Below are 57081 nucleotides of genomic sequence, written 5' to 3'. Positions count from 1 at the left end.
GAAGAACACCCGCGAGAATCTTGGCCTCCTGGATGCGTCCACTCTTGGCAAGTTGATCGTCAAAGGGCCAGACGCAGGCAAGTTCCTCGACATGATGTATACCAACATGATGTCGACGCTGAAGATCGGCAAATGCCGCTATGGTCTGATGTGTTCCGAGAACGGCTTTTTGTCTGATGATGGCGTTGTTGCCCGCATCGACGAAGACACCTGGCTGTGCCACACTACCACTGGCGGTGCCGAAAGCATCCATGGTCACATGGAAGAATGGCTGCAGACTGAGTGGTGGGACTGGAAAGTCTACGTCGCCAATGTGACCGAGCAATACGCCCAGATCGCCGTTGTTGGCCCCAAGGCCCGCAAGGTGCTGGAAAAGCTCAACGCACAGGCCGGTGGCGGCATGGATCTCAGCAAGGAAGCGCTGCCCTTCATGGAGTGGCGTGAAGGCCAGATCGGCGGCTTTGACGCACGTGCATTCCGGATCTCCTTCTCGGGTGAGCTGTCTTACGAGATCGCCGTTGCGGCCTCGGAAGGGCAGGCCTTCTGGGACGCGCTGATGGAGGCAGGCCGCGAATTTAATGTCATGCCTTATGGCACCGAGACCCTGCACATTTTGCGCGCCGAAAAGGGCTTCATCATGATCGGCGACGAAACCGATGGCACCGTGATCCCGCAGGATCTGGGGCTGAACTGGGCGCTGTCGAAGAAAAAGGAAGACTATCTGGGCAAGCGTGCGCAGCAACGCTCGCATATGGCTGACCCGGATCGCTGGCAGCTGGTTGGTCTGGAGACCACTGATGGATCGGTCCTGCCGGATGGGGCCTATGCGCTTGGCAATGGTATCAATGCCAATGGCCAAAAGAACATGATTGGCCGGGTGACTTCGACCTACTATTCGGCAACGCTGGATCGCGGCATTGCCATGGGGCTGGTCAAACATGGTCCCAAACGCATGGGCGAGGTGATCGAGTTCCCCGGAACTGATGGCAAGACCTACACAGCAAAGATCGTCGATCCGGTCTTCTACGACAAGGAAGGGGAGAAGCAGAATGTCTAATCCTGTCACCGCAACCAATGGCGCTCAGTTTTCGGGCATTGCCACTGTCGCAGATGTTGGCCTTCAGGGCATGATCACCCTACGTGGCGATCTTTCTTCCAAGCCTCTGGCAGCAGCCGTCAAGGCTGCCACCGGCACTGAGGTTCCCGCGCAGGGCACGATCTTGGTGGTTGAGGGCGGCGCGGCTGCCTGGATGTCACCGGATGAGCTGTTGCTGCTGGTTCCCTATGAGCAGGCGGTGGCCAAGACTGCTGAGCTGACTAAGGCCCTGAAAGGCGAACATGCACTGGCGGCCAATGTGTCGGACGCCCGCTCCTTCTTTCAGATCACAGGCGATGGCGCACGCGAGGTACTGGCCAAAATCAGTCCGGTGGATCTGTCGCCTGAAGCCTTTGTGGCAGGCGACTTTCGCCGCAGCCGCACAGCGCAGGTCGCAGCCGCTTTCTGGCTTCAGGATGACGGCAGTTTCCGGGTGGTCTGCTTCCGTTCGGTAGGCGCCTATATGTTTGGGCTGCTGTCAACGGCTGCGCATCCGCAATCTGCAGTTGGCGTTTACTGACGGCCTGTGATCCGGGTCTCGAACCTGTATTCAGAGATTAAACTTAAAGACCCTCCGTCAAAAGCGGAGGGTCTTTTCCGTTGTCTTCATTTGGTTTTTTCAATTACACGGTGGACCGCCAATGTCAGAGGCGCCGGAAATCTTTTTGGTCACATCAGCCCTTCTTTCCTGCCGTTTTCGGTGTCACATGCCGGGGCAGCAGTCTCCTCTGGCAGCTGATATCTCCCCAGCAGTGCAAAGATTGTCTGATACTCTTCTCAAGGGGACTTTGTGCCTGTTTCCCCTTGCGAACTGCACCGGCGGGCGACTTGATCCAGTGCTTGACAGGCGTTGCGACATCAGAGCAGTGTCAGCGATAAGGTTTGCAACATGACTGCGCGGGGCGGTTGCTTGTTTCAAGTTTTATGTTATTTCAAGGCGCTATTGCCTCAAGGTATGCAGTTTGCAGTCCGTGAGATCAGCAATAATTTGAGCCTTCGAAAGTATATTCGGCCTTTTCCCAAATTTCTCTTTGACGCGAGTAGGCGTCATGATATTCAGCTTTGAGTAGGTGTTTTTAGTTACTTGTATTTTGCTTTTTTGCATGGAGTGTAACGCGATAGGTTGATTTATCCGTTCCAGTTGTTCTGCGTGAGTGCTGAGGGTTTTATGGTTGAAATTGCAAAATGGTTTGTTTTTCTTGCAACCTTTATGGCCTGGACTACAGCGGAAGCCTCTGAAACCTACCTGTGCCGGATTGTACCTTTATCGAAATCATCGCTGGTACCATCTCAGGTCGCGATGGAGCTTTTTGACGGTCGTAAATCCGCCCGTGTCTGGGATGGCTCCGAGGGGGTCGCCGTGCCGGTAGAGCTCGAGAAACGAAGCGAGAATTCTTATTTGTTGGACTGGACCGTTCGGCCCGCCGTTCTTGAAAAAATGCCCGGCATGGCGGGGGAGCGCTTTCAGGTCATCCTGAATTTGCAGAACTTGAAGGTCTCGGTGCTGGTTCTTTCGCGCCTGGAAATGGGGACGCTATCGCCACGCGGAGTCGGACGGTGCAGCATGATCAGAGAGGCCGAGAAATTGTCTCAACGAGATTTTTGAAATCGTGCTCTGCGGGTCAGCGTGAGTGAGATCGACATGAATACTATAGGAACTTGAACCTGTCTTCGGTGATGACTTGGCTCACCTTGGGGGTACTGCCGCGCGGCTATGATAATGACATGAGCGGCAAAGGGAGCTGCACTGTCTCCGGTACCGTCTCAGGCTAGCTCTGTCTTCACGCGGTGAACAAAAAGGTTGGAAACTGAGTTAGGGCGCGCTCTTGTGTAAGGGTTTCAAAACCCGAAGCGCGGCCATTGTCCTCTAGACAGGTTCCGTAGAACGACAATAGCTCGGCCAGGGTTTTCATCCTCTCTTGACGGGTCTCAGAATCGAGAAAAGGTGCGTGGGTGGACAGGTATAGTGCTGGGCGCTGTTCTTTCAGCCAGGGGATAAGCTGTGGCAGGACGTCGAATTCGGCACCCTCGATATCCATTTTGACCAGCGACACCTGGCCGAGATCGGCCGATTTGGCAAAATCCTCCCATCCCAGAGTAACCACGTCAGAGCCGTGGTCGCCGTCATTCAGCAGGCTTGTCATGCTATCGCCGGCCTCGCCACCAAAAGACGCCATCCGGGCGAGGCCAACTTGCTGGCTGAGAGCGACCGAAAAGGCCGAAACATTCTGGATCTGGTTCAATTCGAGGTTCCAGGCCAGATGGCGAAAGGCAACGGGATCAGGCTCAAAGCAATACACCCGGCGAGCCTTTGCGGCACCATAAAGGACCGTAGGTCCAATCCAGGCGCCGATATCCAGATAGTCGTGATCCTTGTCCAGATGAGCATCCAGCACGGCAAAGGTTTCAGGCTCCCAGCTGCCCGCCGCAGCCTTGCGCCAGAATTTTGAATGATACGGATCCAAGCGAAAGGGAAGGCCGTTCAGGCTGCCGGCGTAGTAGCCGCGGGCGCGGTAAAACATCTTGCGCGCCGCTGTCCAGGTCTTTGCAATCATCCGGCTTTCCCCCATTTTCGCACATAGATCCTGCTCATCTTGCGCGCTGTTTTATCGTCTTGGCCCTTGACCTGCCCCCCCGCTGCGCCGCATGTATCTGCTCAGGAACGCAACATTTTTTGACAGGGGTCCACTATGGCTTTTGAACTTCCCGATCTTCCTTATGCACATGACGCGCTGGCCGCCAAGGGCATGTCGGCAGAAACCCTGGAATACCACCACGATCTGCACCACAAAGCCTATGTCGACAACGGCAACAAGCTGATTGCTGGTACCGAATGGGACAGCAAGTCGCTGGAAGAGATCATTGTTGGCACCTATGACGCATCCTCCGTGGCGCAGAACGGTATCTTCAACAACATCTCGCAGCTGTGGAACCACAACCAGTTCTGGGAAATGATGGGCCCTGGTGGTTCGGCCATGCCCGGTGATCTGGAAAAAGCTCTGGTTGAAAGCTTTGGCTCGGTTGACGAATTTAAATCGCAGTTTTCGGCCGCTGGCGCGGGTCAGTTCGGCTCCGGCTGGGCCTGGCTTGTGAAAAACGCTGATGGTTCGCTCGCCGTGACCAAGACCGAAAACGGTGTGAACCCACTGTGCTTCAACCAGACAGCCCTGCTGGGTTGTGATGTTTGGGAGCACTCCTACTACATCGATTTCCGCAACAAGCGACCTGCCTACCTGTCGAACTTCCTCGACAACCTGGTGAACTGGGAAAACGTTGCTTCGCGCCTCGGCTAAGTTTCGACGCAGTGAAGATAGATGATGTGACGCCCGGCCTTTTGGTCGGGCGTCATTGATTTGAGAGGGGCGTTGTGCGCAATGAGTACCCCCTTCAAAGAAAAGACGGCAAAGACATTTGCAGAGACCGGGCATAGGGGCAGCGGAAATGACTGAGGCAGCAAAAGGCGTCTGTGCCATGATCATCGCCTGTACGGTCTGGGGGCTGTCAGGGCTGTTTTACAAGCTTCTGTCGCATATCCCGCCAGAACAGGTGTTGTCGCACCGGGTTCTGTGGTCCTGCCTGTTCTTTGCGGCGGTTTTGTTGATACAGGGGCGGATCCAAGTTCTGGGGGCGGCGCTGTCTGATAGTGGCAATGTGAAAATCCTGCTGCTGGCGACGGCGATGATTTCGCTGAACTGGTTTACCTTCATCACATCCGTGCAGATCGGGCGCGCCACTGAGGCCTCGCTCGGCTACTATATCTTTCCACTGCTCAGCGTGATGCTGGGGCGCTTTGTCTTTGGCGAACACCTTAGTCGAGCGCAAAGCCTGGCCATTGCGCTTGCGGTCCTCGCGGTGGTGATCCTGACAATTGGTCTTGGGGTTGCGCCCTGGATCTCGCTGATCCTGGGCTTCAGTTTTGGCACCTATGGTGTGGTCAAGAAACGTCTGGATCTTGGGCCCGTGGTTTCTGTGACTGCCGAAGTTCTGCTGATCCTGCCACTGGCTCTTTTGGTCATTCTCGGCACCGGTGGCGGAGGCTTTCAGCTGGGCTGGTCTGAGGCAGGACTGCTTATGCTCTCAGGGCCTTTGACAGGGGCGCCGCTGATCCTGTTCAGTTATGCGGCGCGGCGGGTTGCTCTGGGTACGGTTGGGGTGTTGCAATACATCAACCCAACTCTGCAAGCCTTTGTTGCTGCGTTAGTTTTTGGCGAAGTGTTTACCATTTGGCACAGCCTCGCCTTTGCTTTGATCTGGGTCGCCGTGATCATTTTCTCGGCGGGGGCTTTGCAAAAGCAACGGCAGAGCGCCCGCGTCTAGAGGTTGTCCTTAGCACCGGTTGACGGAGCCTGCCGGGGCAGGGTCCCGTCCCGGTCAGGATCTCCAGCGCCTGCTCCGGAGTGTCTACCCAGGTCAGAAAGTCGCCAAGTGATGCATCGGCAAAGCCCTGATCTAGCATGTGCTCCACCAGATCGCGCAGTTTGTCCCAATAGCCTGCAATGTTCAGCACCAGAATGGGTTTATCGTGCAGGCCCAGTTGTCGCCAGGTCAGGGCCTCGAACAGCTCGTCCAGTGATCCGGGGCCGCCGGGCAGAACCACCACGGCATCCGCGTTATACAGCATGACCTTTTTGCGTTCGTGCATGGTTTCGGTGACCACATAGGTGGTGAGGTCTGATTTGCCGACCTCGCGCTTCACCAGATGCTCTGGGATCACGCCAAAAGTCTCGCCTCCGGCGGCCTGGGCGGCACGCGCGACACTGCCCATCAGACCAACATCACCAGCGCCATAGACCAGGCGCAGCCCGCGTGCGGCCAGTCCCTGACCAAGGGCCGTTGCGGCGCTTTCGTAGGCAGGCATTGCCCCGGACCGGGATCCGCAATAGACACAGACGGATTTTATGCTCATCGGGCAACCTTTCACTTTGTTTTCAAGGGGACATAACTCGTGTTTTGACCCTTGTTAACGCGGTTGCTAGGTTGGCTCAACCACGCGGGACACGAACCCGTGCGGAAGGCTCGCAAAGAGCCTGCTCTAGGGAAGGGACAAAATGACTGGGACGACAGGACGTGGCGGGCTGAAGGCTCTGGCACTCGGAGGGATTGGTGCAACTGTCGTTGGTGTCGGGGGAGCGGTGCTGGTCTGGCTGGGGGTTTTCGACACAGAGACCTATCGTCTGTCCACATCGGATCCTCAGACGGAGCTGGTCATCACCCCCTCCGCCGAAGTGCCTTCGGTTATGCAAGGCAGCTCTCAGCAACCCGATCCGGAAGAAACGTCGCAAGTCGCCTCTTCTGCCGAGCAAGCGGAGGCTGCAGACCAAGCACCAGTTCAACCCGCGGATCAGAACGAGCTCGAGTCTGAAGGGGCACAAACCGGTTCCGAACTCGCAGAGACAGTGGGTGACACAGTTGGTGATGATGGCGCTCTGGCAACTGTCACCCCGTCACAAACTGCCTCCGAAAATGATCAACAGATTGAACCGGTAGCTGATCCTGTAGCTGGGGTCCTCGCGGCGCCTCAGCTTGATCTGGTTCGGGTTGACCCGGCTGGCGATACTGTGATTGCGGGACGCGCCACTGCCGGCGCACGTGTTGCGGTCCTGTTGGATGGCAGGGTTCTGGAACGGATCGATGTGTCGCAGGGCGGAGAATTTGTTGCCTTTGCCTTGATCGCGCCCAGTGATCAGGCGCGGGTGATTTCGCTGCGCGCAGAGCAGGGCGATCAGACCACCCTGTCGGAGACCAGCTTCATTCTTGCACCTGCAGCACCTGTCCCCAGCGCGCCGACTCTTCTGGCGCAGGCCGAAACCGCAGCACCAAAGGAGGAGCCTGCGGTTGCAGTTTCCGAAGCAGCAGGTGCGACGACAAGTGGTGTGACTGCAAATAATACTACGGCCCCAGTAGAGTCAGGTGAACAAGACGCTACAGAGACCACGACGGGATCACGCGAAGCTGGCGAAACTTCGCAGGGACAGACTGGCGTCGCTGAAGGGACAGCGAATGCTCCCAATAGTTCTGAAGTCATTGCTGCGGTGTCTGTAGCAGATCAGGTCGCTCAAGGTGGCGAGCCTTCTGCCCCGGTTGTCACCCCGAGCTCTCCTGCTCAGGGAGCGGAAGACGAGACCCGGGTGGTGGAACCTGAAACCAAACCGGCTGCGGCGGCAGGCACCATCGTCAGTGCCGAGACAGACCCGGCCCCGGAACCGGCTCCGACTCAGGTTGCAGTTCTGCGCGCCGATGCGCAGGGGGTGACATTGGTACAACCGGCAGCGCAGGCACCACAGGGCAAGGTGGTGCTGGATACCATCGGCTACTCTGACAGGGGCGAGGTGCAGCTAGCCGGGCGTGCGCGCGCCAACGCGCGGGTCCGCGTCTATTTGGATAATGCGGTTGTGACCAGCTTTGTGGTGGCGCAGAACGGCAGTTGGGGCGGGCAGCTTGAGGCAGTCGATCCGGGTGTCTACCGTCTGCGGCTGGATGAGCTGGACACCAATGGCAAGGTCCTCAGCCGTCTGGAAACCCCGTTCAAGCGCGAAGCACCTGAGGTTCTGTTGCCACCGGCCAACAGTGATACGGCACCCGATGCAGCAGCGCCTCTGGTGCGGGCGGTGACGGTACAGGAAGGGGATACGCTTTGGGCGATTTCACAGCAGCGCTACGGCAGTGGATTCCTGTATGTGCGGGTATTTGAAGCCAATCAGGCAGCAATTCGTGACCCTGATCTGATCTATCCCGGTCAGGTTTTTGCCATTCCCGAGTAGTCGGAGACAGAACAAGCGGTTGATCCGCCGAAAACGCGCTCTTATCGGCGCGTTTTTCGCTTTCGGCTCTGGTGGTGAACGCCGCCAAAGCCTATTTCGAAGTGTCTGAGGCAGGAAGGCGTTAATCATGACCCGAGACCGGATTTCGACAGATCGAAGCATTGCCAGTGATGAACGCCGGTCTGGCCTGCGCACGTTGCGCCGCATGGGGCCGTATCTTTGGCCGAAAGATCAGCTTTGGGTCAAACAACGGGTGGTTCTTGCGATTGCGGTTTTGGTTCTGGCCAAGCTGATCGCGGTCTATACGCCGATGCTCTACAAAGGAGCGGTTGATGCGCTCGCAGCCGAGGGGGTGCCACCGCTGGCACTGGGGGCAGTGGGTCTGACAGTGGCCTATGGCATGGCGCGGATCCTGACCACCGGGTTTCAGCAGCTGCGCGATGCGATCTTTGCCCCGGTCGGCCAGCGTGCGCTGCGTCAGCTGGCACTGGAGACCTTCACCCATATTCACAACCTGTCGATGCGCTATCACATCACGCGTAAGACAGGCGGGCTGTCGCGGATCATCGAACGTGGCGTCAAGGGCGTCGAGTTCCTGCTGCGCTTCATGCTGTTTTCCATCGGCCCGCTGGTGCTGGAGCTTACCCTGGTCGCGATTATCCTGACGGTGCTCTTTGATGCCTGGTATCTGGTGGTCGTGGTGAGCACCATCACGCTTTATGTCTGGTTCACGTTTGCTGTGACCGAATGGCGGGTGAAACTGCGCCGTGAGATGAACAAGCAAGATACTGACGCCAATCAAAAGGCCATCGATAGCCTGCTCAACTTTGAAACGGTGAAGTATTTTGGCGCCGAGGCACGTGAGGCCGCGCGCTATGACGGTGCGATGCGCGCCTATGCGCAGGCGGCACTCAAGACTGCTTATTCGCTGGCCTTTTTGAACTTTGGTCAAAGCGTTTTCATTACCGGCGGTCTGATTGCTGTCATGGTGATGGCGGCGATTGGCGTGCAAAATGGTGCGCTGACGGTTGGCGATTTTGTCATGGTCAACGCCTATATGATCCAGATCACCGTGCCGCTGAACTTCCTAGGGACGGTGTACCGCGAAATCCGCCAGAGCCTGGTCGATATGGGCGAGATGTTTGATCTGCTAGAGCAGCCCGCCGATGTGACAGACCGGGCAGATGCCAAACCGCTCAAGGTCTCAGGCGGCGAAATTCGGCTGGAAGATCTGCGCTTTGGCTATGACAAGGAACGCGAAATCCTGAAAGGCGTTTCGATCACAGCCGGGGCGGGCCAGACTTTGGCCATTGTCGGCTCTACCGGGTCGGGCAAATCCACCATCGGACGACTGCTGTTTCGATTTTATGATGTGACCAGCGGGCGCCTGACAATCGACGGGCAGGATGTGCGCGATGTTACACAGAAAAGCCTGCATGCCGCCATTGGTGTGGTGCCGCAGGATACCGTTCTGTTCAACGACACCATCCGTTACAACATTGCCTATGGTCGCGCCGGGGCCACCCAGGATGAAGTAGAACAGGCTGCACGCGATGCCCAGATCCATGATTTCATCAGTGGCCTGCCCGAAGGCTATGACACCCAGGTCGGGGAACGCGGGCTGAAGCTGTCCGGCGGTGAGAAACAGCGGGTGGGCATTGCGCGTACCCTGCTGAAGAATCCGCCAATCCTGTTGCTGGACGAGGCCACATCTGCCCTGGATACCGACACCGAGCAAGAGATCAAAGATGCGCTGGAACGCGCCAGCGAGGGCCGTACAGTGCTGACGATCGCGCATCGCTTGTCTACCGTTGCCGAGGCAGATCTGATCGTGGTGCTGGAACAGGGCGAGGTGGTGGAACAGGGCAGCCACGAAGACTTGCTGGCGCGCGAAGGCCGCTATGCCCATCTGTGGCAGCGCCAACAGGCGGATGATCAGGCCGTGGCCTGACCCATAGTTTCAAAGGCCGCCGTTGTTAAGCTCCTGGCGTGCAGAGGGGAGACAGATTGATTTTGGACTTGATCGTTTTTCCGCTTTGCTGCGTGGTGCCTTTGTTCACGCTCTTGCCATTGCTCCGCCATGAAGCCTGGTGGGTGCGCGCTTTTGAGTTTCCAGCGGTGCAGATTACTGCTGTAACCTGTGCTGCACTCGTAGCATACCCTTTGATCTATGGCTGGCAGGCGGGCGGGGATCTGGCATTGATCGGGGTTCTTCTGATCTGTGCGATCATCCAACTGGCGCGTATCATTCGATATACGCCTGTCTTTCCAAAACAAATCCAGTCAGCGCGCCAGTCGCGCCCGAAAGACCAGTTGAACCTGCTTGTTGCAAATGTTTTGATGACCAACAGAACGGCGCAGCCGCTGTTGGATCTGATCCATGATTTGAAACCGGATCTGGTTTTAGTGCTCGAGACCGACAACTGGTGGCAAGACCAGTTGGATGCGATCTCCGAGGGATATCCCTACGTGGTGCGTCAGCCATTGGATAATCTTTATGGCATGCACCTTTATTCCCGTCTTGAACTGCTGGATGCCGAGATTCTTTTTCTGGTTGAAGAAGGCGTGCCATCGATCCATGCAGAGGTTGTTCTGGCCTCGGGCCAACGGGTAAAACTGCATTGCCTGCACCCGGCGCCGCCAAGCCCCACTGAAAATGCGACCTCTGCCGAACGCGATGGTGAATTGATGGTCGTGGCCAAGACATTGGATCATCAGGCGCAATCAGTCGTTGTGATGGGGGATTTGAACGACGTGGCTTGGTCGATATCAACCCGTCTGTTTCAAAAGATGAGCGGCCTGCTGGATCCGCGTGTCGGGCGCGGTATGTTCAGCACGTTTCACGCTGGCTTTCCCCTGTTTCGCTGGCCCTTGGACCATGTGTTTTGTTCCGGTGACTTCACCGTTGTCTCGCTTGCTCGGCTGCCCAAAATCGGATCGGACCACTTCCCGATTCAGGTCGTTTTGCAACATACTCCTAGCGCAAAACGGCTCCATCCGGAGCCGGTTGCAAGTCAAAGCGAAGCCGAGTTTGCACAGCAGAAAATCATCGATGTCGATGCTGATGAGACCGCACTACGCGGCTAGAGTTCGACCTGGACCTCGTGCATCCAAAGTTTTGCTGGGCGCGACAGCATAAAGACCACCACTTCTGCCAGATCTTCGGGCTCGGTGAAGATATGATTTGGGACCTCTTCGCCAGCCTTGGCGAACATGCCGGTGTTGGTGCCACTCTGATAGAGGGCAGCGATCCGCACGCCGGTTTCGGCCTCGTCCTGCTTCAACACATCACTAAAGCCGCGCACCCCGTATTTGGTGGCCGTGTAGACTGATTGTCCCGGCTGTGCCACGACCCCGGATTTTGACACCACGTTCAGAATGGCGGCGGCCCCGGTTTTGCGCAGGGCCGGCAGCAGGGCTTGCGTCAGTTGCATCAATCCGGTGAGATTGGTCTGGACCGTCTCGATCAGGACCTGCGCAGGAATGCTGTCCAGCGGACCTGCTTTGTGCCAGATGCCGGCATTGTTGATCAGGATATCCACCCGGTCAAAATCCTCTAGGATCCGCTGGGTGGTTGCGGCAAGCGTTTCTGGCTCCATCAGGTCCATTGCATAGCTGCGCACCTCTGGTGCGCCAAGCGCCCGCGCCTGATTGCAGACCGATGCAAGCCGGGCCTCGTTGCGCCCTAGAATGGCCAGCCGGCAGCCCTCGGCCGCAAGTTTGAGGCAGATATGCTTGCCAATGCCATCGCTGCCGCCAGTGACAACAACCACTTTGTCTTTGAGGTTCATTGCAATGCCCTTTTTGTTGGTGCCTGCCTGTCTGTGAGCCTGGCTGTGAGCCTAGCTGTGAGCCTGTCTACCACGATGGCCCAGGGTATGACATCCGCGAAAGCATCAAGCCTTGGTAAGGGATAGCTCAAGAAGGCTTGCAATCGCCGGTATACTTGCTGTCGCCGGTATAAAAGAAAAAACACCCCCGGAAAAACCGGAGGTGTCAAAAGATCTTCTGATGTGACCTGGGGCTATTCCGCCGCCTGAAGTGAGGGGCCGCCCGAGGCTTTCTTCGACCCTGTTTCATCGACTGGCTTTGTCGGAGCTGTGCTGCTGTCCAGATCATCCCAAAGGATTTCGCTGGTGGGCAGCTTTCGAGCCTTTTTGGCCAGCCGCATGTCCTGGGCGATGCGGCTGGAACGTCCCCCACTGACGCGGGCCAAAAGTCGTCCCATCCAGCTCATATAGGTCGACAGCCAGACCCGGATCGACAGCAGCGAGGGCGTCACCACTAGCGTCAGCACGGTAGCGATACCAAGGCCAAAGACAACGGCGGTGGCCAGCTGCTTCCACCACAGCGCGGTGGGGCTGTCGATCGAATAGCCGCCATCAATAAAGTCGAGACTGATGCCAAACATCATCGGCGCCAGACCGGCCATGGTTGTGACGGTGGTCAGCAGCACCGGGCGAATGCGGGCCTCGGCGGTGCGGATAATCGCCTCGATCCGGGGCATCTGCAGGCTGAATTCCTGATAGGTATCGATGAGAACAATATTGTTGTTCACCACAATCCCCGCCAGCGCCACAATGCCTGTGCCAGTCATGATGATCGAAAACGGCTGCTGCATCACCATCATGCCAATCAGCACGCCTGTTGTGGACAGAACCACTGCCAGCAATACCAGAACCGCATTGTAGAAAGAGTTGAACTGCGCCAGCAGGATCACGAACATCAGCGCCAAAGCCCCAGCAAAGGCTTTGGACAAGAACGCACCGGATTCTGCCTGTTCTTCCTGATCACCGGTCCATTCCCAGGCGACGGCCCGGTCCAGTGGGCCAGTGTCGAGCCATTTGGTGATCTCGGCGATACGCTCATTTGCATTCACTGGCATGATCTTGGCGCCGTCATCCAGCGCCCTCTGCAAGGTCTCTGAACCGTCAGCAGCACTGTCATCCATCACCAGCTCAAAGAGCGTGTAGTGCAGGCCGTTGTCGGCGGTGAAGATCTGCCCTGCAGGCGTTGTCTCTTCGGGGACCAGCTTGAGCAGCGCGAGCGTCTGGTCTTCGCCGCCTTCCGGATCTGCAACCAACACCTTGCTCAGGCCGGGTTCCACATCTGCTTTGACGTCATAGAACCGCTCCTGATTGATGCGGCTGATCTGGGCCAGTTTTGGCACTGGCTTGCGGGCGATAAAGTTGGAGAGTGGCACCAGCCCGTCGGCGGTACGCACTTTGAGATTGTCGAGCGTGGCCAGAACCCGGTCTTCGTCGGGTAGGCGCACGCGGATCTCGATCTCCTCGTCGGAACTGTCGACCCGCATAGTGTCGAGCAGGATCCCGCGCGTCACCAGCTGCACCATGGCACCAACCGTGGCCACATCTGCGCCATAGCGCCCGGCTTTTTCCACGTCGACGTCGATCTGCCAGTCAATGCCGGGCAGGGGCAGGCTGTCTTCGACAAGGGTCAGGCCAGGGGTGGCATCAAACTTTGCGCGTGCGGCCAGGGTCGAATTGGTCAGTGCGTCCCAGCTGTCGCCGCGAATGCGCAGATGCATCGGTTTGCCCGAGCCGGGCCCCTGTTCCAGCGCGTTGATTTCCACCACAAAGCCGGGGATCTTGCTGAGCTCGGCGTTGAGCTCGTCAATCACCGTGTTACCGGCAAATTCAGTGGCGCTGACATCACGGGTCAGCAGATCAAAGAACCATTTTTCTGTCTGGGTCGGGCGATCCTCCCAGGGGATGATTTCGAACTGAACCTGCCCGATGGTGTCGCTGGGAGACTGGCTGTTGCTGGGTCCACCGGTATCAAGCCCGCCTTCACCTGCAAAGGAGAAGACGTTAATCACGGCCGGATGGGCCATGATGGCCTGTTCGGCTTCCTGTACCATCAGATCCTGTTCTGTCAGGCTGGTATTGCCGCGCGCCCGCACATAGGCCGTGGCCTGTTCGGGTTCTGATTCAACAAAGAACTCAACACCATAGTTGTTTTCGCTAAACATGGTGAACACGGTCATGATGCCAAAGGCGACAGCGGCCAGGGTGACGATCGGCATGATCGGGTTGCCGGCAATGAATTTGATCACATGACCAAAGGCAGTGTGGTGGTAGCCTGCCTCAACCCGGCGTTCGCGGCGCAGGATCTTGGCAGCCCCAAGGGTGATCGAGGCGGCAAAGGCGGTGACAATAAAGACGACCCCGCCAAAGGCCAGCCCGACCAGTGGTGCGGTCCCATCGGGCAGCAAGTATCCGGGGTTGAGCATCTGCATGGCACCAGCGAACATGCCCCAGATTGCAGGTGGCACCAGAAGGGCACGTACCCACCAGGGAAAGGCGCGGCGCAACCAGCCAGAGGCACCCTCGAAAAGTCGACTCATACGGCCAGAAAGCCCCCCCATGACCGGTAGATAGATCAGCGCGACCACCAGTGATGCGGAAAGGACGAAGATCAATGTGACCGGCAACATACCCATGAACTGGCCGGGAACGCCGGGCCAGAACAGCATCGGCAAAAAGGCGCAAAGCGTGGTCGCGGTTGACGAGACAATTGGCCAGAACATCCGCTGTGCTGCCTCGACATAGGCATGCATCGGGCCAGAGCCTTCCTTGATGCGTTTGTCAGCATATTCCACAACCACGATGGCACCATCGACCAGCATGCCAACAGCAAGGATCAGACCAAACATCACGATGTTGGAGATCGAAACGCCCATCAGAGCGAGAAAGGCGAAACACAGCAGGAAAGATGTCGGAATGGCAAAGCCGACAAGCAGGGCTGCACGACTGCCGAGCGAGGCAAGAACTACGATCATCACCAAAGCAACTGCCGTCAGAACCGAGCCTTCGAGCTGGCTTACCATGGAGCCCACGACCCGGCTCTGGTCATTCGAGGTGCCCAGGGTAATGGCCGCTTGCAGTTCCGGTGGCCATTTCGCCTTGGCCTGTGCCAGTGCGTCTTTCACCTGATCCACGGTGTCGATCAGGTTGTAGCCCTTGCGCTTGACCACCTGCAGGGCGACGGTGTCTTCGCCATCAAAACGCGCGGTACCGGCGCGATCTTCAAAGGTGAAATTGATTTCGGCCAGCTCACCCAGCGTGACAATACGGTCGCCGTTGGTCTTGATCGGTAGCCCGTAGATGTCGTTTACGTCATCAAAGGACGACGGGATCTTGACCGAGAAGGTGCCCTGGTCGGTTTCGACCTCACCTGCCGCAATCAGCTGGTTGTTGTTTTGCACCACATTGATCAGCTCAACCGCAGTGACATTGTAGGATTCCAGTCGCAACGGGTCGATGACCACTTCGACCATCTCATCGCGATTGCCGGCAATGCCGGCCTCAAGCACAGCGTCGATGGCCTCAAGATCATCCTGCAGATCCTTGGCGATACGCGCCATGGTGCGTTCTGGCACAGCACCTGTGAGGTTGACGATAACGATCGGAAATTCAGAGAAGTTGATCTCGTTCAGCGAATAGGTTTCAGCACCGTCGGGAAAATCCGCCTCGGCGCGGGTCATCGCGTCGCGCACATCGGCCATAATGGCGGTCTTATCCCAGCCAAAATCGAACTCCAGCGCGATGCCACCATAGTTTTCGGCCGCTGTGGAGGTCATCTTGTCGAGCCCGTCAAGATCGGCAAGCTCGGTTTCCATCACCTTGACCAGCAGGCTTTCGGCGTCTTCGGCGGAAATGCCGGGGAAGGGGACCGAGATGAACAGAGCCGGAATTTCAATGTCCGGCTCGCCTTCCTTGGGCAGGCTGGAATAGGCAAAGCCGCCCACCAGCAGCGAAATCACGATAAAGGCGACAACCATTCGGGCACGGTTGGCCGCCCAGGAGACGACGCCGATCATTGCGCAGCCTCCTTATAGGTGGGTGCGAGAGCCACACCTGAAATAACAAAATCCTGGCCGATCACGATTACATCTGCGGTTTCGGGCAGGCCTCCGACCCAGATGCCATCGGCCTCGTCACGCAGCAGCTCAACCGCATTGAACCCGGCGGTCAGATCTTCGCGCACCACGCGCACGCCTAGCTGGCCCTCATTGTTCAGTGTCAGTGCAGATTGCGGCAGCTTGTGGGCCTTGGCCCCTTCGGCGGAGATGGCGATATCGGCAGTCTGGCCGTCACGAATGGCGAGATCAGGGTTTGCAACGGAAATTTCCACCTCGAAGGTGCGGGTGGCCTGATCGGCGGACCGGCTGACGAATGTGACCTTGCCCTGAACTTGCCGACCGGTGGCCAGCTCGGCGCGGGCCATGGAGCCGACTGCGATGCGATCAACCTGGGTTTCGGGTACAAAGCCGACAACTTTGATAGTGTCGAGCTGGATCACCGTGGCACAGAGATCTCCTGGCAGGACCAGGCTGCCGAGCTCGGCTGTGTCGCTCTCCAGCAATCCGTCAAACGGCGCCTGTATGGTCAGGCGGGACAACTCCTTGCGGGCAGCACCAACGGCGGCAATGGCGGTTTCGATCCCCGCGCGCGATGTTTCCAGCCCGCCCATGGCGCTGGCAACGCCAGCAACGGCCGAGCGTTCATCTGCCTTGGAAGCAGCCAGGCGCGTCTCCGAGGCATAGCCGCCTTCAGAAAGCTTCTGCGCCGCCGTGAGATTGATCTTGGCCTCACCCAGTTTGGCGCGGGCCTCATCTAGGCGCGCCTCGGATTCGGGCATTTTTGCCCGTGCTTCGGTCAGCCGAGCCTGCGCTTCTACCAGAGCTGCGGGGCGGGTGCCGGGATCCAGTTTGCACAGGACATCGCCAGTCTTGACCCGCTGCCCCTTGCGCAAAGGTGCGGAAATCACGATCGAAGAGGTCTCGGAACGTACATCGACCTGACGCACAGCTTGTGTCATGCCACGCAGAATGACGGCACTGTCAAAGACCTGTGCCTGACTGTGCAAGGCGACAACACCGACACGGTTTTCGGCCAACTGCTCTGCCTGATCTGCGGGCTCCGCCATTGCGGAATCAGCGTTTTCCTTCTCGGCTTCAGTCGCGCTCGGCTGGACCGGGTCTTCACCGCGGGCAAAGGCGAAAAGTGTTTCGCGCTGGATGACCAGGAAATACAGGCCAAGGGAAACAACAATGGCGGTAATCAAGGGGATCAATTTCATCTTGGGCCTTTCAATAGCGATTCCTGTCTGGTGGTCGTATGGCGACCAGATGCACCAGGAATCCCGCCAGATCCCACGCGAATTGATATCCGCGATGTAGATATTGTCCATACTAAACGGAATAGTTCAGATGACAATTCTTGCGGAATTCAGGTGCTTTCTGCCAAATCACTTCGAAATGGGGCACTTGGCTTGATGCTTTAGGCAGGATATGAGGGGCCAAAGAGGAACACCGTTCGAACTTTGACCGATCTATTGTCTGGTCCACAGTCCGATCGATTTGGTTGAATTGACAGCACTTCAGGGGCAAAAACCATGAGCGACACTGACAGCTTTATTGATGAGGTGACCGAAGAGGTGCGCCGTGACCGCCTGTTCGTGATGCTCAAACGCTATGGCTGGATTGGTGGTCTGGCGGTGGTGCTGATCGTCGGCGGTGCAGCCTTTCGCGAATACAGCAAGTCGCAGGAACAAGCTGCTGCACAGGCACTGGGGGATGGGCTGATTGCAGCGCTGGCAGCTGATGATGATGCCGCGCGGGCCCAGGCCCTGGCGACAGTTTCAGCAGAAACCGCAGGCGGTGCCGCTATTTTGGCGATGTTGCAGGCGGGGGCTCAGGCTAAGGCCGGAGAGCGTGAGGCGGCCGTGGCCAGTCTCAACGCCGTTGCAGTCAACGGGGATCTTCCGCTGATCTATCGCCACATTGCCAGTTTCAAAGCGCTTGGCCTGCAACAGGATAGTCTCAGCATTGCCGACCGTCGCCTGCAGTTTGAAGCTCTGGCTCAGCCGGGGGCACCGCTCGCTTTGCTGGCCAGTGAACAATTGGCACTGTTAGACGTCCAGGAGGGCAAGACTGAGGCCGCGATTGCGCGTCTGAAAGAGATTGTTGAGGCTGCAGCTGTGACTGCGGACTTGAAAGACCGGGCCTCGCAAGTGATTGTGGCCCTGGGTGGCACCTTGGATGTGGCATCGACGCCAGAAGGTTAACGTAACCGCAGTGAGTATATGCGGAAAGAAACAATGGTTTGCGGGGCAGGGTAATGACGGCAGCTAACTCTTTTTCTTTGGTTCGGGTCCTGCTCTGCAGCACGGCACTGGCTTTTGGGCTATCAGCCTGCACAGAGCCCGAAGTGATCCTGCCAGGCAAGCGCGAAGCGATCCGTCCTGAGGGCGACATCGATGTGGTGAACCAGTCGGTAGCGATTTCACTGCCCAAGCAGATCGCAAATGCGTCCTGGGCGCAGGGGCATGGTGACCCGAAACAGCGCACGGCTCATCCGGCGCTGAGTGCAGCACCAAGCCCGGCCTGGTCAACTGCGATCGGGTCTGGTGACGGGCGCCGGCAACGGATCACGGCCCGCCCCGTGGTGGCCGATGGCCGCATCTATACGCTGGATAGCGCCGCCAAGGTCTCGGCGGTCTCGCAGCAGGGGCAACTGCTTTGGCAGAGCGATCTGATTCCCGCCCGTGATGATGAAGGACAGGCGACCGGCGGCGGCATGGCCTATGACAATGGCGTGCTGTATATTTCGTCCGGTTTCGGCGTGTTGACCGCATTGGATGCTTCCAGCGGTAAACAGATCTGGCGGCAGGAGCTTGATGCAACAGGGTCGGGTGAGCCGCGCGTTCGTGACGGGCTGGTTTATCTGGTTGCTGGTGATGACACCGGCTGGGCCATCCATACCAAGGATGGCCGTATTGCCTGGCAGATCGAGGGCGCACCCAGCCCTTCCAACATTCTGGGCGCCCCTGCTCCGGTGGTGACCAATGATCTTGCGATTTTTGCTTTTGGTTCAGGCGATCTGGTCGCCACGTTCCGCCGCGGAGGCTTGCGCCGCTGGAACGCTTCTGTTGCTGGCCAGCGAACCGGCAATACCCTGTCGCGGATCAGTGATGTGACCGGTGCGCCGGTGGTTGCCGGGAAATATGCCTATGTTGGCAATCATTCCGGGCGCACAGTTGCCTTTGACATCGATAGCGGCGAGCGGCGCTGGACTGCGCAGGAAGGTGCAATTGGTCCGGTCTGGCCTGCGGGCGGCAGCCTGTTTCAGGTCAGTGACCGCAACCAGTTGTTACGCCTGAATGCCGACAGCGGTGAGGTCCTTTGGGCCGTGGATCTGCCCGGCTATCTGAAGGACAAGCCCGGCAAACGCGGTGCTGTACATGCCCACTATGGCCCGGTTCTGGCAGGTGGAAACCTGTTGGTCGCGTCCAACGATGGGCTGTTGCGCCTGTTCAATCCTACCGATGGCAGCTTGGTTCGCAGCATTGAGGTGCCCGGTGGGGCCACGGCGGCGCCGGTGATTGCTGGCAATACTCTTTACCTGGTGTCGAGCAAGGGGAACCTGCTCGCCTTCCGCTAAAACGCAATCGGCTCTGGCCGAGGGCGCGTAGATGCGCTATGGGGCGCGTCTCAAACGCTGAAAGTTGGGTCCGATGTCTTTTACCCTCGCTATCGTGGGCCGTCCGAATGTGGGCAAGTCCACTCTGTTCAATCGCCTGGTAGGCAAAAAGCTGGCGCTGGTCGACGACCAGCCTGGTGTCACGCGTGATCTGCGCGAAGGCGAGGCGCGCCTGGGTGATTTGCGCTTTACGGTGGTTGATACAGCGGGTCTGGAAGATGCCACCGACAACTCTCTTGAGGGGCGGATGCGGCGCCTGACCGAACGCGCCGTAGACATGGCAGATATCTGCCTGTTCATGATCGACGCGCGCACCGGTGTGACACCAGTGGATGAGATGTTTGCCGAGATCCTGCGCCGGAAATCCGCGCATGTAATCTTGGCGGCCAACAAGGCAGAAGGCAACGCCGCCGAGGCCGGTGTGCTGGAGGCCTATGGTCTGGGATTGGGAGAGCCCCTGCGGCTCTCTGGTGAACACGGCGAAGGCATGCCGGATCTCTATTCAGTTCTGGTGCCGCTGGCTGATCAATTTGAAGCCGAGGCAGTGGATCATTCTCCTGTTGTGGATCTCGATCTCGAAGAAGATGACGACTGGGATGGCGAAACCGTCCCGGATACGCCGGTGCCCACCCGCGACAAACCACTGCAGGTTGCCGTGGTCGGGCGTCCCAACGCAGGCAAATCAACCCTGATCAACAAGATCCTCGGAGAGGATCGTCTATTGACCGGTCCTGAGGCCGGTATCACCCGCGATGCAATCTCGTTGCAGATCGACTGGTCCGGCACGCCGATGCGGATCTTTGACACCGCCGGGATGCGCAAGAAGGCCAAAGTGCAGGAAAAGCTGGAAAAGCTTTCGGTGTCCGATGGTCTGCGCGCGGTGAAATTTGCCGAGATCGTTGTCGTCCTGCTGGATGCGGAAATCCCCTTTGAACAACAGGACCTGCGCATCGCCGATCTGGCAGAGCGCGAGGGCCGCGCGGTGGTAATTGCCGTGAACAAATGGGACGTCGAAGACAACAAGCAGGAGAAACTGCGCGATCTGAAAGAGAGCTTTGCCCGGCTGCTGCCACAGCTGCGTGGGGCACCGCTGGTGACAGTTTCTGCCAAGACTGGCAAGGGGCTTGACCGGCTGCACGACGCGATTATGCGCGCCTATGATGTCTGGAACCGCCGGGTGCCAACTGCGGCGCTGAACCGCTGGCTGACGGGCATGCTGGAACAGCACCCGCCGCCGGCACCTCAGGGCAAGCGGATCAAACTGCGTTATATGACGCAGGCAAAAACCCGCCCGCCGGGCTTTGTGGTCATGTGTTCGCATCCAGATAAAATTCCGGCCAGCTATACCCGCTATCTGGTGAATGGGCTGCGACAGGACTTTGATATGCCGGGCTCTCCGATCCGTCTGACCATGCGCGGCCAGAATGACAAGAACCCCTTCAAGGGCCGCAAGAAGGCGCCGCCCTCTAAGCTGCGTAAACATCTTTCTGGGCGCCGGGACTGATTTCCGGGATTGACGCATGTCTCCCGATCAGGCTGTGGATGAAGAAAAGCTGAACGGTTGATAAGACTTTTAGCAACATCCTGCGAGGCGACTCGCAGGATGTTTTTTTGTGCATTCTATCTTTGGTGGTGGGCTGTTGGAAAAATCTTGCTTTGATTGATTGATATCAGCGGAATTGTCTTTAAGTTAATTCTACCCCTCACAGGTGGGCCTCTGGCGGATCTCTGACGTCGCATTTCTTTGAGGTCTCAAATACTGCTCCGCAAACGCTGGTACATCGTGCCAGAACCGATTGTTGGCACGCTGGCTGGAGGGACATATTTTTAAGAACGCCCAGAATGATTTATAAGGGCGTTACACTGCGCATTTAGGGATGGCCCCATGGATTTGCGAAGCTACACGCGTCAATACGCAAGACAGGATAACAGGCTGGCAGCGATCAGCTATTTTGGTACATTCGCGGTCTATTTTGTAGCACTTGCGCTGGCTATTTCCCAGGCCGATCGTTGGTATGTGCTGTTGCCCGCCGGGGTGGTCTTTGCCTTCGCGGCAGTGCGGCTATATGTTTTACAGCACGACACTGGCCACCATTCCCTGTTTGAAACCCGGCGCCAAAACGAATGGGCAGGGCATATTTTGTCGCCATTTACCTTTGCTCCGTTTGAGGTGATGAAGCAGAACCACAACCTGCACCATGCGAATATCGGCAATCTGGAGCACCGCGAAACCGGCGAGATCCATACCATGACCCTGCGCGAATGGCAGCATGCGGGTTTTTGGCAGCGCCTTGGCTATAGACTGTATCGCAACCCTCTGATCCTGGTGCCATTGGGGGCGGCTTTCACCTATTTTATCCGCTATCGCTGGCCCAAGAACAGTGGGGAGTTTGGCGCATTTGGCGTGCTTTTGCACAACCTGACCATATTGGCGTTACTTTGGGTTCTCTATTCAGTCGCGGGTCTGCAAGGGGTGATGATCTGGTTTCTTTTCTCCCTCCTTGGGGGGATGATCGGAGTTTTTCTGGTCTACCTGCAACATAATTTCGAAGATACCTATTGGGACCGACGGCCTGATCTTAACCCGGCAGAGGCAGCCCTGCAGGGGTCTTCTTGTCTGGATTTCGGCTGGTTCTTTGATTTTGCCGTGGCCAATATCACCCTGCATGACATTCACCATTTCAACGCACGCATTCCCAGCTACCGGCTGCGTCAATGTCATTACAATCTGCCGGATGAGCTGGCGCCGCGTCGGATCAAATTTCCCGAAGCCCTACGGGCCGTGACCCTAAAGCTCTGGGATGAGGATAAAAAGCAACTGGTCCCCTTTCCGGCATAAGCCGTGCTGTGCAATGCTGCTGCCTATTGAATGATGCGCGCGACATTTCAACAGGAGTAAGGCAGGGATGACAGAAATCACCAAACTGACCGGCGTTGGACCGGCATTGGCCGCGACACTCAAAGCGCATGGGCTGACCTCTGCAGAAGAGGTGGCCGCAGCTTCGCTTGCGGATCTGCAAAAAATTGGCGGCATTGGGGCTGCGCGCGCTGCCGGATTGAAACAGGCGGCGGATGATTTTTCCAAATCGCAGGTGAAATCAACTGCAAAGGCTTCCGACGACAAGGGCGGAGCGGCCGCGAAAGCTGCTGATCAAACTGCAGTCAAACCCGCATCACCGAGGCCATCTGTAAAACCACTTGCAAAGCCCCAGGTGAAATCGTCCGCGAAAAACGGTGGTAAGGCGGCAGCCAAGTCTGCCAAGAGCAAGAATCCTGTCGCCAAACTGTCTTCCGAAGCGGAGGAGGCGTTGAGCGCGGCGCTGGCCGCCGCGGAAACCGCAAGGAAGGCAGCCGAGAGCAAGGCAGAAAAAGCCAAAGCCAAGGCGAAGAAGTCGCTGCGCAAAGCGGAGCAGTTGATGGAAGAAGTGGCGCGGGCGAAGGAAAAAGCCAAGGCCAAGGCGAAAAAGGTCAAGGCAGAGGCACGGCGCGCGATCGAGCGCGAAAAGGCAAAGGCCAAAGCCATTCTTGAAGGTCTGGAGCAGGGCAAGAAGTCAAAACCCAAAGCAGACAAGAAGAAGAAAGCCAAGAAATAGGCTGGTCTCGGCTTTGAGCCAAATCCTGAAGTTTCTCGAGGGGCCGTCTTTGATCAGTTCAACAGAGCCATCTGAATAGAAAGAGCCGACGCCCCTTTCGGAGCGTCGGCTTCTCTGTGTGCACCAGCCGCATGCGGGCAGGGCTTTCCGGTGTTAGACCAGCTGACCTTCGGCTGTCAGGGTCAGCTTGCCGCCCAGATAGGGGGAAAGGACTTCGGGGAGAGTAACCGAGCCATCCGCTTGCTGACCGTTTTCCAGAACTGCAATCAGGCAGCGCCCGACTGCCAGACCAGACCCATTCAGGGTATGCACGAACTCGGGCTTTTCGCCATCCGCGGGGCGGAAGCGCGCATTCATGCGGCGCGCCTGAAAGGCACCGGTGGTCGAGACAGAAGAAATCTCGCGGTAGGCATCCTGACCAGGCAGCCAGGCCTCGATATCAAAGGTGCGGCGCGCGCCAAAACCCATGTCACCGGTGCACAGCACCACTGTACGATAGGGCACACCCAGCTTTTCCAGCAGACCTTCAGCGCAGCGCAGCATGCGTTTTTGCTCATTGTCGCTTTCGTCCGGATGCGTGATCGAGACCATCTCCACCTTTTCAAACTGGTGCTGGCGCAGCATGCCGGAGGTGTCGCGCCCAGCCGAGCCGGCTTCCGAGCGGAAGCACTGGGTGTGGGCTGTCATGCGGATCGGCAGATCTTTGGCTTCGAGCACATCACCGGCGACCGAATAGGTCAGGGTGACTTCAGAGGTCGGAACCAGCCACCAGCCATTGGTGGTCTGATAGCTGTCGTCGCCGAATTTGGGCAGCTTATCTGTGCCATACATCGCCTCGTCGCGCACCAGAACCGGCGTCTGCATCTCGGTGAGGCCGTTTTCATCGACATGGGTGTCGACCATGAACTGCGCCAGCGCACGGTGGATGCGAGCCACGCCGCCCTTGAGGAACACGAAACGTGCGCCAGAGGTTTTGGCGGCCGTTTCAAAGTCCATGCTGGAGGCAACGCCTTTGATCTCAAAATGCTCCTTTGGGGCAAAATCCAGTGCGCGCGGCGTGCCCCAGCGGTTCACTTCGACATTGTCGTCTTCATCGGCGCCATCAGGCACATCGTCAGCAGGCAGGTTGGCGATACGGGCCAGCATATCGGTCTGCTTTGCGTCCAGTTCCTTGGCTTCGGCCTGCAGGGCGGCGACTTCTTTCTTCTTGTCGGCAACCTCGGCGCGCAGGCGCTCAAAGGTCTCGTTGTCGCCTTTGGCCTTGGCGGCACCAATTTCCTTGGCGGCCTTGTTCTGCGCGGCTTGGGCGGCCTCGGCTTGCTGGATCTTGGCGCGACGCGCCTCGTCCAGCGCCAGAATGTCTGACGACACGCCCGCATCCCCACGTCGCGCCAAAGCGGCGTCAAAAGCAGCAGGATTTTCGCGGATTGCACGGATGTCATGCATGGTGTCGGCTCCTCGACGGTTTTTGAATCACTATGGAACCTATGCCGCAAGGGGTGGCAAAGAGAAAGAGGGCAGGGGCAAAAGGCCTAAATTGTTGTAGGAAGGACCTGCTTGATTCAGCCAAGGCCGGTCGTAGACCGGCCAGCGCCCGACCCTCCCGTCAAACCAAAGGTTTGCTTGCAGAAAAGGGGAGGGCGCTTCACGCCCACCCAGGGTCAGGCGCTTCGCTTTTTTTACTAGGGTCAGGACGCATAGCCAGTAGATGACGAGAGCTGCGAGGGCGATTGCTGATAGGAATACCTTCGGGCACCTATCGTATCGGGTCGCCACACGCCGCCAATCCTTAAGCCTTCCGAACATGATTTCGATCCGGTTGCGACGTTTGTAGCGGCGCTTGTCATAATTTACGGTTTTCTTGCGTTGCTTCCGACCCGGGATGCAGGCGCGTATCCCTTTGTCTTTCAACGCCTCTCGGAACCAATCAGCGTCGTATCCTCGGTCCCCGAGCAGCCATTCGACCGTAGGCAAACTACTCACCAAAGCGCCGGCGCCGATGTAGTCGCTGACTTGTCCTGCTGTGACGAACAGGTTGAGAGGACGTCCCTGGCTGTCGCAGATGGCGTGCAGTTTGGTATTCATGCCGCCCTTGGTTCGGCCTCCCTTTCAAGACATTTCTACGCAATACCCTGCCGGGCAATGATCAGACGTCCACGCCCCCCTTTTTCGCGGCCATGCTGGTCGCTGTACGGTGAGCTTTCAGATACGTAGCGCCCTCTGCCCGGCAGGGCATCACGCAGGTGATGTCCCGAGAGGGATCATCACGGTCTTTTCTTCGCCGTGATCAGCAGCCAGACCGACCATCATCTGTGCGAAGATGCCTTTGTCGCTCCACCGTTTCCAGCGGTTGTAGAGCGTCTTGTGCGGACCATAGGCGTCAGGGGCATCGCGCCACCTTAAGTCATTGCGATTGATGAAGATAATCCCGCTCAAAACACGCAGGTCATCGACGCGCGGCTTGCCGTGGGACTTTGGGAAGAAGGGCTGCAGACGTGCCATCTGCACATCCGTCAGCCAGAAGAGATCCCGTCAGCCAGAAGAGATCAGACGTGATTCACCGCTCAGTTTTCGAACCGTGAATCACGTCCTTCAACAGAAATCAATGGGTCCTGACCATAGAGGTCAAGCAAGGCTGGCCCTACTGGTGTATTCTTCTCAAGTCCTCCTCTGAGCTTTGCCTTTTCCCAAGCTTTTCAGGGTCAGAGCCTGCGCTTGCCTTGCAATGCTGGGGTGCAACGCATAGGTTCGCCGCAAATTAACGGCACCTCGCCAAGAGGGTGCCGGATAGACAGAAGGAAGACCCCCTTGGATATGAACCAGATTGGCCAGTTTCTCCCGCTCATCCTGATCTTTGCGATCATGTATTTCCTGCTGATCCGTCCGCAGCAGAAAAAGATGAAAGAGCATCAGAATATGGTCTCCAATGTGCGTCGCGGTGATCAGGTTGTGACCCAGGGTGGCCTGATCGGCAAAATTGCCAAGGTCAAAGACGACAACGAGGTCGAGGTTGAGCTGGCCGAAGGCGTCAAGGTGCGTGTGGTGAAATCCACTATCGCTCAGGTGCTCAGCAAGACCGAGCCAGCAGCTTAAGACCCTTCCTTAACAAACTGAAAAGGCAGGGCAATGCTGCAAATTGATCTCTGGAAGAGGGTTCTCATTTGGCTGGTCTGTGTGACCGGCCTTTTGCTTGCCCTGCCAAATGGGTTTTACACCCGCGTCGAGCAGTCCAATGACGCCGCCGCGGAAATCATCGCCAAGGGTGACACGGCGGAACGGCAGGCGCTGGTCGCGCAATGGCCCTCCTATCTGCCGTCCTCATTGGTCAATCTCGGGCTGGATCTGCGTGGTGGTGCGCATCTGCTGGCCGAGGTGCAGGTCGAGGACGTCTACGGTGCGCGCATGGATGCGCTGTGGCCTGAAGTGCGCGATGCACTGCGCCCGGAACGGGCGACAGTTGGCAGCTTTCGTCGCCAGCAGGCGCCTGAGGGGCAGATTCGCCTGAAGATTACCAAGCCCGAGGGCATGGAACGCGCGCTGGAAGTGGTGCGTAGACTAGCCAATCCGATCACCAGCCTTACTGGGGGCGGGGCATCGGATATTTCCGTTTCTGGTACCGATGACATTATCACGGTTGAGCTCTCAGAGGCCGAGCGTCTGGCATCAGATGATCGCACCGTGCGCCAGTCACTGGAAATCGTGCGCCGCCGCATCGACGAGGTCGGCACGCGGGAACCAACCATTCAGCGTCAGGGCGCCGACCGGATCCTGATCCAAGTGCCGGGCATTGGCTCCGCCTCTGAGCTGAAAGCCATCATCGGCACCACCGCGCAGCTGACCTTTAACCCTGTGGTGGGGCGTGGCTCTGACGCTAATGCAGCTGCCGGTGTTGGCAACAAGGTGATCCCCTCGGTGGATGAACCTGGTGCTTTCTACACGGTAGAGGCCGCGCCGGTTGTGACTGGTGAACAACTGGTGGATGCACAGCCTGCCTTTGACCAGAACGGTCAGCCTGCGGTGAACTTCCGGTTCAACACATCGGGCGCACGCAAGTTTGGCGACTACACGGCCGAAAACATCGGTTCCCCTTTCGCGATCGTGCTGGATGATGAGGTCGTCTCGGCCCCGGTGATCCAGTCTCATATTCCGGGGGGATCCGGCATTATTACCGGCAATTTCAGCATCGAGGAAAGCACCAATCTGGCGATCCTGTTGCGCGCCGGTGCCCTGCCTGCAGGGCTGGAGTTCCTCGAAGAGCGCACTATCGGGCCAGAGCTTGGCCAAGACAGCATTGATGCTGGCAAGATCGCGACCATCGTCGCCTTTGTCGGCGTGCTGGTCTTTATGGCTCTGAGCTATGGTCTGTTTGGCATCTTTGCCAATGTAGCGCTGATCCTGAACGTGGCGCTGATCTTTGGTTTTCTCAGCCTCATCGGTGCGACCCTGACCCTGCCGGGGATTGCGGGTATCGTGTTGACGGTTGGTATGGCAGTCGACGCCAATGTGCTGATCTTTGAACGGATCCGCGAAGAGCTGAAGGCAGGGCGCGGTCCCGCGCGTGCTATCGACGAAGGCTATTCCAAGGCGCTGAGCGCCATTCTGGACGCCAATGTCACCACTTTCATCACAGCTGTGATCCTGTTCGCTATGGGCTCTGGCCCGGTGCGCGGTTTTGCGATCACGCTGGGGCTTGGCATCATGACCTCGGTGTTTACCGCGATCTTTGTCACCCGCCTGATAATTGTGATGTGGTTTGAGCGTCGTCGTCCAAAACAGATTGAGGTGTAATCATGCGGCTTAGACTAGTTCCTCAGGAAACCTCATTCGACTTTTTCAGCAAATGGAAAGTCTGGGTTGGGGTTTCCGCACTGCTTATGGTGCTGAGCCTTGCGTCATTTGGCCTGCAAGGTCTGAACTTCGGCATCGACTTCCGAGGCGGCACCACGGTGCGAACCGAAAGCTCCTCGGCGATTGATGTTGGTAGCTATCGCGATGTGATAGCACCTTTGGGGCTAGGGGATATCTCGATCACCGAGGTGTTTGACCCCAATTTCGACGAAGACCAGCACGTGGCGATGATCCGCATTCAGGCGCAGGCCGACGGTGAAGCGATCTCGGGAGAGGTCATCGAAACACTGCGCACCACCCTGGATGTGGTGGCACCTGGCATAAAGTTCGTGTCGGTTGAATCCGTAGGCCCCAAGGTTTCGGGTGAGCTGGTGCAAACCGCGATCCTGGCGGTGGTGCTGGCGATCGGTGCCGTCCTGATCTATATCTGGTTGCGGTTCGAGTGGCAGTTTGCACTTGGTGCCGTGGCGGCTCTGGTGCACGACGTGGTGCTGACCATTGGCATTTTTGCGGTGCTGCAGATCAAGTTTGATCTGGCCATTATCGCGGCCCTGCTGACAATCGTTGGCTATTCGTTGAACGATACCGTGGTTGTGTTTGACCGAGTGCGTGAAAACCTGCGTCGCTACAAGAAAAAGGATCTCGGTGAGGTTCTGAACCTGTCGATCAACGAAACGCTTAGCCGGACGGTGATGACCTCTGTCACCACGCTGCTGGCGCTGATTTCTCTCTATGTTCTGGGTGGCGACGTGATCCGTGGCTTTGTCTTTGCGATGATCTGGGGCGTGATTGTGGGGACGTATTCGTCGATCTTTGTAGCCTCGACCATTCTGCTGCGCCTTGGCGTCAAACGCGATTGGAGCAAACAGGCCAACACAGCAGGCAATCAATTCTCCAACATTGATGCTTGATGCACTGATCCTTGCACTGGAAGGGGCCATGGCAGTGCCGGGCCTTTTCTGGATGATGATAACAATAGGAGCCGCAGGACTTGTCCGCGGCTTCACTGGTTTTGGCACTGCGATGATCTTTGTGCCCATTGGCACGCAGTTTTTGCCAACGGCGGATGTGGTGTTCTTGATGGCTGCCACCGGTTTGATCTCTACCGCAGCGCTGTTTCCATCCGCCTGGAAGATTGCTGACAAGGCCGAAGTCGGCGCCTTGGCGATCGCCGCAAGCGTGGCAGTGCCGTTTGGATTGTGGCTGATGGCGCAACTGGATGCGCTGACTCTGCGCTGGATCCTGTCCGGCATAATCGGCCTGACGCTTTTGGCGGTGGTGACGGGCTGGCGCTGGCAGGGACGTCTTGGCTGGCGCGGGCGTTTTGCGATTGGCGGCACGGCTGGGACCATTGGTGGCATGACCGGGCTGACGGGGCCTGCGGTCATCGTGTTTTATCTGGCCAATGCGCGCGATGTATCAAAGGTCCGGGCCAACACCATCGTGTTTCTGGCGCTGCTGGATTTGGTGATCGTAACCAATCTGGTGTTTGACGGGGTCGCCAACTGGCAAACGCTATCGGTGGCCGTGTTGCTGGCTGGTCCTTATCTGGTCACCACCCTGATCGGTAAGGCGCTGTTTGATCCCCGTCTGGAACGGCTGTATCGTCTGGCCTCATATTCGGTGATTGGCCTTGCGGTCTTGATCGGACTGCCGCTGTTTGACTAAAAGCGGGTTACGTAAATACGCAAAAGGACTTTCCCATGCGCCTTAACGAAGTGACATTTACGGATGCAAAACCTGTGGATGGCTACGGCCCCGGGTTCTTTCGGATTGCCGGTGAGGTGCAGCAGGGCGGTATTCTGACCAGTGGTGCAGGGACACAGCTCTGGAACGGTTTCGATGACCGCGAAGCCCTGTTGCAGCTGGCAGGAAAGATGGATGTGGTCTTTATCGGGACAGGTGCTGAAATCTGTCATATCCCTGCCGATCTGCGTCAGGCGCTGGAGACGGCTGGTCTGGGCGTTGAGGTGATGAATTCACCCGCCGCCTGCCGGACATATAACGTGCTGCTGTCCGAAGGACGTCGGATTGCTCTTGCCGCTTTGCCGACCTGATTGCCGAGAAACACTCCGGAGCGAGAGATCCTGAGTATAGTCGACTGAGCCGCAAAAACATGAATTCTGGAGCAGATTTGACCTACCGCAAGGCAGCGCGCGTAACTTGCAGCTTTTCTGCGCCCAAGCAATGAGATAAGCCGGTATTCATGTCACTGAATGTATCAGATCTGAAGGTCTCTCGCGGCGGTTTGCCGGTGCTGGAGGGGATCAGTTTCAGCCTTCCTGCGGGGCGGGCGCTGATCCTGCGCGGACCCAATGGGATCGGCAAGACGACGCTGTTGCGCTGCATTGCAGGCTTGCAGCCGCCGCTGGCTGGCGTGATTGCCGGTGGTGACGAGCAGATCGCCTATGCAGCCCATTCCGATGGTTTGAAACCGGCTCTGACAGTGGCAGAAAACCTGGCGTTTTGGGCCAGTGTCTTTGGCGCAGCTTCGATTGAGCCCGCCCTTGAAGCCTATAATCTGACTCAATTGCGCGACCGTCCGGCCGGCGCTTTGTCTGCGGGGCAGAAACGACGCTTGGGCCTTTCACGGATGCTGGTCACCGGGCGTGCCATTTGGGTGATGGATGAACCTACGGTGAGCCTTGACCGCGACTCTGTTGCCTTGTTTGCCGATGCCGTACGCGGCCATCTGGCAACGGGCGGCGCGGCGCTGATCGCCACTCATATCGACCTTGGCTTGGATGCGGATGTTCTGGATGTGGGGCCGTATAAAGCAAAGCCACTGGCCCTGGATGATTTCGACGGAGGTTTCCTGTGATTGCGCTGTTGATGCGGGATCTGCGCCTTGCAGTGCGGGCAGGGGGCGGCTTTGGCCTAGGGCTTGCGTTTTTCCTGATCGTGACGGTGATGGTGCCTTTTTCGGTCGGACCTGAATCCGACCTGTTGTCGCGCATAGCGCCCGGCGTGCTATGGCTCGGCGCGTTGCTGTCCTGCCTGTTGTCGCTGGATCGTTTGCTGGCGCTGGACTGGGAGGATGGATCGCTTGATCTGCTGGCCACAGCGCCGCTGCCGCTGGAAGCTGTTGTCAGCGTCAAGGCGCTGGCCCATTGGATCACCACCGGCCTGCCGCTGGTTCTGGCCGCGCCTTTGCTGGGCGTGTTGCTGAACCTGCCTGTCGAGGGTTTCAAATGGGTTGTGATCTCGCTGCTTTTGGGCACGCCTGCGCTGTCGGTGATCGGAACCTTTGGTGCAGCATTGACGGTGGGGCTGAAACGGGGCGGTTTGCTCTTGTCACTGTTGGTGATGCCACTTTATGTGCCGACCCTGATTTTTGGCGCCGAAGCTGCCCGTCGTGGGGCTTTGGGCATGGGGGTCGAGACACCTTTGTTGATGCTGGCGGGGATTTCCGCCGCTGTTATTGCGCTGATGCCCTTTGCCAGCGCCGCCGTTTTGCGTATCAATCTGCGCTAGCTATATAAGTAACCACAATCGGGAACGAGAGAGCCATAATGTCGATCTGGGAATACGCCAACCCTCGAAAGTTCCTGCGCACATCAGAACGGGTGATGCCGGTGCTGTGGGTCAGCTCTGGCCTGTTGATGGCCGTGGGACTGATCTGGGGGTTCTTCTTTACCCCTGATGACTACCGTCAGGGATCCACCGTCAAGATCATCTTTTTGCACGTGCCTGCGGCGCTGATGGCGATCAACGCCTGGTTCATGATGCTGGTGGCTTCCTTGATCTGGGTGATCCGGCGCCACCATGTCAGCGCGCTCGCGGCCAAGGCAGCTGCCCCCGTGGGCATTGTGATGACGTTGATCGCACTTGCAACAGGGGCAATCTGGGGGCAGCCGATGTGGGGCACCTGGTGGGCTTGGGATCCGCGCCTGACCTCCTTTCTGGTGCTGTTTTTGTTCTACCTGGGCTACATCGCCCTTTGGGAGGCGATAGATAATCCGGATACCGCAGCAGATCTGACGTCCATCCTGTGTCTGGTTGGGACGGTCTTTGCTGTGCTCAGCCGTTATGCGGTGAACTTTTGGAACCAAGGGCTGCATCAAGGAGCGTCGCTGTCGCTGGATGAAAAGGAAAACGTGGCGGATGCCTTTTCCAACCCGCTGTATATCTGCATGGTCGGCTTTGTGCTGTTCTTTATTGCCATGGTGTTCTATCGCACCGGCACCGAAATTCGTGCCCGGCGCATCAAAGCGCTGTTGGCGCGCGCACGGCAGGAGGCATGACAATGTTGCCAGACCTAGGAAAATACAGTGACACGGTGCTGAGCGCCTATGCTGCCTCGATCATTTTGCTGGCATTGCTTGTGGTGCTGACTCTGTGGCGCGGGCGCCGGGTGCGCCGCGAGATGGATGCGCTGGAACAAAGGATGCGCCGGGATGGCTAGGTTTTCACCGCTGATGGCGGTTCCGATTGTGGTTTTTGCCAGTTTTGTTGGCCTCGCCATCACTGGTATGTACCGCGAAGACCCTGAAGGCCTGCCTTCGGCCCGCGAAGGCCAATTGGCCCCACCGGTGGTGCTGACTGAATTCATCGACAAACCGCTGTTTGATGACGCCACGTTGCGCGATGGCGAGGTTAAACTGGTCAACTATTGGGCCAGTTGGTGCGCGCCCTGCCGTGTCGAACATCCTAATCTTGAGGCGCTTTCTCACGAAGGGTTGAAGATCTACGGGGTGAACTACAAGGATCAGCAGGACAATGCGGCGTCTTTTCTGACTGAACTTGGCGACCCCTACACGGCCATCGGCCGGGATGAAAAGGGTCGCATGGCGCTTGACTGGGGCGTCTACGGCGTGCCGGAAACCTATGTGATCGATGGCGAGGGCCGGATCGTGCTGCGCTTTGCCGGTCCTGTGACCCAGCGGGTCATCGAGGGCACTCTGCGCCCGGCGATCGAAAAAGCAAGCAGCAACTGAACCGGCTGTTTGAAGGTCGCCTGTTTGAAGACAGAGAATTGCGCCTTTGGCGCGCTTTGAGGCAGCGGCGTCAGGAAAAGATCGACAGGTCGAGATCCAGTCCAGTGCCCAGCCAGATGCCGTGATCGCGATGATCCTCTAGATGATTGCCCGTTTCTGGATGGGCAAAGACAATGAGGCCGTCTCGGTTCAAGGCCAGCCAGGGCAGCAACTGGCTGAACTGCGAAGGCGTGGCCCCCAACTGGCAAGACCACATCGGGTGCGGTCCGACGGCTTGTTCGTGGACCCGCCCCATTTTGACGCCAAACAGCGTGGCAGTAGTTTCGCAAAGGGTTCGCGCCTTTTCAACGCTCTGCGCGTCAAAGTAGACATGGGTATGGTAGCCCCTGATAGTGTCGATCTGTTTCATGCCATAACCCTGAAGTTTTTTGTATCGAGTGGCAATTGCGCAGTATTCCACAAGATCTGTGCAGCAACCGGACATGCATCAAAGGCGATAGCCACCAGAGACGGTCAGTATTTCACCTGTGATGGCACCTGCCGCCTTTGATGCGAGGAAATACACCGCCTCGGCGATGTCGTGCCCTGTGGCCAGTCTTCCGAGTGCGGTTTCATCGGTGAAACGCTTTGTCAGCTCCGCATCGCGTGGGTTTTCGGGGATATTGACGGCGCCCGGGGCGACGGCGTTGACGCGGATCCCTTTCGGACCCAGCTCTTTGGCCATGGCACGGGTCCAGAGGTTGAGAGCAGCCTTGCTGGCGCCATAGGTGACATGACCTTTCGGCGGCAGGACGGCGTTGACCGAGGAAATGCTGATGACAGATGCGCCAGGTTGCAGGTGCGGCATGGCGGCTGCCAGCAAGGCCTGCGGGGCCAACAGGTTCAGATCCAGAATTGCGCGCTGACTGGCAGCGTCAAATCCATCGGGAGGGCTGGGCGCTAGAGACCCCGCATTGTTGATGATAACATCAATGCGGCCAAATCGCTGTATCACCGCATCGATGACGGTTTGTGCACTGCCGTCTTGGGTCAGGTCAGCCTGAAGTGTCAAAGCATTCTCGGTGATTTTTGCCGTGGGTTCTCTGTGGCACCAGGTGAGAGCTAGATCGTGGTCCGGGGCAAACTTGGCCGAGAGTGCAGCCCCGATGCCAGAAGCGCCGCCCGTGATCAGAACTGTTTTCATGCGAATTCTCCGGTCGGATAACAATACAATGCTGCTACAATGCCGTTTGAACAAAGAAGGGCGCCCCATGGGGCGCCCGTCAAGATTGAAACGCCAGGTTGGCCTATGACTTGGCGAGATTGCGCAAAACATAGTGCAGCACGCCGCCGTTTTCGACGTATTCGATCTCTGGTGCTGTATCGATGCGGCACTTCAAAGTGATCTCTTTAACTGTGCCATCTGCCATGGTGATCGTACAGGGAACCTCCTGCAGGGGCTCGATCGTATCAAGTCCGGATATCGATACGGTTTCGTCACCCGTAAGGCCCAGGGTTTTGCGACTGTCCCCGCCGGTGAATTCAAAGGGTATCACCCCCATGCCGACCAGATTTGACCGGTGGATCCGTTCAAAATTCTCGGCAATCACGGCCTTTACGCCCAGCAGGGCTGTGCCCTTGGCCGCCCAATCCCTGCTGGATCCCGCGCCATATTGTTCACCGCCAAAGATCACGAGCGGTGTACCTGCCTCTTGATAGGCCATGGAGGCATCGTAGATCGCCATCTGGCTGCCATCGGGGCCTTTTGTGTAGCCGCCCTCAACCACGCCCTCATCGGTCGTGAGCATTTCGTTCTTGATGCGGATATTGGCGAATGTGCCGCGCATCATGATCTCATGGTTGCCCCGGCGAGAGCCGTAAGAGTTGAATTCACGTGGCTGCACCTGACGATCCAGCAAGTACTGGCCTGCAGGTGTGGTGGTGGCGAATGAACCCGCCGGAGAGATGTGGTCAGTGGTGACCATATCGCCCAGAACCGCCAGAACCTTGGCATCTTCGATATTGGAGATGGTGCCCGACTCGTTGCCCATGCCCTGGAAATAGGGTGGGTTCTGAATATAGGTCGAGGCGGATGGCCAGTCGTAGGTTTCAGCACCGGTGGTATCCACGGCCTGCCATTTTTCGTCGCCTTTGAAGACATCGGCATATTTTGACAAGAAGGCCTCGCGGGTCACGGTGGCATGGACCAGATCTGCAATTTCCTTGTTGGTGGGCCAGATGTCTTTCAGGAAGACATCATTGCCGTCCTTGTCCTGGGCGATGGCATCGGTGGTTAGGTCGATATCCATGGTGCCGGCCAATGCATAGGCGACAACCAGCGGCGGGGAGGCCAGATAGTTGGCGCGCACATCGGGGCTGATGCGGCCCTCAAAGTTGCGGTTGCCGGACAGAACCGAGGTGGCGACCAGATCACCCTCGGCGATGGCGTCGGACAGCTCCGCCTGGATCGGGCCAGAGTTGCCGATACAGGTGGTGCAGCCATAGCCGACCAAGTTGAATCCGATCTTGTCGAGGTCCTCTTGCAGGCCTGCGGCCTCAAGATAGGCTGAAACAACCTGTGATCCCGGCGCCAGCGAGGTTTTGACCCAGGGCTTGCGATCCAGCCCCAAAGCGGCCGCCTTGCGGGCTACAAGGCCCGCGCCGATCATCACATAGGGGTTCGAGGTGTTGGTGCACGACGTGATCGAAGCAATCACCACCTTGCCGCTTTCCAGGGTGTAGTCTTCGCCTTTGACCGCGACCTCTTTGCCCATGGGGCGTTTGAATGTCTCTGCCATCTCGCGGCGGAACGCCGTCTGGCCGTCGGTCAGCGCAACATAGTCCTGCGGACGTTTGGGGCCGGAAATCGCTGGGACGATGCTGCCCATATCCAGGCTGAGGGTGTCGGTGTAGATGGGGGCATAATCGGCACCGCGCCAGAAGCCGTTTTCCTTGGCATAGGCCTCGACCAGTGCGATGCGATCTTCGTCGCGGCCAGTGTTGCGCAGATAGCGAAGGGTCTCGCCATCAATCGGGAAGAAGCCACAGGTGGCGCCATATTCGGGCGCCATATTGGCGATGGTGGCGCGATCTGCCAGCGGCAGATGGTCCAGACCCTCGCCAAAGAATTCAACGAACTTGCCGACAACACCTTTGGCGCGCAGCATCTCGACGACTTTCAAAACCAGATCGGTACCAGTGGTGCCTTCGACCATCTCACCCGTCAGCTCAAAGCCAACAACTTCGGGGATCAGCATCGAGATCGGCTGGCCCAACATCGCAGCCTCGGCCTCGATCCCGCCAACACCCCAACCAAGCACGGCCACGCCGTTGACCATGGTCGTGTGGCTGTCGGTGCCGACCAGTGTGTCAGGGTAGGCGACGTCCTCGCCGTTTTGGTCGGTATCAGACCAAATGGTCTGCGACAGGTATTCCAGATTCACCTGGTGGCAGATGCCGGTTCCGGGCGGCACAACGCGAAAGTTGTTGAACGCGCCCTGACCCCATTTAAGAAACTGGTAGCGCTCCATGTTGCGCTCATATTCGCGATCCACGTTCATCTGAAAGGCACGCGGGTTGCCGAATTCATCGATCATCACCGAATGGTCGATGACCAGATCGACGGGGTTCAGCGGGTTGATCTTTTGTGCGTCCCCCCCGAGAGCCTTGATGCCGTCCCGCATGGCTGCCAGATCGACAACGGCGGGAACGCCGGTGAAATCCTGCATCAACACTCGTGCCGGTCTATAGGCGATCTCACGCGGGGTCTTGCCGCCATTGGTCCCCCATACGGCGAAGGCCTTGATGTCTTCGACCGAAACTGAAAACCCGCCGTCTTCGAAGCGCAGCATGTTTTCCAACACGACCTTCAGGGCAACGGGCAGTCTGGAAAAATCTCCGAGACCGGCTTCGGTTGCCGCAGGGATCGAATAATAGGAGATCGACGTGCCACCCGCTGTCAGCGTGCGACGTGTCTTGGCATTGTCCTGTCCGACGGTAATAGGCATTTTGGCCTCCCTCTGGGATGTAAAATAGGGATATCGCTGCAGGTTTTCTGCATCAGGTTTCGCTTTGTTTCAATAGTTGATACGCCGCAGCAGTGATTTTCGCATGCAATGGTATACAATTTCAGCAAGAAAGCGCTCGCGTCCGCCTCAAGAATGATTGATTGGCCTATTCCTGACTAGGGGAATAGTGATGAGGCAGAGCAAATAGGATGAATGTTTATGAAGATTTTTGCGGCTTTTGGCTCTGTCAGGGTTTTTTCGGCATTGGCTGCTAGCCTGTGCCTTTTGACGCCCGGGACCGGCCAGGCACAGCAAAAGGTCGGAGCCGTGAACGAACCTGTTGTCGTGGAACTGTTCACGTCGCAGGGCTGTTCCTCCTGCCCCCCGGCGGATGCGCTTTTGAAACAATTGGCTCAGCGCCAGGATGTTTTGGCCCTGGCGTTTCATGTGGACTATTGGGACTATATTGGCTGGAAGGATATCTTTGCCAGTCCTGCTCATACCCGGCGCCAAAAGGGCTATGCCCATGTTGGAGGGCGCAAAATGATCTATACGCCGCAGATGATCGTTATGGGGCATCAAGACGTATCGGGCGCGGATGCGATGGGCGTGGCGGATGCTCTCTCCAGGCATCAGTCAGCCCCACGCCCGGTGGCGCTGGAGGTGTCTCGCAGCGGCCAGCGGGTGACCATTGCACTGACGCCGCGCGTTGATTTGCCTGATATTCCCGTCACCATGCAGATTGTCCGCTATACGCCGTCCCAAACAGTAGACATTACCCGTGGGGAACTGGCTGGCCATCAACTAGAATACGCCAATATTGTTGATGACCTGCAGCAAGTCGGGGTTTGGGACGGGCAGGAGGCTACCGAAATCACCATCGAGATCCAAGGCGATCAGCCTGCTGCCTTCCTGGTCCAGCAAGGTCCCTATGGGCCAGTACTGGCAGCGGCCCGGATCGAATAGCCAGAAACTGGTGCAGGGCGTATTCACAGGCCACTTGAACAGGGTTTGCGAAGATCCTTGCCAAAAAGGGCGAGGGCAGGCGGGCTCATTGGTGCCCAGAGCTGGCATGGGCCGAAATGGACTGATCTATTCTTCAGTGTTGGGCGTGTCAGGCTGTGCCTTTGATGTCCGCACTTCAGGCAGATAGGGCTTCCAGCGCCGGTGAATCCAGAACCATTGCCCCATGTGACGACGCACGACAGTTTCGAGGTCATCGCAGATCGATTTTGTCATGGTCACGGCATCCGAAGCGGGGATTTCTGCATTGAGCAGGATCTCAAAATCCAGTCCGTTGTCCTGCCGGATTGCATAGACGGGGATCAGAGCTGCACCATATTTGAGAGCCAGCTCTGCCGGGACAGTGGAGGTCACAGCGGGCTTGCCAAAGAAATCAATCAGTTCTCCGCCATGAACATGGAGGTCGGCCACGATGGCAATGATGCCACCTTTTTTCAGGTGGCGCACCATCTCGACCATGCCACGCTTTCCCTGTTCGAACATCGGTGTGCCCACGCGTGACATGGCGCGCACATAGTGGCTGTTGAAATAAGGGTTGGCCATCCGTCGGTAGAGCGCGCCCATTGAAAACCCACGTGAAATCAGACCGGCACGGGCGGCGTCGTAGTTGCCGAAATGACCGGTCACCAGGATGACTGGCCGTCCTGCTGCACGGGCATCTTCAAGCGCCTGCAGGCCGGGACCGGATATGGGAGCGGCCTTGGCCCGGTCGATAAAGGGCGCACCGGCATAGAGTTCTGTGATCATGCGCCCGGCATTGTCGCCGACTTCGCGGCACAGTCGTGTCACCTCATCCTGAGGCAGTTCAGGACAGGTAAGCGCCAGGTTTTCGCGCACGCGCCGGTCGAATCCGACGATCGGTCCCAAGCTGCTGACCAGGCGCCCCATAGCTGGGATCCGCCATCGATAAGGGACTAGGCCTGCCAACCCGAGAACCCCCCGCAAGGCAAGGTTGCCGAAAAAATAGGAGACTCGTTTGCCGACTGGCAACTGTGAGGATTCTATGGGCATGTCAGACAGGGCCTGCGCTGGCGTGAAGATCAGAAGGTAATCTTACCCCTGCTTGCAGGTGGGTACAACTAGCCAGCTGGCCACTGCAGGAGTGGCCCTCAAATCATTGTGAAAAATGAAAATAGTATAAGTTTTAGTGCCGCTCCGTCTGCTTCAGCTGAGGTTGCAGGCAACCCGCTTTCTCAGATCCGAAGGGCTGACATCAAGCGTCTTCTTCTTCCTCGTCGGATTTCAGCTCTATCTCACCAGTCGCAATCAAGTCGCGCATGGCAGAGACGATCAGCCCAAAAGCGGTTTCGCCGTCAGTGCGTTTGACCTTGCCGCGTTCGTTGACTTCTTCGCGAATATTGGTCGCCATGCGGCTGGACATATTGTCCAGCAGGAACTCATTGGTTGCGACATCGTCTTCGTCGGTGGCAAAGGCAATCGCAGTTACCAGATCAGGGATCGCGAGCACCCGCATCATTTTCGGAACATCCAGTGGCTGCATGCGCTGCGCAATAAGACCGTAGGTAAAGATGGCTTTGCGAACATCTGTGGCGAAGTCCTCGTCTTCCTCTTCGAGGGCGATCAGAACCTCCTCGCGTTTCGCGGCTGCGGCTTCGGTGAGAATGGCGCCAACGCGTTGACCTGGAGAGGAGTCAAAGGCAAGATCTGGTCGCGCATCCACTTGGGCTGCGAGGGAAAGTCCAATGCGATCAACCGTTTCAGGGGTGACGTTGGTGGTGTGGCTGACGGCATAGGTGATCTGTCGCGCCACCGGTCCGGGCAAATGAACCAGCATCTGCGCCGCTTTACCGGTGTCAAGTTTGGACAAAAGAACGGCGGCGACTTCGATGCTTTCTGCCTCAGCCAAAGACGCAAGGTCTTCTGGTGGCAGGGCCTTCAGGCGCTCCCAGGGGTCGCCAAACTGGCGTACGCCAGCCTCTTTGCGCAGCCTGCTTGCAGTCTGACGGCTGATCCGCCCGTCCATCGCAGTAAGAGCACCAGCAAGACCGTTGGGGAAGGTCAGACCAACATTATCGAGCATTTCGGCAAATTCTGCGGCGACGGCATGGAGTGTGTCGCGATCCACCAATCGCATTTTGCCCATCTGCTGTGTCAGTTCCATCTGAAGCTCGTCCGGGAGATCTTCGATGGGGATATCGGCCCCCTCATTGAGCAGAAGGCGCACGACGATGGCGGCTTTAGCTTTGCCGCTCAAGTTGCTGGCAGACATAGAGGTTCCCCCCATTCCGGCCGCAGCCGGTGGAGAAAAGTCTCCCATACCACCACCACCTGTGGTCATTGGAAGCGCCAACATATCGTCTTGCAGCATTCTAGCACCCTAGCCAAAAAGATTCTTTTTCGGTCAGGTCTAAATTACCCCGCAAGCGGTAAAGAAAAGCTGAAGTTTAATAGCTTGTTGTGACACCGGTTTCCAAGGCCTGGCGCAGGGAGGTTTCGGGCCAGCTATTTGCGCCACCGCGGGCGCGAATTTCTTTCCACTGCGTCAGCGCCAGACCGAATTGACCTTCTTCGACAAAGCCTTGCCCCATATAGGATCGGGCCAGAAGATTGTCGGGGTTTTGTGCAATCGCCTTGTCGTAATACGTTGCGGCAAGCGCGCCATGGCCCAGTTTGCGATGGGTGAAACCCCAATAAGTCAGGGCACGATCATCTTCTTGGTCGGTCAGCGTTGCAAGAACCGCCTGTGCGTCAGAGTTGCGCCCGGCATAGGCCAGCTCGCGGACAGCACCCATCAGCTCATCCTGATTGAGCGAGGATTGTTTCGGGCGAACACAGCGCTTCTTTTCCGGATCCCAGACCCTTTTACCTTTGCAGGTCTTGGTCGTTTCTGTTGGTTTCGGCGGGTTCCAGCCGTTGTCTCCGGCCGCATAGGCTAGGCCGGGCAGGGTCAGTCCAGACAGGGTCAGGGTGGCAACAAGCAAAGCATAGCGCATCGGGAAACTCCGGATGATTGGATTTGAAAACAGTCTAACGACAATTGACGCATTTTATGTAGCGACCATGCCCTGTTTTTTGGTCACGTTGCCGTGACAGATGTAAAAACGCCCCACTAAACAAGCGGGGCGTTTGATCATGCAAGCTGAGGTGTCGGGGTAGGCTTATGCGCCAAAGACCCGTTTGAAGATCGTATCAACATGTTTGGTGTGATAGCCCATGTCGAATTTCTCGTTGACGCCGTCTTCGCCAAGAGCAGCGACCACTTCGGGATCGGCCAGCAGCAATTCGCGGAAATCAACGCGATCTTCCCAGACCTTCAGTGCGTTGCGCTGCACCATGGAATAGGCGTCTTCGCGCGACACACCCGCCTGTGTCAGGGCCAGCAGAACTCGCTGACTCATCACCAGACCCGGGAATTTATTCATGTTATCCAGCATGTTTTCGGGGAAAACCAACATCTTGTCGATCACACCTGTCAGACGTGCCAGGGCAAAATCGAGGGTGACGCAGCAGTCGGGGCCGATCGCGCGCTCTACCGAAGAATGCGAGATGTCACGCTCGTGCCACAGGGCGACGTTCTCCATCGCCGGGATCACGGCGGAGCGCACCAGACGGGCCAGACCCGTGAGGTTTTCGGTCAGAACCGGGTTTTTCTTGTGTGGCATAGCCGAAGAGCCTTTTTGCCCCATCGAGAAGAATTCCGCGCCTTCCAGCACTTCGGTGCGCTGCATGTGGCGGATCTCGGTCGCGACGTTTTCGATCGACGATGCAATGACGCCAAGGGTGGCAAAGAACATCGCGTGACGGTCGCGTGGGATCACCTGGGTCGAAATCGGTTCGGGCGAGAGGCCCAGTTCGGCGCAGACATGCTCTTCGACGGCAGGGTCGACATTGGCGAATGTGCCAACCGCGCCCGAAATCGCACCGGTGGCGATTTCTTCACGCGCCAGTTTCAAACGCGCGAGGTTCCGATCCATTTCCGCATAAAAACGCGCAAAGGTCAGCCCCATGGTTGTGGGCTCGGCATGGATGCCGTGGCTGCGACCGACGCGCACGGTGTCTTTATGTTCCAGAGCACGTCGTTTCAGGGCGGCCAGCAACCCATCCATGTCTTTGATCAGGATATCGGCAGAACGCACCAGCTGCACGTTCAGGCAGGTGTCCAGAACGTCAGAGGAGGTCATGCCCTGATGCACGAAACGTGCTTCTTCGGAACCGACATGTTCGGCCAGGTGAGTCAGGAAGGCGATGACGTCATGTTTGGTGACGGCTTCGATTTCGTCGATACGGGCGACGTCGAATTCCACGTCCTTGGCTTTCCAGACGGCATCAGCGTTTTCGCGGGGGATGACACCGATGTTGGCCATGGCTTCGCAGGCATGAGCCTCGATCTCGTACCAGATCTTGAATTTGGTTTCGGGCGACCAAATGGCGACCATTTCGGGGCGAGAATAGCGAGGGATCATTGGCGAAAGCACCTTTATGGGATTGTCCAGAAGATATGGCGCGTCATACGGGAGCAGAGCCAATTGGGCAAGTCTGGCAGGGCTGATATGAAAAATGTCGCATCTGTCTGGCGCTTGTCTTGGCGCTTTTCTAGGGGCGTATCGTAGGCGTCTAAGCTGGAAAGGCGACCAACTGGTGCATCCCGCTGTCAGGTTCTAGAGCTTCGGATTTGCGCCTCTGACCATTGGGTTTGCGTATTTTTGAGTAAGAAGGAGATGTCAGCGAAGGGCAATTCGGTCCTTCAGGATCTGCCTTGGCATGGCCAAAAACAGCCCTCTAGAGCAAAGAGGGCTGTTTAAAGCAAAGCTTAAAGCCAAGAATGCGGGATTAATCCCGTTGCATATGCGTCAGCATATTGCTGTTGCGGCAATATTCCGGTGTCTCTGTGAGCTGGCGACTGTGTGCCTGCAGTTCGGCGCAGCCGTCCTGATTGCTGCACTTGCTGCAATTCATCACAGCGCGCATGAATTTGCGGCCTTCTGCTTCGGGATCTTTGGCGATCACCTCGCCATAGTCGATACCCAGGCGGTCGGCCATGCCTTCGACCAGATCAGCGCTTTGTCCGAGTTTAGAAAACAGTCCCATGCCGTGCCTCCGCAAAATGGAAAATAATCCAAGTGATTTTCAAGTGATTTGATAGACACTGCGCAGGTAGGCACAGGGCGGCTATGATGTGGATCAAGTTCGCATAGAGCGCAGGCGGATCCGGAGATCTGCGGGGGTTAAAACAGGATTGGGCGCGCACAGAGACTGCCCCTGCAAAGCAATAATTGGGGGGCAAAATGGGCCCCTCTGTGCTGCTCAGTAGACTCTGGGGAGACTAGAGACTCTGGGGAGACTAGGCTGGCAGGGTTTGCGGTTCTTCCTCCAGCTGGGTTTTTACCTTTGCGCCATGTTCCAGAGTGCGGTGAACCGGGCATTTGTCCGCGATTTCCAACAGCTTTGCCCGTTGTGTCTGATCCAGATTGCCGCAGATGCGAATGATGCGGGTGAATTGGTCGATCTTGGCGGGCCCCGAGGGCTGCGCGTCCTGTGCATGTACCTTGTCGTGGGACACATCCACACTGACAGAGTCAAGCGGCCAGCCTTTGCGTCTTGCGTACATGCGTAAAGTCATCGACGTGCAGGCTCCTAAACCGGCAGAAACAAAGCCATAAGGCGACATGCCGCGATTGGTGCCGCCATAGGCCAGAGGCTCATCTGCATAGGCGTGATGATGCGGGCCCGAATGGATGTCCTGTAAAAATCCGGCAGGATCAGCTTCGGTGACTCGCAGCACGCCTTCGGGGGCGCCAGGGGGCGGTGCAGGTGGCGACAGGTCGACATACCGCCCGGCCCAGGCGGAAATGACCTCTGCGGCATACTCTGCATCGCGGGGTTTGGTGATCAAATGGTCGGCCTCGTCCAGAGTGACAAAGCTTTTGGGATGGCGGGCGGCGGTGAAAATCGCGGCGGCATTGTCGATGCTGACGGTGGCGTCACGCGGTGCATGCATCACCAGCAGGGCGGCATTCAGCTCTTTGATAGCCGGGGTCAGGGCCTCGGCGGTGATGTCTTCGACAAAATCGCGGCCAATCACAAAGGGACGCCCGCCCAGGCACACCTCGGCCTGACCCTTGGCCTGGATTTCGGGCAGGGCTGCGTCAAAGTGGTGCGAGACATGGCCGGGATCAAAGGGAGCCCCTAGGGTGACGACCCCTTTGACCGAAGGAATGCCGGCACGTGCGCGCAGCACCGCCGCCCCGCCCAGTGAGTGGCCGATCAGCAGGGCCGGCGCCATATCACGGGCGGCCAGGTACTGCGCGGCGGCGATCAAATCGGCGACGTTGGAACTGAAGGTGGTATTAGCAAATTCGCCTTCGGAATGGCCAAGGCCGGTGAAATCAAAGCGCAGCACTGCGATACCCATGGCGGCAAGGCGGCCGGCGATGCGGCGGGCGGCCGGAATATCCTTGGAGCAGGTAAAGCAATGGGCAAACAGCGCCGTCGCCAACACCGGGCCCTGCGGCAGATCAAGCCTTGCGGCCAGGGTCTCACCGGAATGGCCGGCAAAGGTAATACGTTCTGTGGGCATTGGCAAAAGCCTCATATCTTGTGTCGCCCTTAGAGTGCGGGGTCTAGGCGGCTATCACAAGGCAGCTGCAGGAAACGTCACGCGAAGGTGATGCCGCGCGACAAGAAGCGACAAGATGCGAGAGAGCATGAGGGTGCGCGAAGGCTGCTAGAATTCCAGTCGTGCGCGCAATTTTGCCAGCGGTGCAGAGCACTGCATGGTCAGATGATTGCAGCTTTGGAATGTTGCTTCTAGATTGGCGACTATGAAATTCCGAAACATAAATACTCTGAACGTTTCCCCTGTGCCGCGTCTGGTGCAGCAACTGGTGTCTAATCTGATGATTGCCCCAGCTTCAGCCTCAGTAATTGCTTTGGGGGCACTGCTCATGCCGACGCAGACTGCCGCGCATCCGCACATCTTTGTCGATACGGGGTTTGCCTTTGAATTTGATGACAGCGATCATCTCGTTGCGATCAAGGTCACCTGGCAATACGATGAATTCTATTCTCTTTTGATCACCGAGGATCTGCAGCTTGACCGCGATGGCGACGGAGTTCTGACGCCTCAGGAAGGTATTTTGCTGACCGGGTTCGATACAAATTGGGACGAAGGCTTCAACGGCGATCTCGAGCTGCGCATCAACGGCGCTGTTGTGCCGCTTTCCGGCCCGGTGGACGCGGGTACCGAGCTTCTTGAGGGGCGCATTGTCAGCACGCATCGGCGCCAGTTAAGCCAGCCCGTCGCAAAGCAGGACGGCCCGTTTTCGCTCAAGGCGTTTGATCCTTCCTATTACACCGCCTATGAGATCACTCTGCCGGTGACCCTGTCGCCACATTTGCAGGGGCACTGCATGTTGGAGCGGATTGATCCGGATATTGCAGGCGGGCTGGCACAGATGCAGGCGCAGCTGCTGCGGCTGGATGCCAATGCAGACCTTGAAGAAAACGATATCCCGCTGATTGGCGGTGAATTCGCCACCGAGGTTCTGCTCTCATGCCCCAGCTCTTGAAGGGTCGCGTTGCGACCAGTCTGCTCCTGATCACACTGAGTGTCGGGATGTGCCTGACGCTCTGGTGGGTTGGCCGCGATCTGTTGGCCCCCTTGGGCGACTGGGCCGCGCAGGAGCAACGCGCCTTTCAGAACCGGATTGCGGGGGCGCTGCGGGCGCTGCGTGGCGGTCAGGCGGGGGCGCTGTCGCTGCTCTTGCTGGTCTGTTTTGCCTATGGGTTCTTTCATGCCATTGGGCCGGGACACGGCAAGGTTCTGATTGGTGGCTACGGGTTGGGGCGCAAGGTGCCCTGGATGCGGCTCAGTCTGGTGGCGCTGCTGTCCAGTCTCGGGCAGGCGGTCACGGCGGTGGTGCTGGTCTACGCCGCCATCCTTGTGTTGCAGCTTGGCCGTGACAGTATGATCGGTATCGCGGAAAAAACCATGGCGCCGATCAGCTATGCCGCCATCGCTGGGATCGGGATCTGGCTTTTGCTACGGGGCGCGCGAAAACTGTTTCGCACCAGCGCCGCTGCCAAGGCCGAGGAGCATCACAGCCACGAACCACACAGCCACGAACCACACAGCCACGAACCACACAGCCAAGAACCACACAGTCACGATCACCACAGTCATCATCACGACGGTCATCATCACCACAGTCACGACCATTCAGCTGAAGCGGGGGCTGGCGCAGAGACCTGTGCCGATTGTGGGCACCGGCATGGCCCCAGCCTCGAAGAGGTGGAGCATTTGAGCAGCTGGCGCGAAGCTGCGATACTGATCGCAGGTATTGCGGTAAGGCCCTGTACCGGAGCACTTTTCGTTCTAATTATCACCTGGCAGATGGGCATCGCCCTGGCCGGAGTCGCCGGCGCTTTTGCTATGGCGCTTGGCACTGCCTCCGTCACCATCGCGGTTGGGCTGGCAGCCCTGGGGCTGCGAGGCGGGGCACTGTCGCTGTTTGCAGCCAATACCCGCGCCCGTCAAGTGGTGCCGCTTTTGGAAATCACCGCCGGTCTGCTGATCGCGCTAGTGGCTGCAGGACTGATGTTGACCAGCCTGCGCTAGGCCGTTTGTTCAGTTCTCCCCCATAAGCGCCGGGTCAAAGGGGTAGGTGGTAAGGTTCTCGTAGCCATCTTCGGTGATCAGGACCTGGTCTTCGAGTTTGATCGAGAAATCACCTCCGACCTCGCCAACACAGGCTTCCACACAGAGCACCATGCCGGGTTCCAGCGGATAGTCATAGGCACCTGCGACCGCCTTGTCGGGATAGGCCACCAGCGGCCATTCATCACAGAGCCCGACGCCATGCATCAGGCAGCCGTATTTCTGTGCCTGATATTTTTCATCCAGAACATGTGTGTTCGCCGTCAACTCGGGGATCATCACGCCAGGTTTCAGCATCTCCATGTTCTGCATGATATGTTCATGGGCATGCTGCATTGCGTAGATCATGTCGGCGCGTGGCTTTTGGTCGCCAATCCACCAGCTACGTGAGATGTCAATGCAGATGCCGTAGGATCCGATCAGATCGGTATCAAAGGAAATGATCTCGTTTTGCTGCGTGATCCGGGGGCCGCATTCCTGAAACCAGGGGTTGGTGCGCTGCCCCGAGGCCAGAAGCCGAGTCTCGATCCACTCGCCGCCGCGTCGGATGTTTTCTGCGTGCAGGACCGCCCAGATATCATCCTCGCAGGTCTTGCCATCGCCCACATTGGCCCGCGCAAAATCCTCCATCGCCTGCACGGCGGTCTCGCAGGCGTGATTGGCGCAGCGCATGGCAAGGATCTCATCCGCGCCTTTGATGGCGCGGGTCTTTTCGGTCAACTCTTCGCCTTCCATGATCTCAAACCCTTGCGCCTCGAGGGCGCGCAACCCGTGCAGCATGATCTTGTCAACGCCCAGCCGCCGGTTGCCACCGCCATGTTCATGGATCAGTTGGCGCACCTCGTTGGACAGGGCATCGGCTGCCACATCCACCTTGTCGCCGCGATCAAAATAGAACAGATCCGCACCTGATCTCTGTTCTCGCACCAATGGGTTGAAGGTCGAAAGAAACGGCGAATTCTTGTAGTCCCACAACACCATATAGCCATCGGCGCAAACCAGCAGGGCGCGAAAAGGGTTATGCGTGTTCCACAGCTGCATATTGGTGCTGTCGGTGGCATAGCGGATGTTCAGAGGATCAAACAGCAGGACGCCGCCCCAATCCCGTTCCTGGATCGCCCTGACCAGACGCTGCCAGCGAAACTCTCGCATTCGTGGCAGGTCTGGCAATGTCAGCCCGCCGTCCTGCCACTCCTGAATAGCCAGTTGGGTGGGGCCGATTTCCATGCGGTCATTGTCATTCGGCGTTCCGTCGCCCAGCAATGGTCCACGGGTTGGATCAATCTTTCGACTCTCTCGGTATGGCGCGCTCATCGTCAGGCTCCCCGTCTGAACAGATGTGTCCAGTCTGAGGGCCGGCCTTTGGCGTTTCAATTCTAAATGCGACCGCGCAAACGGTCGTTTTTACAGGATCCGACGTGATGTCCCGTTTGCATTTTTGGGACCACTCCGGCCCTGTAAATGCGGCGCGAACAACTATGCCCCAGTCGCAGCTTCAGAAGGGATCCCCAATGCAAAAGGCCAACATCCAGAGAGGTTGGCCCATGCAGTCACTATGCCTTTCGAGGGCAGGCGTTCCTATGGCAGAAAGACCCGTGCCGCAGCCTGAACCATGCCGGATCCATGCAGGAACAAAATGACCATGGCCGTCACAAGCGCTCGCACCGATACTACCAGATCAATCCCGCGTAGCGCATTTGCCGTGGCCGAAAGAGCCCTTTGAGGCAATGAAACGCCTTTGAGGATGGCCTGTTTTAAAGGAAGGTCCTGGAGCACCGACGCATGGCGCGGTGCGGAGCGCTTGTATCTGCTGCGTCTTGAGCCTGTTTCCTTATGCTGGATTTCGTCGCAGTGTTGTTCCAGAAGCGGCGTTGCTGCATCAACCGAGCCAAACAAGGCCCGACCTCTTGCACGTTCTGCTTCGGCCTCGGCGCGGGCTTGGTCTGCCAGTTGCAGGCGCGATTGTGCGGCTGAAAGACCCAGAGGTGCAGTGGCTCTGTCGCACAGATCTGAGGTTCGGGCTGCCAAGGCTTTGATCCGCCTGTCACGTGGCGAAATCGCGGACCTGTTTGGTGGCGTCCCGTCTGGAGCCATGTTTTCTGTGCCAGTATCAGAGACTGTGTCTGGCTCTGTGACGTCTGGCTCTGTGACGGTCTGCAAATCTGCATCACATTCGAGGGGGACCAAAGAAGGCGTGTTGTTAGGGGGCGTGGGTTCACTCGCAAACGCACTCAGGAAATCTTCTGCCATCAATGCCTTGGCGGTGTCTTGCCAAAAGACAACCACAGGCGTCAAAGCCTCGGTAAGACGCCGCAAGAGCATGGCCAGAAGGATCTCGGAAATCTCCCGGTCGCAGGCTTCGGGGAAATTTGGAACCAGTGCCAATTCGATATAGGCTGCGGGCGCCGGGAGCCCAAACGGAACACGCACGCCTAGCCGCAGAGGCATACGTCGAAGCCTCAGGGTTACCTTGTAGTGATCACTGTCCAGCCCGATCCGATGGGGATCCCGGGCATTGATCTGAAGGGCGGGATGGCCGAATTCTTCCAGCGTATCCAGCAACTCGGTCAGTGCCAGTGTCAGTTTCTCTTCGCTGCGGTGTTCAAACCCCAGTCTACCTGTGTATTGCTCAACCTGTGCCACCGTCAGGGTCCTCCGTTCGGGCTGCATCTTGGTAAACAATAGGAAGAGATCTGGTCCAAAAGTGAGGCAGGGAGAGACAATCCGTGACGAAAAATTCAGATTTTATTATTGTATTGCGAAGTTGAAATAAAAGACATTAAATCAAAGCGTTGGTGTGATTTGTTCGAGTGAGTGTGAGTGGAATGCGGCAAGAAGGCGGCGGGTCTCGGCCACTTTGATGCCGCATCTCCTACAATTTGGGTCTCATCGCGAGATTGTCTCTGATCTGCGCTCAAAGTCTTTCGCAGTGTTATTGATCAATCTGACGGCCCATGATGGCGAGGGACTGCTGATAGACCGTGGCGGCGTTCCATTCCTTCAAAACACGGTAGTTCCGCTCGCCTTGCTGGTAGCCTTTGCCGCGCTTCCAGCCACTTTTTTGCAGATAATGTGCGGTTGAGGCCAGGGCGTCCCCCTGATCGTAGAAATCCACCCGCCCGTCGCGGTTCCAGTCGACACCATATTGCAGCGCATTGCCGGGCAGGAACTGTGTGTGACCCAGCTCGCCGTGTTTGGCCCCACGGGTGGCGCCGGTTATGGCGCCCTGATCCACCAGTTTCAGCGCACCGATGGCGTGGGGTTTGAAAAATGCCGAGCGGCGGCAATCATAGGTGAGCGTGACGATGGCCGAGACTACCTGACTGTCGCCCATGAAACTTCCAAAGGCGGTTTCCATGCCGTGGATGGCAATCAGGATACCCGCAGGCACGCCATATTTCTTTTCCAGCGCCGCATAGAACTCCGCCTGGCGTACTTTGCGCTTGCGGCCCTGTGCCACAATCGTGGCAGAGCCGCGGATCTGCATGAATTTCTCCAGACTGTAGCGAAAGCTCTTTTGGTTGCGATCAGCCGCGATGGTGCGATTGGCATAGCGAGCCTGCGTCAGGGCGTTGAGCCCGGCAGTTTTGACGCCCGCGCGTTTGGCATCTTTGGCGAAATCGGCCTTCCAGGCAGCAAAGCCGGCAGAGGTGTTACCGCAGGGAGCTGCCAAAGCTGAAGAGGCAAGGCAGCCCATAAAAAAAGCTGCTGGAAGAGAGTAAAGAAACCGCATGAATGTCGTCCCGAACAAGGATGGGTGGAAATATGCCTCCAGCCTAGCTAGGTCGCTGCGAATTTCCAGCGGGAAAAGCGGAGCACTCTTCCCGGTAATCTGCAGTGTTCAGGCAAAGGCGCTGGGGGCTGCCAGCGCTAGCCCATCTGCCACGGCTGTCATGGCATTGCGGTTCTCGACCGCAGCATTGGGGCAAAGCCCGCGCAGTGAGGTTTCGACCGAGCTCAGCAAGGATGAGCCACCAACCATGACCAGACGGCTGATCCGCGTAGGGGCGAGATCGGCACGCGCCAGTGTTTCAGCCGCGCTTTGGGTGATCTGATGCATCATCGGATCAAGCGTCGCCTGCATTTGGGGCGCTGCCAGAGGCGTTGAAAGGCCGCGCTCCAAAATGCGCAGGTCTATGCGGGGATCTGCCAGATCCGTGCCATTGGCCTGGATTTTGCCGCGCTCGACGGCAAAAGCCAGATCATGGCCCAGCTCATCATCCAGCACCTCAACCAGCCGGTTGAGCTTCTCGGGCTCCACCGCGTATTTTGCCAGCTCCCGCGCGGCACGGCGACTGTCGGCTGCATAAAGAAACTGGATCATCTGCCAGGTGGCTAGATCATTGAACAGCCGGTTGGGGGCGGGCAGGGTCTCTTTGCCAAAGGCATTGCGGATCTGGCTGCCGCGTCCCAGCAGCGGCATGACATGCTCAATGCTGATCTGGCGGTCAAAATCAGTGCCGCCCAGCCGCAGCCCATGCGAAGCCAGAATGCGGGTCTCGCCTGCTGTGCCCTGTTCAAACAGGGTGAAATCCGAGGTGCCGCCACCAATATCGACAATCAACCCCAAGCCGGGCTCAGGGCGGGCGGAGCGCACGGCGGCTTCGGGCTCAAACAGGAATTTCACATCAGAGAACCCGGCGGCCAAGTAGCAGTCGCGCAGGTCGATTTCTGCCTGTGCGTCGCGCGCCGGATCGGCACTGTGAAAATGGACGGGCCGTCCGGACAGCGCATGGGTGAATGTCTGGTGGGTTGCTGATTCTGCGCGGGATTTCACCTCAGCCAGAAACCGAGCGATGATCTGTACGAAATCAGTGCTTTCCCCGTTGATGCGGCGTTCTTCGCGCAACAAAGGCGTGCCCAATAGGCTTTTGAGCGCACGCATGAAGCGCCCCTCATCGCCATTGATCAGCGCCCGCGTGGCCGCGCGGCCAATGCGCATGGGTCGCTTGGGTTCAAAGAAAACGGCCGTAGGCAGGGTCGTCTCTCCCGGCTCCATTTCAACCAGCCAGGGGTTGTCACCAACCGCAATGCCTGCGGCGGTATTTGAGGTGCCAAAATCGATGCCGAGGGTCATTGGCGCGCTCATAGCGGTCTCCTGATGCAAAACGGAACCTGCGCTGATACAGCCGGGCTACGATGGGATCAAGGCAGGGAAAGCTATTGGGTGCGATTTTTTCAGGCGCGCAGCCCTTGGCAATTCGGTCGGAGTGATCAAGGTAGGGCGAAGAAACAGCAAGAGTGGAGAAAGCTGGTGATCGAGGTTCTGGGGCGGGCAAATTCAGTGAATGTGCAAAAGGTGATGTGGTGTGCAGCCGAGCTGCGGCTGGAGGTCACGCGCCGCGATGTTGGTGGGGTTTTTGGCGGCACGGATACGGCCACCTATCTGAACGGCAATCCCAACGGCAAGATCCCTACGCTGGTTGACGACGGGTTTGTGCTTTGGGAATCCAATGCGATCGTCAGATATCTCTGTGAGCAATATGGAACAAAAGAATCTGATACGGCGCTTTGGTTTCCGGCAACGGTCCAACAGCGTGCACAAGCGAACCAGTGGATGGATTGGTACCAAACGGCGCTGCATGCGCCGATGACCATCCTGTTCTGGCAATTGATCCGCACTTCTGAGGCCGCGCGTGATCAAGAAGCCATTGCCAAGGCTATTCAGGACAGTGCCCGGTTCTGGGAGATGCTGGACCGGCATCTTGCCGACAGTGCCTTTATAGTGGGGGAGAGGCCAAGCATGGCAGATATCCCGCTGGGATGTTCCGCCTATCGCTGGCATTCTATGTCGTTTGACCGCCCTGAGCTGGTGAACTTGAAACGCTGGTGGGACCAACTGGCTGCGCGCCGAGCCTATCAGGAGCAGGTCATGCTGCCGATCACCTGAGATGGCAGGTCCAAAACACGTGGGTCCAGAACACGTGGGGCCAAAAGATCAGAAGGTCAAAAGAAAAGGGCGCTCCATAGGAGCGCCCTTTCATATTTGATAGAACCGCTAACGTTTAGCAGCTGTAGTACATGCCATACTCAACAGGGTGCGGCGTGTGCTCATAGGTTTGAACTTCTTCCATTTTCAGAGCGATATAGCCTTCGATCTGATCTTTGGTGAAGACGTCGCCCTGCAGCAGGAAGTCGTGATCGGCTTCCAGGCATTCCAGCGCTTCGCGCAAGCTACCCGCAACGGTTGGGATATCGGCCAGCTCTTCGGCAGGCAGGTCATAGAGGTTCTTGTCCATGGCCTCACCGGGGTCGATCTTGTTCTTGATACCGTCAAGACCAGCCATCAGCAGCGCTGCAAAGCACAGGTAGGGGTTGGCGGCCGGATCGGGGAAACGGGCCTCAACGCGCTTGGCTTTGGGCGATTCAGTCCATGGGATACGAACACAACCCGAACGGTTACGGGCCGAATAGGCGCGCAGAACGGGGGCTTCAAAACCAGGGATCAGACGCTTGTAGCTGTTGGTCGCTGGGTTGGTGAAGGCGTTCAGGGTTTTGGAATGCTTCAGGATGCCGCCGATGAAGTACAGGGCTTCGTCGGACAGGTCCGCATATTTGTCGCCAGCAAAGAGCGGCTTGCCGTCTTTCCAGATCGACATGTTCACGTGCATGCCGGTGCCGTTGTCGCCATAGATCGGCTTGGGCATGAAGGTGGCGGATTTGCCGTAAGCATGCGCCACATTGTGGATCACATATTTGTATTTCTGCAGCTCGTCGGCCTGTTTGGTCAGGCTGTCAAAGATCAGACCCAGTTCGTGCTGGCAGGAGGCAACCTCGTGATGGTGCTTGTCCACTTTCATGCCCAGACGCTTCATGGTCGAGAGCATCTCGGAGCGCAGATCCTGAGCTTCGTCGGTGGGGTTCACCGGGAAGTAACCACCTTTGAGGCCAGGACGGTGGCCCATGTTGCCCATTTCATACTCGGTGTCGGTGTTCCAGGAGGCGTCTGTCGCGTCGACCTCGTAGGAAACCTTGTTGATCGAGTTGGAGTAGCGCACGTCGTCGAACAGGAAGAATTCCGCTTCGGGGCCCATGTAGGCCACATCACCGATACCAGAAGCCTTCAGGTAAGCTTCGGCTTTCTGCGCGGTGCCGCGTGGGTCACGCTCATAGGCTTCGCCGGTGTCGGGCTCAACGATCGAGCAGTGGATGCAGATGGTTTTTTCCGCGTAGAAGGGATCTACATAGGCGGATGTTGTATCTGCCATCAGTTTCATGTCGGAGTTTTCGATCGACTTCCAGCCTGCGATGGAGGAGCCGTCAAACATGAAGCCCTCTTCGAGGAAATCTTCGTCGACCAGGTCTACATCCACGGTGACGTGCTGCAGCTTGCCGCGCACATCGGTGAAACGGATGTCGACATAAGCCGCATCTTCGTCCTTGATCATCTGGAGAACTGCGTCTGTGCTCATTCCCTTGGTCCTTCTGATTTTGATGTCAGGTAATTTGTTTACAGCGCGTCCGTGCCGGTCTCGCCGGTACGGATACGGATCGCTTGCTCAACGGGCGACACAAAGATTTTGCCGTCACCGATCTTGTCAGTCTTGGCAGCGTCAATGATGGCCTCGATGGCGGCTTCGACCTGATCGGCCTCAAGCACCACTTCGATTTTCACCTTGGGCAGAAAGTCGACGACATATTCAGCGCCACGGTAAAGCTCGGTATGACCCTTTTGGCGGCCAAAGCCTTTGACCTCGATGACAGAGAGGCCCTGAACGCCGACGTCCTGCAGCGCTTCCTTCACCTCGTCCAGTTTGAACGGCTTGATGATGGCTTCGATCTTTTTCATCGTTGGGGCTCCTCACAACCTTGTCGAAAGACCTCAGATCATTTCTTAATGGCGGGGACAATGCGCTGTGCTGTCTCAGGCTGCGAGAGATGCGGCTTTTGCAGGCATGTGATTAAAAAATATGCGTAACGCACAAAAAGTGGGCGAAATTGAATCGTGTGCCAGTGGCAGAGGAAAGAACCATGAGCGAGCTCCTAACAGCGGCCCAGATGCGCGCGATAGAACAGGCGGCCATCGAGTCGGGCGAGGTGACGGGCCTCGAGCTGATGGAGCGTGCCGGGCAGGGTGTGGTTGAGGCAATTTTTGAGGAATGGCCGGATTTGGAAGGCAGTGGCAACCGAGCGGTGGTTCTCTGCGGTCCCGGAAACAATGGGGGCGACGGTTTCGTGGTGGCGCGCCTGCTGCATGAGCGGCACTGGCAAGTGGAGGTGTTTCTGTATGGGGATTCCGAAAAGTTGCCACCGGACGCAAAGGTCAATTATGCCAAATGGCTGGCCCATGGAACGGTGAACAGCTATGTCGACGAAGGTGAGGATGCCTTTTGGCTAGACCCTTCGACCTACAGGGAAAACACAGTCTTAGTGGATGCGTTGTTTGGCACCGGGCTGACACGTCCCGTCGAGTCCTTTAATGCCTTTGGATGGGTGACGCAGGTTTCTGAGTGGAAGCTTGCTGAGGAGCAGCGTTTCCAGAGCTTTCCTGCTCCTCGTGTGGTGTCTGTTGATATCCCAAGCGGTATTTGTGCCGATTCAGGAATGCGGTTAGCTGGTGAAACCCCTGTGCCCCACTTAGAGGAAATATCGGCGGATCTCACGGTTTCCTTTCATTCAAAAAAGTTGGGTCATGTTCTGGGAGCAGGGCCTGCACTTTGCGGAAAAGTTGTTGTTGCGGACATTGGGTTGAGCAAGGATCCTGTCGCTCCGCGCCGGGCACTTGCTGAGCTTCACAATCTTGCATGCCCAGGTGCGAGGTTGGGTCGCGTGGTCGCGCATGAGAGCAGCTTTCAATCTCTTCCCCTTTTTCTTCCCAAAAGGAATGCGCGCCACAAATTTGACTATGGCCATGCCCTTGTTGTGTCCGGCGGTCCGGCTAGAACCGGCGCGGCACGTTTGTCTGCGCGCGGCGCGTTGCGGATTGGGGCAGGGTTGGTCACAGTTGGCTCGCCTAGGGCTGCCTTGGCAGAAAATGCGGCCCATCTGACAGCGATTATGCTGCGACAGATTGATGGGGCTACAGAATTGGCTGAGTTGCTTGAGGATAAGCGCATTAACGCGCTGTGTCTGGGGCCGGGTCTGGGGCGCAGCTCGGATAAGCAGGCCCTTGTTGTTGCTGCCCTGCAGGCAAAGCGCGCAACGGTGCTGGATGCAGATGCGCTGACGATGTTTGGTGAAAATCCGCAAGTCTTGTTTGATCTGCTGCATGACAAATGCTTGCTATCGCCCCACGGTGGGGAGTTCGCAAACCTCTTCCCGGATATTGCGGCGAAGCTGAGGGAACCTGTAGCCAAAGGGCCTGCCTACTCCAAGGTGGACGCCACCCGCGAAGCCGCGATGCGCGCAGGCTGTGTGGTGCTTTTCAAGGGCGCAGATACCGTGATTGCAGATCCCTTGGGGCGCTGTTCTGTCAACTCTGCACATTTCAAACGATCAGCTCCCTGGCTTGCGACTGCTGGATCAGGTGATGTGTTGGCAGGGTTTATTACCGGGCTGTTGGCGCGCGGGCTCTCGCCAATGCAGGCGGCCGAAACAGGTGCCTGGCTACACGTGGAATGCGCACTGCAGTTTGGTCCTGGCCTAATAGCCGAGGACTTGCCAGAGCAAATACCAGATGTTTTCCGACGTCTGGGTGTTTGAACTGAGGTGTGAGGAAATTGCCTTGCGCCAAGCCAGATCTCGCAGTTGCCCTCAGGACCTTTGTTTATCTTGCTGTTTGGTGAAATTAGCGCTCGCATCCGTCTGCAAGCTTTGCTATCCACCGCGACACGCAAATCTTGATTTGTGATACGTGCGGGTGTGGCGGAATTGGTAGACGCACCAGATTTAGGTTCTGGCGCCGCGAGGCGTGGGGGTTCGAGTCCCTTCACCCGCACCATCATTCAAACCGATTTGTACGTGTTTGAACATTTATCCTTACAAAATATGAGTGTTACAGGTTTTGCAGAACTGAGTGACTACCCATGATGTGTAAGAATGTGTATTCGTTTACGCATATTTTCCGCACGGTGCGTAATTCATGGCGTCTTTTCGTAAGCTAAAAACTGGATACCGGGCAGAGATTGCCCGTAACGGTGTCCGAAAGTCAAAGGTATTCCCAACAAAGCAAGAGGCCAAGGATTGGGCTGCTCGGGCGGAATATGAGATCCTGAACCATGATAAAGTGGCGGCCAAGCTGATTTTGGGTGAGGTTTTTGACCGTTATGCACGCGAGGTTTCGCCTTCAAAACGGGGGCACCGATGGGAGGCAATACGGCTGGAAAAGATTGGGCGAGATGCTATCGCCAAGATCCGGCTGGAGGATCTGTCTGCCAAAGATTTCTCAAAGTGGCGAGATGCGCGGCTAAGAGAAGTCGCTCCTGCGAGCGTCATTCGGGAAATGCAGCTCATGTCATCTGTGTTGACTGTTGCGCGGCGGGACTGGGAGTTGATTGCGACGAACCCTCTCAGCGATGTGCGCAAACCATCAAAGCCTCCTGCGCGTGATCGCCTGCCGACAGCGGCGGAGATCGAGGCGATGAAATTCAGCGCAGGTGAGGATCTTGAAAAGGCTACGGCGCGGGCCTTCCACGCGTTCAAGTTTGCAATGGCTACTGCCATGCGGGCCGGGGAGATCGCGGGGGCTTTGTTGCACAAATCGGTTTCTGAGGGGACTTCCCCTTTCCCCGGACGGAATTATCCTACGGGCTCGGTAACGGGTATGCCAAGAGC

48 protein-coding genes, 1 tRNA gene and 3 pseudogenes (1 of these 52 only partly in view) are annotated in these 57081 nt (G+C 57.6%); 30 read left to right on the top strand and 22 right to left on the bottom strand.

Annotation, left to right across the window (positions count from 1 at the left end):
• The 3 genes from PH5382_RS16640 to PH5382_RS16630 form a co-directional block, all read left to right on the top strand.
• Nucleotides 1-1057, top strand: partial view of a sarcosine oxidase subunit alpha family protein gene (locus PH5382_RS16640; protein ID WP_058335522.1) — the end only. It extends 1976 nt beyond the left edge of the window; 1057 of the gene's 3033 nt are visible here — the last part of the coding sequence; the start codon falls outside the window, past its left edge; the stop codon is at nucleotides 1055-1057.
• Nucleotides 1050-1616: a sarcosine oxidase subunit gamma gene (locus tag PH5382_RS16635; protein ID WP_058335521.1), complete on the top strand. Its 567-nt coding sequence runs from the start codon at nucleotides 1050-1052 to the stop codon at nucleotides 1614-1616. The genes PH5382_RS16640 and PH5382_RS16635 overlap by 8 nt, the downstream gene beginning before the upstream one ends.
• A 648-nt stretch (nucleotides 1617-2264) precedes the next feature.
• The gene (locus PH5382_RS16630; protein WP_058335520.1) at nucleotides 2265-2702 is read left to right on the top strand and encodes a hypothetical protein; all 438 of its coding nucleotides are present in this window, start codon (nucleotides 2265-2267) and stop codon (nucleotides 2700-2702) included.
• Between the two features lie 175 nt (nucleotides 2703-2877).
• Here the strand turns inward: PH5382_RS16630 and PH5382_RS16625 are convergent, their stop codons facing one another.
• The gene (locus PH5382_RS16625; RefSeq protein WP_058335519.1) at nucleotides 2878-3651 is read right to left on the bottom strand and encodes an FkbM family methyltransferase; all 774 of its coding nucleotides are present in this window, start codon (nucleotides 3649-3651) and stop codon (nucleotides 2878-2880) included.
• Nucleotides 3652-3786: 135 nt separating this feature from the next.
• On the opposite strand from PH5382_RS16625, the gene PH5382_RS16620 reads away from it, so the two are divergent.
• Both PH5382_RS16620 and rarD read left to right on the top strand, forming a co-directional pair.
• Complete coding sequence (locus tag PH5382_RS16620; RefSeq protein WP_058335518.1) at nucleotides 3787-4389, top strand: superoxide dismutase; 603 nt, start codon at nucleotides 3787-3789, stop codon at nucleotides 4387-4389.
• Nucleotides 4390-4537: 148 nt separating this feature from the next.
• Nucleotides 4538-5413, top strand: coding sequence for an EamA family transporter RarD (rarD, locus tag PH5382_RS16615; protein ID WP_058335517.1), 876 nt, complete (start codon nucleotides 4538-4540; stop codon nucleotides 5411-5413).
• A gap of 64 nt (nucleotides 5414-5477) precedes the next feature.
• Here rarD and PH5382_RS16610 read toward each other — a convergent pair.
• Nucleotides 5478-6002 (bottom strand): annotated as a pseudogene (locus tag PH5382_RS16610) (TIGR00730 family Rossman fold protein); the annotation flags it as partial.
• A 142-nt stretch (nucleotides 6003-6144) separates the two neighbouring features.
• Between PH5382_RS16610 and PH5382_RS16605 the strand changes: the two are divergent.
• The 3 genes from PH5382_RS16605 to PH5382_RS16595 all read left to right on the top strand — a co-directional run bounded on the left by PH5382_RS16605 (nucleotide 6145) and on the right by PH5382_RS16595 (nucleotide 10944).
• Complete coding sequence (locus PH5382_RS16605; protein WP_058335516.1) at nucleotides 6145-7857, top strand: LysM peptidoglycan-binding domain-containing protein; 1713 nt, start codon at nucleotides 6145-6147, stop codon at nucleotides 7855-7857.
• A 127-nt stretch (nucleotides 7858-7984) separates the two neighbouring features.
• A complete protein-coding gene (locus PH5382_RS16600) occupies nucleotides 7985-9808 on the top strand; it encodes an ABCB family ABC transporter ATP-binding protein/permease (protein WP_058335515.1) in 1824 nt (607 codons plus the stop codon).
• A 56-nt stretch (nucleotides 9809-9864) separates the two neighbouring features.
• On the top strand, nucleotides 9865-10944 hold the full coding sequence (locus tag PH5382_RS16595) for an endonuclease/exonuclease/phosphatase family protein (protein WP_058335514.1): 1080 nt from the start codon (nucleotides 9865-9867) through the stop codon (nucleotides 10942-10944).
• Here PH5382_RS16595 and PH5382_RS16590 read toward each other — a convergent pair.
• The 3 genes from PH5382_RS16590 to PH5382_RS16580 all read right to left on the bottom strand — a co-directional run bounded on the left by PH5382_RS16590 (nucleotide 10941) and on the right by PH5382_RS16580 (nucleotide 16962).
• Entirely contained in the window at nucleotides 10941-11648 is a 708-nt protein-coding gene (locus PH5382_RS16590) for an SDR family NAD(P)-dependent oxidoreductase (RefSeq protein WP_058335513.1), read from the bottom strand. The genes PH5382_RS16595 and PH5382_RS16590 overlap by 4 nt on opposite strands.
• A 233-nt stretch (nucleotides 11649-11881) precedes the next feature.
• Complete coding sequence (locus PH5382_RS16585; protein ID WP_058335512.1) at nucleotides 11882-15700, bottom strand: efflux RND transporter permease subunit; 3819 nt, start codon at nucleotides 15698-15700, stop codon at nucleotides 11882-11884.
• Nucleotides 15697-16962 carry an efflux RND transporter periplasmic adaptor subunit gene (locus PH5382_RS16580; protein ID WP_058335532.1) on the bottom strand — a complete coding sequence of 422 codons (1266 nt, stop codon included), beginning with the start codon at nucleotides 16960-16962 and terminating at the stop codon, nucleotides 15697-15699. Before PH5382_RS16580 ends, PH5382_RS16585 begins: the two co-directional genes overlap by 4 nt.
• 315 nt (nucleotides 16963-17277) lie before the next feature.
• Here PH5382_RS16580 and PH5382_RS16575 point away from each other — a divergent pair, with 315 nt between their 5' ends.
• From PH5382_RS16575 to PH5382_RS16555, 5 genes are all read left to right on the top strand, one after another.
• Nucleotides 17278-17949 carry a hypothetical protein gene (locus tag PH5382_RS16575; RefSeq protein ID WP_058335511.1) on the top strand — a complete coding sequence of 224 codons (672 nt, stop codon included), beginning with the start codon at nucleotides 17278-17280 and terminating at the stop codon, nucleotides 17947-17949.
• A 53-nt stretch (nucleotides 17950-18002) separates the two neighbouring features.
• The gene (locus PH5382_RS16570) at nucleotides 18003-19325 is read left to right on the top strand and encodes a PQQ-like beta-propeller repeat protein (RefSeq protein WP_058335510.1); all 1323 of its coding nucleotides are present in this window, start codon (nucleotides 18003-18005) and stop codon (nucleotides 19323-19325) included.
• Nucleotides 19326-19398: 73 nt separating this feature from the next.
• Complete coding sequence (gene der, locus PH5382_RS16565) at nucleotides 19399-20868, top strand: ribosome biogenesis GTPase Der (RefSeq protein ID WP_058335509.1); 1470 nt, start codon at nucleotides 19399-19401, stop codon at nucleotides 20866-20868.
• Nucleotides 20869-21249: 381 nt separating this feature from the next.
• On the top strand, nucleotides 21250-22203 hold the full coding sequence (locus PH5382_RS16560) for a fatty acid desaturase (protein WP_058335508.1): 954 nt from the start codon (nucleotides 21250-21252) through the stop codon (nucleotides 22201-22203).
• Nucleotides 22204-22270: 67 nt separating this feature from the next.
• On the top strand, nucleotides 22271-22957 hold the full coding sequence (locus PH5382_RS16555; protein WP_058335507.1) for a helix-hairpin-helix domain-containing protein: 687 nt from the start codon (nucleotides 22271-22273) through the stop codon (nucleotides 22955-22957).
• A 153-nt stretch (nucleotides 22958-23110) separates the two neighbouring features.
• Here the strand turns inward: PH5382_RS16555 and serS are convergent, their stop codons facing one another.
• Together serS and PH5382_RS19545 are read right to left on the bottom strand one after the other, a co-directional pair.
• Nucleotides 23111-24403 carry a serine--tRNA ligase gene (gene serS / locus PH5382_RS16550; protein ID WP_058335506.1) on the bottom strand — a complete coding sequence of 431 codons (1293 nt, stop codon included), beginning with the start codon at nucleotides 24401-24403 and terminating at the stop codon, nucleotides 23111-23113.
• Nucleotides 24404-24655: 252 nt separating this feature from the next.
• Nucleotides 24656-25459, bottom strand: a pseudogene (locus tag PH5382_RS19545) (IS5 family transposase); the annotation flags it as partial.
• A 312-nt stretch (nucleotides 25460-25771) separates the two neighbouring features.
• Between PH5382_RS19545 and yajC the strand changes: the two are divergent.
• The 10 genes from yajC to PH5382_RS16490 all read left to right on the top strand — a co-directional run bounded on the left by yajC (nucleotide 25772) and on the right by PH5382_RS16490 (nucleotide 32742).
• Nucleotides 25772-26050 (top strand): preprotein translocase subunit YajC, encoded by a 279-nt coding sequence (gene yajC, locus PH5382_RS16535; RefSeq protein ID WP_058335505.1) that lies wholly within the window; start codon nucleotides 25772-25774, stop codon nucleotides 26048-26050.
• A gap of 33 nt (nucleotides 26051-26083) precedes the next feature.
• Nucleotides 26084-27745 (top strand): protein translocase subunit SecD, encoded by a 1662-nt coding sequence (gene secD / locus PH5382_RS16530; RefSeq protein WP_058335504.1) that lies wholly within the window; start codon nucleotides 26084-26086, stop codon nucleotides 27743-27745.
• A gap of 2 nt (nucleotides 27746-27747) precedes the next feature.
• Complete coding sequence (secF, locus tag PH5382_RS16525) at nucleotides 27748-28716, top strand: protein translocase subunit SecF (protein ID WP_058335503.1); 969 nt, start codon at nucleotides 27748-27750, stop codon at nucleotides 28714-28716.
• A complete protein-coding gene (locus tag PH5382_RS16520) occupies nucleotides 28709-29473 on the top strand; it encodes a TSUP family transporter (RefSeq protein ID WP_058335502.1) in 765 nt (254 codons plus the stop codon). The genes secF and PH5382_RS16520 overlap by 8 nt, the downstream gene beginning before the upstream one ends.
• A 35-nt stretch (nucleotides 29474-29508) precedes the next feature.
• Complete coding sequence (locus tag PH5382_RS16515; protein WP_058335501.1) at nucleotides 29509-29862, top strand: Mth938-like domain-containing protein; 354 nt, start codon at nucleotides 29509-29511, stop codon at nucleotides 29860-29862.
• Between the two features lie 149 nt (nucleotides 29863-30011).
• Complete coding sequence (ccmA, locus tag PH5382_RS16510; RefSeq protein WP_058335500.1) at nucleotides 30012-30626, top strand: heme ABC exporter ATP-binding protein CcmA; 615 nt, start codon at nucleotides 30012-30014, stop codon at nucleotides 30624-30626.
• Nucleotides 30623-31279 carry a heme exporter protein CcmB gene (ccmB, locus tag PH5382_RS16505; RefSeq protein WP_058335499.1) on the top strand — a complete coding sequence of 219 codons (657 nt, stop codon included), beginning with the start codon at nucleotides 30623-30625 and terminating at the stop codon, nucleotides 31277-31279. Before ccmA ends, ccmB begins: the two co-directional genes overlap by 4 nt.
• 38 nt (nucleotides 31280-31317) lie before the next feature.
• Nucleotides 31318-32049: a heme ABC transporter permease gene (locus PH5382_RS16500; RefSeq protein WP_058335498.1), complete on the top strand. Its 732-nt coding sequence runs from the start codon at nucleotides 31318-31320 to the stop codon at nucleotides 32047-32049.
• 2 nt (nucleotides 32050-32051) lie between these two features.
• Entirely contained in the window at nucleotides 32052-32210 is a 159-nt protein-coding gene (gene ccmD, locus PH5382_RS16495) for a heme exporter protein CcmD (protein WP_058335497.1), read from the top strand.
• A complete protein-coding gene (locus PH5382_RS16490; RefSeq protein WP_058335496.1) occupies nucleotides 32203-32742 on the top strand; it encodes a DsbE family thiol:disulfide interchange protein in 540 nt (179 codons plus the stop codon). The genes ccmD and PH5382_RS16490 overlap by 8 nt, the downstream gene beginning before the upstream one ends.
• A gap of 70 nt (nucleotides 32743-32812) precedes the next feature.
• On the opposite strand, the gene PH5382_RS16485 is transcribed toward PH5382_RS16490, so the two are convergent.
• From PH5382_RS16485 to acnA, 3 genes are all read right to left on the bottom strand, one after another.
• Nucleotides 32813-33151, bottom strand: a complete 339-nt coding sequence (locus PH5382_RS16485; RefSeq protein WP_058335495.1) for a DOPA 4,5-dioxygenase family protein — start codon at nucleotides 33149-33151, stop codon at nucleotides 32813-32815.
• Between the two features lie 78 nt (nucleotides 33152-33229).
• Nucleotides 33230-33925 carry an SDR family NAD(P)-dependent oxidoreductase gene (locus tag PH5382_RS16480; protein WP_058335494.1) on the bottom strand — a complete coding sequence of 232 codons (696 nt, stop codon included), beginning with the start codon at nucleotides 33923-33925 and terminating at the stop codon, nucleotides 33230-33232.
• A gap of 103 nt (nucleotides 33926-34028) precedes the next feature.
• Nucleotides 34029-36728, bottom strand: coding sequence for an aconitate hydratase AcnA (acnA, locus tag PH5382_RS16475; RefSeq protein WP_058335493.1), 2700 nt, complete (start codon nucleotides 36726-36728; stop codon nucleotides 34029-34031).
• Between the two features lie 219 nt (nucleotides 36729-36947).
• Between acnA and PH5382_RS16470 the strand changes: the two genes are divergently transcribed.
• Nucleotides 36948-37694 (top strand): DUF1223 domain-containing protein, encoded by a 747-nt coding sequence (locus PH5382_RS16470; RefSeq protein ID WP_058335531.1) that lies wholly within the window; start codon nucleotides 36948-36950, stop codon nucleotides 37692-37694.
• Between the two features lie 126 nt (nucleotides 37695-37820).
• Here the strand turns inward: PH5382_RS16470 and PH5382_RS16465 are convergent, their stop codons facing one another.
• From PH5382_RS16465 to PH5382_RS16440, 6 genes are all read right to left on the bottom strand, one after another.
• Complete coding sequence (locus PH5382_RS16465) at nucleotides 37821-38762, bottom strand: lysophospholipid acyltransferase family protein (RefSeq protein ID WP_058335492.1); 942 nt, start codon at nucleotides 38760-38762, stop codon at nucleotides 37821-37823.
• Between the two features lie 202 nt (nucleotides 38763-38964).
• Complete coding sequence (locus tag PH5382_RS16460; protein WP_058335491.1) at nucleotides 38965-40080, bottom strand: flagellar motor switch protein FliG; 1116 nt, start codon at nucleotides 40078-40080, stop codon at nucleotides 38965-38967.
• Between the two features lie 76 nt (nucleotides 40081-40156).
• Nucleotides 40157-40705 carry a tetratricopeptide repeat protein gene (locus PH5382_RS16455; protein ID WP_058335490.1) on the bottom strand — a complete coding sequence of 183 codons (549 nt, stop codon included), beginning with the start codon at nucleotides 40703-40705 and terminating at the stop codon, nucleotides 40157-40159.
• A gap of 165 nt (nucleotides 40706-40870) precedes the next feature.
• A complete protein-coding gene (gene purB / locus PH5382_RS16450; protein WP_058335489.1) occupies nucleotides 40871-42175 on the bottom strand; it encodes an adenylosuccinate lyase in 1305 nt (434 codons plus the stop codon).
• 367 nt (nucleotides 42176-42542) lie between these two features.
• Nucleotides 42543-42800 (bottom strand): DUF6455 family protein, encoded by a 258-nt coding sequence (locus tag PH5382_RS16445; RefSeq protein ID WP_058335488.1) that lies wholly within the window; start codon nucleotides 42798-42800, stop codon nucleotides 42543-42545.
• A gap of 253 nt (nucleotides 42801-43053) precedes the next feature.
• Nucleotides 43054-44289, bottom strand: a complete 1236-nt coding sequence (locus PH5382_RS16440; protein WP_058335487.1) for a bifunctional alpha/beta hydrolase/OsmC family protein — start codon at nucleotides 44287-44289, stop codon at nucleotides 43054-43056.
• Between the two features lie 244 nt (nucleotides 44290-44533).
• On the opposite strand from PH5382_RS16440, the gene PH5382_RS16435 reads away from it, so the two are divergent.
• A complete protein-coding gene (locus PH5382_RS16435; RefSeq protein ID WP_082645728.1) occupies nucleotides 44534-45280 on the top strand; it encodes a DUF1007 family protein in 747 nt (248 codons plus the stop codon).
• Nucleotides 45265-46329, top strand: coding sequence for a nickel/cobalt transporter (locus PH5382_RS16430; RefSeq protein WP_058335486.1), 1065 nt, complete (start codon nucleotides 45265-45267; stop codon nucleotides 46327-46329). Before PH5382_RS16435 ends, PH5382_RS16430 begins: the two co-directional genes overlap by 16 nt.
• 9 nt (nucleotides 46330-46338) lie before the next feature.
• Here the strand turns inward: PH5382_RS16430 and dddP are convergent, their stop codons facing one another.
• The 4 genes from dddP to PH5382_RS16410 form a co-directional block, all read right to left on the bottom strand.
• A complete protein-coding gene (gene dddP, locus PH5382_RS16425) occupies nucleotides 46339-47682 on the bottom strand; it encodes a dimethylsulfonioproprionate lyase DddP (RefSeq protein WP_058335485.1) in 1344 nt (447 codons plus the stop codon).
• Nucleotides 47683-47946: 264 nt separating this feature from the next.
• Nucleotides 47947-49038 (bottom strand): hypothetical protein, encoded by a 1092-nt coding sequence (locus PH5382_RS16420; RefSeq protein ID WP_231751912.1) that lies wholly within the window; start codon nucleotides 49036-49038, stop codon nucleotides 47947-47949.
• Between the two features lie 262 nt (nucleotides 49039-49300).
• The gene (locus PH5382_RS16415; RefSeq protein ID WP_058335483.1) at nucleotides 49301-50101 is read right to left on the bottom strand and encodes a lytic murein transglycosylase; all 801 of its coding nucleotides are present in this window, start codon (nucleotides 50099-50101) and stop codon (nucleotides 49301-49303) included.
• 108 nt (nucleotides 50102-50209) lie between these two features.
• Nucleotides 50210-51457: an Hsp70 family protein gene (locus PH5382_RS16410; RefSeq protein ID WP_058335482.1), complete on the bottom strand. Its 1248-nt coding sequence runs from the start codon at nucleotides 51455-51457 to the stop codon at nucleotides 50210-50212.
• 165 nt (nucleotides 51458-51622) lie between these two features.
• Between PH5382_RS16410 and PH5382_RS16405 the strand changes: the two genes are divergently transcribed.
• Entirely contained in the window at nucleotides 51623-52258 is a 636-nt protein-coding gene (locus PH5382_RS16405; protein ID WP_058335481.1) for a glutathione S-transferase family protein, read from the top strand.
• A gap of 115 nt (nucleotides 52259-52373) precedes the next feature.
• On the opposite strand, the gene glnA is transcribed toward PH5382_RS16405, so the two are convergent.
• Together glnA and PH5382_RS16395 are read right to left on the bottom strand one after the other, a co-directional pair.
• Nucleotides 52374-53780: a type I glutamate--ammonia ligase gene (gene glnA, locus PH5382_RS16400; RefSeq protein ID WP_058335480.1), complete on the bottom strand. Its 1407-nt coding sequence runs from the start codon at nucleotides 53778-53780 to the stop codon at nucleotides 52374-52376.
• Nucleotides 53781-53818: 38 nt separating this feature from the next.
• Nucleotides 53819-54157: a P-II family nitrogen regulator gene (locus PH5382_RS16395; protein WP_058335479.1), complete on the bottom strand. Its 339-nt coding sequence runs from the start codon at nucleotides 54155-54157 to the stop codon at nucleotides 53819-53821.
• Nucleotides 54158-54339: 182 nt separating this feature from the next.
• On the opposite strand from PH5382_RS16395, the gene PH5382_RS16390 reads away from it, so the two are divergent.
• The 3 genes and pseudogenes from PH5382_RS16390 to PH5382_RS16380 form a co-directional block, all read left to right on the top strand.
• Entirely contained in the window at nucleotides 54340-56010 is a 1671-nt protein-coding gene (locus tag PH5382_RS16390) for a bifunctional ADP-dependent NAD(P)H-hydrate dehydratase/NAD(P)H-hydrate epimerase (RefSeq protein ID WP_058335478.1), read from the top strand.
• Between the two features lie 153 nt (nucleotides 56011-56163).
• A tRNA-Leu gene (locus tag PH5382_RS16385) sits at nucleotides 56164-56248 on the top strand.
• A gap of 141 nt (nucleotides 56249-56389) precedes the next feature.
• A pseudogene (locus PH5382_RS16380) lies at nucleotides 56390-57081 on the top strand (hypothetical protein); the annotation flags it as partial.

This window comes from Phaeobacter sp. CECT 5382 (assembly GCF_001457775.1).
Classification (GTDB): domain Bacteria; phylum Pseudomonadota; class Alphaproteobacteria; order Rhodobacterales; family Rhodobacteraceae; genus Pseudophaeobacter.
Note: the sequence above shows the minus strand (reverse complement) of the source record. Positions and strands in the feature narration are given on the sequence as shown.

What these genes read in the sequence shown, in the direction of transcription:
- PH5382_RS16635 (WP_058335521.1), top strand. Translation starts at nt 1,050, where the DNA reads ATGTCTAATCCTGTCACCGCAACCAATGGCGCTCAGTTTTCGGGCATT.
- PH5382_RS16630 (WP_058335520.1), top strand. Translation starts at nt 2,265, where the DNA reads ATGGTTGAAATTGCAAAATGGTTTGTTTTTCTTGCAACCTTTATGGCC.
- PH5382_RS16625 (WP_058335519.1), bottom strand. Translation starts at nt 3,651, where the DNA reads ATGATTGCAAAGACCTGGACAGCGGCGCGCAAGATGTTTTACCGCGCC.
- PH5382_RS16620 (WP_058335518.1), top strand. Translation starts at nt 3,787, where the DNA reads ATGGCTTTTGAACTTCCCGATCTTCCTTATGCACATGACGCGCTGGCC.
- rarD (WP_058335517.1), top strand. Translation starts at nt 4,538, where the DNA reads ATGACTGAGGCAGCAAAAGGCGTCTGTGCCATGATCATCGCCTGTACG.
- PH5382_RS16605 (WP_058335516.1), top strand. Translation starts at nt 6,145, where the DNA reads ATGACTGGGACGACAGGACGTGGCGGGCTGAAGGCTCTGGCACTCGGA.
- PH5382_RS16600 (WP_058335515.1), top strand. Translation starts at nt 7,985, where the DNA reads ATGACCCGAGACCGGATTTCGACAGATCGAAGCATTGCCAGTGATGAA.
- PH5382_RS16590 (WP_058335513.1), bottom strand. Translation starts at nt 11,648, where the DNA reads ATGAACCTCAAAGACAAAGTGGTTGTTGTCACTGGCGGCAGCGATGGC.
- PH5382_RS16585 (WP_058335512.1), bottom strand. Translation starts at nt 15,700, where the DNA reads ATGATCGGCGTCGTCTCCTGGGCGGCCAACCGTGCCCGAATGGTTGTC.
- PH5382_RS16580 (WP_058335532.1), bottom strand. Translation starts at nt 16,962, where the DNA reads ATGAAATTGATCCCCTTGATTACCGCCATTGTTGTTTCCCTTGGCCTG.
- PH5382_RS16575 (WP_058335511.1), top strand. Translation starts at nt 17,278, where the DNA reads ATGAGCGACACTGACAGCTTTATTGATGAGGTGACCGAAGAGGTGCGC.
- PH5382_RS16570 (WP_058335510.1), top strand. Translation starts at nt 18,003, where the DNA reads ATGACGGCAGCTAACTCTTTTTCTTTGGTTCGGGTCCTGCTCTGCAGC.
- der (WP_058335509.1), top strand. Translation starts at nt 19,399, where the DNA reads ATGTCTTTTACCCTCGCTATCGTGGGCCGTCCGAATGTGGGCAAGTCC.
- PH5382_RS16560 (WP_058335508.1), top strand. Translation starts at nt 21,250, where the DNA reads ATGGATTTGCGAAGCTACACGCGTCAATACGCAAGACAGGATAACAGG.
- PH5382_RS16555 (WP_058335507.1), top strand. Translation starts at nt 22,271, where the DNA reads ATGACAGAAATCACCAAACTGACCGGCGTTGGACCGGCATTGGCCGCG.
- serS (WP_058335506.1), bottom strand. Translation starts at nt 24,403, where the DNA reads ATGCATGACATCCGTGCAATCCGCGAAAATCCTGCTGCTTTTGACGCC.
- yajC (WP_058335505.1), top strand. Translation starts at nt 25,772, where the DNA reads ATGAACCAGATTGGCCAGTTTCTCCCGCTCATCCTGATCTTTGCGATC.
- secD (WP_058335504.1), top strand. Translation starts at nt 26,084, where the DNA reads ATGCTGCAAATTGATCTCTGGAAGAGGGTTCTCATTTGGCTGGTCTGT.
- secF (WP_058335503.1), top strand. Translation starts at nt 27,748, where the DNA reads ATGCGGCTTAGACTAGTTCCTCAGGAAACCTCATTCGACTTTTTCAGC.
- PH5382_RS16520 (WP_058335502.1), top strand. Translation starts at nt 28,709, where the DNA reads ATGCTTGATGCACTGATCCTTGCACTGGAAGGGGCCATGGCAGTGCCG.
- PH5382_RS16515 (WP_058335501.1), top strand. Translation starts at nt 29,509, where the DNA reads ATGCGCCTTAACGAAGTGACATTTACGGATGCAAAACCTGTGGATGGC.
- ccmA (WP_058335500.1), top strand. Translation starts at nt 30,012, where the DNA reads ATGTCACTGAATGTATCAGATCTGAAGGTCTCTCGCGGCGGTTTGCCG.
- PH5382_RS16500 (WP_058335498.1), top strand. Translation starts at nt 31,318, where the DNA reads ATGTCGATCTGGGAATACGCCAACCCTCGAAAGTTCCTGCGCACATCA.
- ccmD (WP_058335497.1), top strand. Translation starts at nt 32,052, where the DNA reads ATGTTGCCAGACCTAGGAAAATACAGTGACACGGTGCTGAGCGCCTAT.
- PH5382_RS16490 (WP_058335496.1), top strand. Translation starts at nt 32,203, where the DNA reads ATGGCTAGGTTTTCACCGCTGATGGCGGTTCCGATTGTGGTTTTTGCC.
- PH5382_RS16485 (WP_058335495.1), bottom strand. Translation starts at nt 33,151, where the DNA reads ATGAAACAGATCGACACTATCAGGGGCTACCATACCCATGTCTACTTT.
- PH5382_RS16480 (WP_058335494.1), bottom strand. Translation starts at nt 33,925, where the DNA reads ATGAAAACAGTTCTGATCACGGGCGGCGCTTCTGGCATCGGGGCTGCA.
- acnA (WP_058335493.1), bottom strand. Translation starts at nt 36,728, where the DNA reads ATGCCTATTACCGTCGGACAGGACAATGCCAAGACACGTCGCACGCTG.
- PH5382_RS16470 (WP_058335531.1), top strand. Translation starts at nt 36,948, where the DNA reads ATGAAGATTTTTGCGGCTTTTGGCTCTGTCAGGGTTTTTTCGGCATTG.
- PH5382_RS16465 (WP_058335492.1), bottom strand. Translation starts at nt 38,762, where the DNA reads ATGCCCATAGAATCCTCACAGTTGCCAGTCGGCAAACGAGTCTCCTAT.
- PH5382_RS16460 (WP_058335491.1), bottom strand. Translation starts at nt 40,080, where the DNA reads ATGCTGCAAGACGATATGTTGGCGCTTCCAATGACCACAGGTGGTGGT.
- PH5382_RS16455 (WP_058335490.1), bottom strand. Translation starts at nt 40,705, where the DNA reads ATGCGCTATGCTTTGCTTGTTGCCACCCTGACCCTGTCTGGACTGACC.
- purB (WP_058335489.1), bottom strand. Translation starts at nt 42,175, where the DNA reads ATGATCCCTCGCTATTCTCGCCCCGAAATGGTCGCCATTTGGTCGCCC.
- PH5382_RS16445 (WP_058335488.1), bottom strand. Translation starts at nt 42,800, where the DNA reads ATGGGACTGTTTTCTAAACTCGGACAAAGCGCTGATCTGGTCGAAGGC.
- PH5382_RS16440 (WP_058335487.1), bottom strand. Translation starts at nt 44,289, where the DNA reads ATGCCCACAGAACGTATTACCTTTGCCGGCCATTCCGGTGAGACCCTG.
- PH5382_RS16435 (WP_082645728.1), top strand. Translation starts at nt 44,534, where the DNA reads ATGAAATTCCGAAACATAAATACTCTGAACGTTTCCCCTGTGCCGCGT.
- PH5382_RS16430 (WP_058335486.1), top strand. Translation starts at nt 45,265, where the DNA reads ATGCCCCAGCTCTTGAAGGGTCGCGTTGCGACCAGTCTGCTCCTGATC.
- dddP (WP_058335485.1), bottom strand. Translation starts at nt 47,682, where the DNA reads ATGAGCGCGCCATACCGAGAGAGTCGAAAGATTGATCCAACCCGTGGA.
- PH5382_RS16420 (WP_231751912.1), bottom strand. Translation starts at nt 49,038, where the DNA reads ATGCAGCCCGAACGGAGGACCCTGACGGTGGCACAGGTTGAGCAATAC.
- PH5382_RS16415 (WP_058335483.1), bottom strand. Translation starts at nt 50,101, where the DNA reads ATGCGGTTTCTTTACTCTCTTCCAGCAGCTTTTTTTATGGGCTGCCTT.
- PH5382_RS16410 (WP_058335482.1), bottom strand. Translation starts at nt 51,457, where the DNA reads ATGAGCGCGCCAATGACCCTCGGCATCGATTTTGGCACCTCAAATACC.
- glnA (WP_058335480.1), bottom strand. Translation starts at nt 53,780, where the DNA reads ATGAGCACAGACGCAGTTCTCCAGATGATCAAGGACGAAGATGCGGCT.
- PH5382_RS16395 (WP_058335479.1), bottom strand. Translation starts at nt 54,157, where the DNA reads ATGAAAAAGATCGAAGCCATCATCAAGCCGTTCAAACTGGACGAGGTG.
- PH5382_RS16390 (WP_058335478.1), top strand. Translation starts at nt 54,340, where the DNA reads ATGAGCGAGCTCCTAACAGCGGCCCAGATGCGCGCGATAGAACAGGCG.